This window comes from Mycolicibacterium anyangense, assembly GCF_010731855.1.
Taxonomy (GTDB): Bacteria; Actinomycetota; Actinomycetes; order Mycobacteriales; family Mycobacteriaceae; genus Mycobacterium; species Mycobacterium anyangense.
In genome coordinates this window covers 4,675,138-4,732,808 of record NZ_AP022620.1, presented here as the reverse complement: position 1 = coordinate 4,732,808, position 57,671 = coordinate 4,675,138, and the positions used below count along the sequence as shown (strand labels likewise).

Sequence of the window (57,671 nt, the reverse complement as noted above, 5' to 3'; positions counted from 1 at the left end):
GGCGGCGCACACCGGCAACAGCGCTCAGGCCGCCGAACTGTTCACCTGGCTTGGCCCGTATCCCGAGGCGGTGGTGAGCGCAGCCGCGACGATCGTGCTGACGTCGGTCGGCGATGCGGCCGCGGCGGCAGCGGCGCTGGCTGCCGCGGACGCCGGTCCGCCGACGGCAGCCTCGCGGGCAGCTCGCACACTGGCCGACGGGTTACTCACGACTGTGTCGGGCCCGTACTCGGCGGCGGCCACCAAGCTCGGGCAGGCCATGGCCGTCGAGTACTCGGCGGCACAGGTGCTTCCCGACAGCCCGGTCGCCGTGGTCACCTTGGCTGCTCTACACGCCGGCGATCCGGTGCGTGCCCGCAGTGTGATCAGCCGGGCGGTGCGCGCGGGCCGGGACAACCCCGATCCGCTCTACGGTCACCGGCATCGGCTACTGCTGGCCTGGGCCAAGATGCAGGACGGTCACCTCGCCGGCGCCGGCAGCGATCTGGCCAGCATCGACGACGCCGCGCTGCAGCGCCGCGATGCGCTGTGGGCGGCGGCCCTGCGGACTGCGATCGCCCGGCGTGGCGGTGACACCGGCGCGGTGCACAAACACTGGTATGCGGCCGTGGAGGTGCTGGCGGAGTATTCGGTGGACCTATTCAGCCTGCTGCCGCTGGGCGAGCTGTGGGTGGCGTCGGCCCGGATTCGCCAGCAGGACCGCCTTGCCCCGGCCCTCGAGCAGGCCTTCGCGATCCTGTCCGCGCTCGGCAATCCGCCCACCTGGTCGGTGCCGCTGCACTGGGCCGGGGTTCATGCGGGGATCCTGGCCGGTGACCCGGGCGCGGTGACACCGCACGGGCAGGCGCTGGCCGCCGCCGCTGCCCACAGCCCGTTCGCCAAGGCACTCGCCGGGGCGGGGCGGACCTGGCTGCGCGTGCTCGCCAATCAGGTCGACGCCGACGAGGTGAACACGGCGTCGCACAGCCTGGCCCAATTCGGACTCACCTCGGATGCCACCCGCTTGGCCGGGCAGGCCGCTCTGCAGGCCAGCGATCCCAAGGTGTCGGGTCTGATGCTCCAGATTGCCCGCGATCTCAAGGTCGCCGCAGGCGAAGGCGGCGAGGAGCCCGGTGCGCCCGCCCCGGAACCGGGTTCCGGGACCGGCCACGCGCGGCCGACGTCGTCGCCGCTGTCGGATCGGGAGCGCGAAGTCGCCGAGCTTCTCCTGATGGGTATGCCCTATCGGGATATCGGCGCCCAGTTGTTCATCTCGGCGAAAACCGTCGAGCACCACGTCGCACGCATCCGTCGGCGCCTCGGTGCCGAATCCCGTTCGGAGATGTTGTCGATGCTGCGGGCGATGCTGACCAGCGAGGCGTGACCCCGGACACTATCCGGGAACTTAGGGCAGCCTTTGTAGCGGTGCCGTTCCCCGAGATGCAACTATGAGCTGGAATGGAGCCAAGTTACCGACCGGTAACTTAGACTAAGTTACCGGTGAGTAGCTTACAACAGGGAGGCAGTCCGTGACCGCTCTCGACTGGGGCCGGCTGGTGGTTGGCCTGCTGGCCACCGCCATCGTGTTGGTCTTCGCCGCACGCCGTGTGCAGTTCCTGACCAAGCTCATCCGGTCGGGTCAGCCCGTCGGCGACGCCGCCGGCCGCAAAGACGACATCCCGGACCGGATCAAGGCCCAGTTCACCGAGGTTTTCGGCCAGAAGAAGCTGCTGAAGTGGTCGATCCCCGGCATCGCGCACTTCTTCACCATGTGGGGCTTCTTCATTCTGGCCACGGTGTACCTCGAGGCCTACGGCGTGCTGTTCAACCCGGAGTTCCACATCCCGATCGTCGGCCGGTGGGACGTGCTGGGCTTCCTGCAGGACTTCTTCGCGGTCGCCGTGCTGCTGGGTATCATCGTCTTCACGATCATCCGGCTGCGCTCGGAGCCCAAGGAGCTGGGCCGCTCGTCGCGCTTCTACGGCTCGCACACCGGCGGCGCCTGGCTCATCCTGTTCATGATCTTCCTGGTCATCGCGACCTACGCCTTCTTCCGCGGCGCATCGGTCAACGCCCTGGGTGAGGCGTTCCCCTATGGCTGGGGCGCCTTCTTCTCGCACGGGATGGCCGCCCTGCTGGCTCCCCTGGGCACCACCGCCAACGTGTGGATCGAGACCATCGCCCTGATGGGCCACATCGGCGTCATGCTGGCCTTCCTGCTGATCGTGCTGCACTCCAAGCACCTGCACATCGGCCTGGCCCCGATCAACGTCACCTACAAGCGGCTGCCCAACGCCCTGGGCCCGCTGCTGCCCGTCGAATACAAGGGTGAGCCGGTCAACTTCGAGGATCCCGCCGAGGACGCCGTGCTCGGCCGCGGCAAGATCGAGGACTTCACCTGGAAGGGCTATCTCGACTTCACCACCTGTACCGAGTGTGGCCGCTGCCAGTCGCAGTGCCCCGCATGGAACACCGGAAAGCCGTTGTCGCCCAAGCTCGTCATCATGAACCTGCGCGACCATCTGTTCGCGAAGGCGCCCTACATCATCGGCGGAAAGTCGATTCCCACCGGTGAGAACGAAGCCGAACAGTTCGCCTCGGCCGAGGGCGGCTTCGTCGAGACCAAGCACGACGCCCACGACCACGTGCCGGAGTCCGGCTTCGAGCGTGTCCTGGGCTCCGGCCCGGCGCAGGCCACCCGTCCGCTGGTCGGCACTGCCGAGCAGTTGGGCGTGATCGATCCCGACGTGCTGTGGTCCTGCACCACCTGCGGTGCCTGCGTCGAGCAGTGCCCGGTGGACATCGAGCACATCGACCACATCGTCGATATGCGCCGCTACCAGGTGATGATGGAGTCCGAGTTCCCCGGTGAGCTCGGTGTGCTCTACAAGAACCTGGAGAGCAAGGGCAATCCGTGGGGCCAGAACGCCAAGGAACGCCTCACCTGGATCGACGAGGTCGACTTCGACGTGCCGGTGTACGGCAAGGACGTCGAATCCTTCGCCGGCTTCGAGTACCTGTTCTGGGTCGGCTGCGCCGGCGCCTACGAGGACCGCGCCAAGAAGACCACCAAGGCGGTTGCCGAACTGCTGTCGGCGGCCGGGGTCAAGTTCCTGGTTCTGGGTGACGGCGAGACCTGCAACGGTGACTCGGCCCGCCGCTCGGGCAACGAGTTCCTGTTCCAGCAGCTGGCCGCTCAGAACGTCGAGACCCTCAACAACCTCTTCGAGGGTGTCGAGCGGGTGGACCGCAAGGTCGTCGTCACCTGCCCGCACTGCTTCAACACGCTGGGCCGCGAGTACCCCCAGGTCGGCGGCAGCTACACCGTGGTGCACCACACCCAGCTGCTGAACCGGCTGATCCGCGACAAGAAGCTGGTGCCGGTCAAGCCCGTCGAGGGCGGGGCCAACATCACCTACCACGACCCGTGCTACCTGGGTCGGCACAACAAGGTCTACGACGCACCGCGTGAGCTGATCGGCGCCTCCGGCGCACAACTCACCGAGATGCCGCGCCATGCCGACCGCGGCCTGTGCTGTGGCGCCGGCGGCGCCCGGATGTGGATGGAAGAGCACATCGGCAAGCGCGTCAACCACGAACGCGTGGACGAGGCGCTGGCGCTGGACCCGTCGAAGATCGCCACCGGCTGCCCGTTCTGCCGGGTGATGATCACCGACGGTGTCGGCGACCGGGAGAAGGCCGACGAGGTCGAGGTGCTCGACGTGGCCCAGCTGCTGCTCGGCACCCTGGACCTCAGCAGTGTGACGCTGCCGGAGAAGGGTGCCGCCGCCAAGGCGGCCGCCGCGGCCGCCCCGGTCGAGGCACCGCCGGCGCCGAAGGCCGAGCCCGCGCCTGCCCCGGCTGAACCTGCCGCAGCCGCGGCACCGGCCGCTACCGAGGCACCTGCCGCACCGGCACCCGCCGCCGCACCCGTCAAGGGACTCGGCATCGCGGGCGGCGCCAAGCGCCCCGGCGCCAAGAAGGCTGCAGCGCCTGCCAACGGTGCAGCAGCCCCGGCCGCGGAGGCTGCTCCGGCGGCCGCCGAGGCCCCTGCCGCACCGGCACCCGCCGCCGTACCCGTGAAGGGACTCGGCATCGCGGGCGGCGCCAAGCGTCCGGGTGCCAAGAAGGCTGCGGCGCCTCAGGCTGCCGCTGCTCCGGCCCCGGCGACCGAGGCAGCACCCGCCGCCGAGGCACCCAAGGCGGAGGCTTCCGCCGCCGAGGCCCCGAAGGCAGAGGCTCCGGCCGTCGAGGTCAAGGGACTCGGGATCGCTGCCGGCGCCCGCCGCCCCGGCGCCAAGAAGGCTGCGGCGGCAGCACCTGCCGCCCCGGCTCCTGCCCAAGAGGCTCCCGCTGCGGCACCGGCGCCGGCCGCTGAGGCCGCACCGGAACCGGCCGCCGAGGCCGCTCCGGCTGTCGAGGTCAAGGGACTTGGGATCGCCAGGGGCGCACGGCCGCCCGGCAAGAAGCGCTGACGCCCGCCGAGCCTGTTGTTGTCGACACCGCTACTCGGGCGGATGCCTCGACAACAACAGCTTCGGCGACGTTCGCTAGCTGACTCGTTGCAGCTGGAACGCGGCCTGGGTGATCTGCCCGCCCGGGCAGTCGCCATTGGAGTCGGCGGTGAGTACTCCGGCGAGGGTGGCGGCGTCGACCGAATAGGCGATCGACACCGGCGCGTAGCTGCCGTCGGCGCAGACGACACCGTCGGGCTTGGTGACGGTGAAGTTCCACCGCCCTCCGGTCAGCGTGGCCACGCTGGTCCAGCCGACGGTGCTGACCAGGTTGGCCGTGCAGCCCTCGACCAGCGGGTCGCAGTTCGTCGTCGCCGTCACCTGGGCACCGTCGGCGCCGCCGATAATCGCGTAGGTTCCGGTCAGGGGTACCGCGTCGGCGTTGGCCGGGGCGCTCAGTGCCACCGGGATGACGGCCGCGGTCGCCACCGAGATCAAGGTCGCCGCCATTGCAGCAGTGCGGTGTTCTTTCATTTCTGCCCCTCCATGCTCGATGCAGCAAATTAGCAGCCTTTTGGCAGGGAATTCGGCAGGCGATCGTCAAATGCCCGGTTGTGTCCGGGATGCCGCTCAACCGTTGACGAACGGTTACGTACCCGCAGCAAAATGGTCGTGGCGCGAGGTGACAAATCGGTTTGCGCCGAGATGGGACAATTCTTCAGGTGAGTACACATCAGCTGCCGTGGCAGGGCTCGAGCCAGCACGCGCGGCCGCGCACGTTCACGCAGTCCACCAAGTTGCAAGACGTGCTGTACGAGATCCGGGGCCCCATCCACGAGCATGCCAACCGCTTGGAGAGCGAAGGGCATCGGATCCTCAAGCTCAACATCGGCAATCCCGCGCCATTCGGGTTCGAGGCACCCGACGTGATCATGCGCGACATGATCGCGTCGCTGCCGTACGCCCAGGGCTACTCCGATTCCAAGGGCATCGTCAGCGCCCGGCGTGCGGTCTTCACCCGCTACGAGCTCGTCGAGGGCTTCCCCAAGTTCGACATCGATGACGTCTACCTCGGCAACGGGGTGTCCGAGCTGATCACGATGACCCTGCAGGCGCTTCTCGACAACGGCGACCAGGTCCTGATCCCCGCACCGGATTACCCGCTGTGGACGGCGTCGACCGCCCTGGCCGGTGGCACGCCGGTGCATTACCTCTGCGATGAGACCCAGGGCTGGATGCCGGACATCGCCGACCTGGAGTCCAAGATCACCGATCGCACCAAGGCGTTGGTGGTGATCAACCCGAACAATCCCACCGGGGCGGTGTACAGCCGCGAGATCCTGCAGCAGATGGTCGAGCTCGCCCGCAAGCACCAGTTGCTGCTCCTGGCGGATGAGATCTACGACAAGATCCTCTACGACGACGCCAAGCACATCAGCCTTGCGTCCCTGGCGCCGGATCTGTTGACGCTGACCTTCAACGGCCTGTCCAAGGCCTACCGGGTGGCCGGATACCGGTCGGGGTGGCTGGTCATCACCGGCCCCAAGGAACATGCCAGCAGTTTCCTGGAGGGCATCAGCCTGCTCGCCAATATGCGGCTGTGCCCGAATGTGCCTGCGCAGCATGCCATTCAAGTCGCGCTCGGTGGCCATCAGAGTATCGAGGACCTGGTACTGCCCGGCGGACGCCTGCTCGAACAACGTGACGCCGCCTGGACCAAGCTCAATGAGATCCCCGGGGTCTCGTGCGTCAAGCCCACCGGCGCGCTCTATGCCTTCCCGCGGCTGGATCCCGAGGTCCACGACATCCACGACGACGAGCAACTGGTGCTCGATCTGCTGCTCCAAGAGAAGATCCTGGTCACCCAGGGCACCGGATTCAACTGGCCGGCGCCCGATCATCTGCGGATCGTCACGTTGCCGTGGGCACGCGATCTGACCAAGGCCATCGAGCGGCTCGGCAACTTCCTGGCCAGCTACCGCCAGTAACACTCCAGCCGGGCCATCTACCCTGTGCGGGTGACGCACTCGCACTCGCATTCACATACCGGCCCGGCACCGCTGAGCCCGCTGGCGGCCAGGATCGTGGCGATCACACTCGCGGCGATCGGCGTGCTGGTGGTCATCGGCGCGGTGCTGCTGTGGCCGAGCAACCACAAGGTCGACATTCCGCTGCCCTTTCAGAACAGTGCCGGCGGGGCGGTGACCACCGAGGGCGGTCGGGTGGTGTCGAGCAGTCTGGCCGACTGCGGCAGTCCGTCGGCCGGCCAGGTGCTCACCGCGTCGCCGGCGCCGGGCCAGCCGGGCAGTGGGCAGTGCGTCGAGAATGTGGTCTCCATCGACACCGGACCCAACCGCGGTGCTTCTACCATGCTCGAGTTCTCCCAGGGCCCCGGTCAGCCGAATCTGGTGGCGGGAGACAACATTCGCATCTTCCGGCAGGTCGATCAGCAGGGCGCGACCAGCTACGGGTTCTACGACTACGAACGCACCTGGCCGTTGATCGCCCTGGCCGCGGCCTTCGCCATCGTGATCGTCGCGGTGGCCCGCTGGCGGGGTCTGCGGGCGCTGGTCGGCATTGTGGTGGCGTTCCTGGTGCTGGTGATCTTCCTGCTGCCCGCGCTGCGTGACGGCGCACCGGCGGTCCCGGTGGCGCTGGTCGCCTCGGCGGTGATCCTGTACGCGGTGCTCTACCTGGCGCACGGGGTGAGCCTGCGGACCAGCGCGGCCCTGCTGGGCACTCTGTCCGCGATGCTGCTCTCCGCCCTGTTATCTTGGGGCGCAATCGAAATGGCGCACCTCACCGGATTGTCCGAGGATCAGAACAACGTGGTGGCCGCCTCCATGGGGCACGTGTCGATCAAGGGTCTGCTGCTGGCCGGGTTCATCATCGGCTCACTGGGTGTGCTCAACGACGTCACCATCACGCAGGCGTCGGCGGTCTTCGAGCTGGCTCACGTCGGACACTCGGATGAATTCCCGGGTCGCTCCGCTCCTGCCCTCCGTACCCGAAAGCAAATCTTCTTGCGCGCCATGCGCATTGGCAGCGATCACATCGCGTCCACCGTATACACCCTGGTTTTGGCGTATGCGGGTAGCTCGCTGTCGCTGCTGCTGTTGTTCAGCGTGGCCAACCGGTCACTGGCCGATGTGCTGACCAGTGAGAGCGTGGCCATCGAGATCGCCCGATCCGCGGTGGGCGGTATCGCGTTGGCCTTGGCGGTGCCGTTGACCACGGGGATCGCGGCCATCCTGGCTACTCCCGCAGCGGCAGCTCCGAGCGGCAGCCGCCACAGCATCTCCTGAACAGGGGCGAGCCCGGTCAGTACCTGACGCGAAAGCTCCCGATGACGGTGACCTCGTTGCCGTCCGGATCGGTCAGCTTCGACAGCCGCACACCCTTGTCGGCCTCGATCACGTCGCCCGGCTGCAGTCCGCGGTCCCGCAGTTCGACGAGGTGTGAATCCAGGTCGTCGACGGCGAAGTTGAGCAGCCCGCTACCCGCTCGGGCGGGATCGCTGAACACCTGCACCCAGGCGCCCGGACGCGCCTGCCACTCGACGAGCGTGGGCATCGGGTTGTTGTCGGCGGGTCTGCCCAGCAGCTGCGCGTACCACTGAGCACTGCGGTGGATATCGCGCACCGGGACCACCGCTAGAACATGTTCGATCGACATGCGGCACCTTCCTCTCGGTCTAGGTACTGACCGGGGTGGGGCCGCAAACTCGTCGCTCAGACCTGCAGGTCTTCCTCTGTCAGTTCGGTGGCCTCCAGTGCCGCCGCGAGGCTGTCGTGGCGGAACACCGAGGTGACGTGGTCGTGGACCACGCGGAACGCCGAGGCTGCGGTACTGGTGTCGGCCGGGTCGGATGTGGAGGTCAGCTGCTCTTCGACGACGACGACGCCGTCGTGGTAGTAGATCTGGCCGACCTCGATCGACACCGTCGAGCCCTGCGCCCAGTCGCGCAGCGCGGCGTGCCCCTGAGCGGCGCCGGCGGCGTCCCCAATCTCGATGTCGTCGCTGGACAGCGACACCAGGGTGTCGAGGTCCGCGGAGTTCAGCGCGTCGTGCCAGGCGAGAACGGTGGCGATCTCAGAGGTACTCATGAGCGCCTAAGTTACCGGCTCAGAACGGGGTACGGGCCAACCAGGTGTCCCAGACGTGCGCCTCACCGAACATCTCGATGTCCAGGTCGGCCACGGGTGCGCGGCGCACGATCGCCAGCAGCAGGTCACGGGCCGGCCCGCGCAGTGCCGTGGTGGCCTTGCCGTGTTCGTGGTCCACGGCGATCCCGTCGGGCCGGCCCAGGATGGTCCACTCCCCCGCGGCGCCCAGGCCGGGGTCGGTGGCGTGCAGGTGCAGCGATTGCCCGTCACCGAGCGGCCGGTCACCGCCCGCCGGCCCTTCGGCGTCGGCGCGCACGAACACCCGCTCGAGGTACTCGGTGATGCCGTCGGCCGCCACCACCGGATCGAGGTAGAAGCCGACCCCCAGAGCCAGTGCGGCGTCGGCCCGGTGGACAGCGACTTCGTGCAGGCGGCGGCGGATCCACCAGGCGGCCGGTCGGGGCCCGAGGAAGGTCCACACCGGGGTCTGCGGGCCGGTGCGGGCGACGGCGTCGATCAGCAGCCGCGGGCCTTGGTGCAGCCAGGCAAGCTCGTTGTCGCGCCCCTCCGTGGGTTTACCGTCGGCGACGGTGCGCGGGTCGATGGCGTCCATCGACTGCTCGGTCACGATCTGCGCACACCAGCGATCGCCGCGCCCGACATGGCGCATCAGCTGCGCGAGCGTCCAGCCCGGGCAGGTCGGCACCGGGGTGGAGAGGTCCGCGTCGCGGAAGAGTTCGGCGAACGCCGCGTTCTCGGTGATGAGCGCCTCGGGAAAATCCATAATCGCAACCTACGTCAGATGGGCGGCAGGCTCGCTGGCAGTCGGCGCCGAGAAGGCCGCCGTCGACGACAGCAGCTCCATCAGTTCGGTGGCCGGCACCGGCGGGCTGTAGTAGAAGCCCTGCACCACGTCACAGCCCAATTCGGCCACCCGCGCCGCCAATTCGGCACTTTCGACACCTTCGGCGACGGTGGTCAATCCCAGTTCGTGAGCGAGGTCCACGCTGTAGCGCACCACCGTGGCGACCCGGGCGTCGTCGACGACGGCGGCGACAAGTTCCCGATCCAATTTCACTTCGTCGACCGCCAGGTCGCAGAGGTAGGCCAGCGAGGAATAGCCGCTGCCGAAGTCATCGATGGCGATGGCAATTCCGTTACTGCGCAACGTATCCAGCACCTCGCGAGTCTTCGCCAGGTTGCCCAGCAGAAGGTCCTCGGTGATCTCCAGGGTCAACGCCGACGCGCTGAGCCGGCGGTCGGCCAGCGCGCGCGCCACCCTGGTCGGCAGGTGGGTGTCGGCGAACAGCGGAGCCGAGATGTTGACCGCCACCGAGAGATCGGGAGCGGTCTTGCGGAATCGCCGTACGTCGTCGAGGGCCAGGTTGATGACGAGGTCGGTAATCGATCCCATGAGTCCGTACCGGCGGACCAGCGGCAGAAATTCGTCCGGGCTCAGTAGGCCGCGTTTGGGGTGCCGCCATCGCACGAGTGCTTCCACACCGACGATCCGCCGGGTGCGTATCTCGACCTTGGGCTGGTAGAGAACCGTGAGTTCGTACTGATCGATGGCTTGACGAAGCTCCGCCAGTTGATTGTCGGCCGCCCGATGCGGCTCGGTGGGCCGCTCACCAAGCCTGTTGAGCGACCCGTCGTCGGCTGTGGCCAGTCGGTAGATCTCGGGGCTGAACCTCTGCACCCCATGCTTGCTGGACTTCTTGGCCGAGTACATCGCGGTATCCGCTTGTTTGAGTAGGTCCTCGGCAGACAGCACACCCTCGTCGACGTCGGCCACCGCCAGCCCCACGCTGGGGCGGATGAAAAGGTCGTGGCCCTCAATCAGGAACGGCTTGTCGAAGGAGGTCACCACTCGCTGTGCGACGAGCTCGGCAGACTCGGCGTCACCTTCGACCAGTACCACGAACTCGTCGCCGCCCAGGCGGGCCACGGTGTCGCCGTTGCGGACACATCCGAGGATCCGTTCACCGGCCCGGTTCAGCAGGTCGTCACCGGCAGCATGCCCCAACGTGTCGTTGACGAGCTTGAAATCGTTGAGGTCCAGCGCGATCAGGCTCACCGGGGTGTTGTCCCGCGCCCGCTGCTCCATCGCCTCGTCGAGTCGCTCGGCGAACATCGCCCGGTTGCCGAGCCCGGTCAACGGATCGCGCAGGGCCTGTTCGGCGACCACTTTCAGCAGCCGCCGGTTCTCGCTGACCGCCAGGAATTGGCGGGCGAGTACGGTGCACACCAGCAGCGCGCCCACCAGCTCCACGAGCGGGGTCTGGAACATGTTCGGGGGTTCGACGGCGGCGACGATGCCGGCCAGCAGCAGCGGTGCATAGGGAAACCAGATGGAGGCCCAGCCCGGCAACGAGACCTGTCGGTGGCTGCTGTGGGCACCTTCCCGACTCGCCGCCGCCGCGACCATGATCAACAGCAGCCCGGCCATCCATCCGATGTCGATCGCGTTACCGCTGGAGTACTTGCTCTGCAGTGACAGGTAGGCGAATGCACTGTCGGACAAGGCGATACAGGCTATCGCCAGAGTGAGCAGGGCCAGCACCAGTCGCTGTTCGGGAGCAGCCCGGACGGCCGCGACCGCGGCGATGGTCAGGATCACCACGTCGGATACCGGATAGGCCAGCGAAAGTACCAGCGCCAGCGTGCTGTCGGCGCCGACCTCGTAGAGCGGGCGCAGGATCGTCACCCAACTGGCCAGGAACAGCGATCCGGCCACGATGACTCCGTCGAGCAGCATGCGTCCGCGGAATTGATGGCTGCGATCGGCGGGGAACAACAGCAGGCCGATGCAGAACCCAACGGGCATCACCAGGTAGGCGGCGTCGGCGGGCGACGGGAACGGCACCTTGTCGAGGGAGAGTTCGTAGTAGGCCCACAGGATGTCCCCGACGGCCCACCCCACCAGGCCGATCAGCATCGCGATCCACGCCGCCCGCGCCCTGCCGGTGGTCGCGCGGGCGGCCATGGTGGCCAGGATGATCGATGGGATCGCCATGCCGACGAACACGATGTCGTCGGCCGACTTCAACGACGATCCGTGCGACGCGCCTGCGACGATCCATCCGACGAAGGCGACGAACACGGCAGCGGCGGCAGTCGCAACGTGGGAAGTCTTCAACACGTCGCCACCCCTCCCGACCAGGGCCCGAAAATTTGCGAGCAAGGAGATCCTAGATCCCCGAGGCGCGGGATGTGGCCTGTGAGGCTCGTTACTGGTTCCCGGGCCTGCCCAGCGCGAATACCGTCCAGCCTGCGTCGGACCAGCGTGCACTGTCGAGGCAGTTGCGACCATCGACGATCACCCGTGCGCGCACGGTGTTCGCCAGCATCGCGGGTTCCAGGTCCAAGAATTCCTTCCACTCGGTGAGCACCAGCACCGCATCGGCGCGATCACAGGCCTCCAGCGCCGAGGTGGAGTAGTTCAGCGTGGGGAACAGCCGCTGGGAGTTCTCCATCGCCTTCGGGTCGTAGACGTTGACGGTGGCGCCGTTGAGTTGGAGCATGCCGGCCACGTTGAGTGCCGGGGAGTCGCGGACGTCGTCGGACTCGGGTTTGAACGCCGCCCCGAGAACAGCGATGTTGGCGCCCAGCAGTGACCCACCGCACGCGGTGGTCGCCAGTTCCACCATGCGGGTGCGGCGGCGCATGTTGATGCTGTCCACCTCGCGCAGGAACGTCAGAGCGTGGTTGGCCCCGAGTTCCCCGGCACGGGCCATGAACGCGCGGATGTCCTTGGGCAGGCAGCCACCGCCGAAACCGAGGCCGGCGTTGAGGAACCGCCGCCCGATGCGCGGGTCGTAGCCCAGCGCATCGGCCAGCACGCGCACGTCGGCACCGGCGGCCTCGCACACCTCCGAGATCGCGTTGATGAACGAGATCTTGGTGGCCAGAAAGGCATTGGCCGATACTTTCACCAGCTCGGCAGTCTGCAGGTCGGTCAGCAGGAACGGCACCTCGTCCGCGAGCAACGGTGCATACAGTTCCCGCAGCGCAGCTTCGGCTCGCATCGAATCCTGTTGCACCCCAACGACAATCCGATCAGGATGCAGGGTGTCGTGGACGGCGAACCCTTCGCGGAGAAACTCCGGATTCCAGGCGATCTCGACATCCACCCCGTCGCGGGCCAGCGAGCGCGCGCGGCGGGCCAGTTCGGCCGCGGTTCCCACCGGCACCGTCGATTTGCCGACGATCACCGAGGGCCTGCTCAGCCTGGGCACCAGCTCGTCGATCACCGCGTTCACGTGCCGCAGGTCGGCGCCGTACTCGCCCTTCTTCTGCGGAGTGCCGACGCCCAGGAAGTGGACGTCGGCGAAGTCAGCGGCCAGCTCGTAGTCGGTGGTGAACTGAAGACGGCCGGCGGAAAGGTTGTCTCGCAACACTTTTGCCAGGCCGGGTTCATAGAACGGGATGTCACCTGCGGACAGTTTCGCGATCTTGCCGGGGTCGATGTCGACGCCGACGACATCGTGGCCCAATGCAGCCATCCCGGCGGCGTGCGTGGCCCCCAGGTAGCCGGTACCGAATACAGTGCATCGCATACTCCCTCTATAGGCAGCGGCGATGAGCTAACTGCATCGCGACACCAAGCGCCGGGCTAACGGCCGGTGAACTCGGGCCTCAGTGGCCGAAATTGGGCCATAGCGGCCAGATCGGGTTCTGTGAACCCCCACCCGATCCGCGGCCGCTGCTGCCGTGCGAGCCGCCATCGGAGTCCGAACCGGAACTCCCCGACCCACTGGAGCTCCCCGAGCCACCAGCTCCGGCGCCGGAACCGCCGGAGCCATAGCCACCCGAGCCCGAGGCCGGCGCGGGATAGGTCGGCGCCTGCTCGGTGGGCGGAGCGTAAGTGGGGGCCAGGGTGTAGGTCGGCAGCGGGTTGTACGTCGGCGGGGCGCTGTACGTCGGCGGGGCGCTGTAGGTCGGCTGCGGCGACGGGGTATACGTCGGCGGGTTCGACGGATACTGCGGGTACTGCGGGTACTGCGGCGCGCGGGGCCGCAGGAATGGCGGTAGCAGCGGGGGCAGCACCACCACGGGAGGTGCGATCACCGGCGGCGCGATCACCGGCGCGGGGATCACCGGGGCGGGAGCCTCGACCACCGGCGCGGGTGCCGGTGCGGCCGGGGCGGGCGCGGGCGCCTCCGGGGCGGGTGCCGGAGCCGCTGGGGCGGGCGCGGGCGCCTTCGGCGCGGGCGTCACGAACACCGTTCGCGGCGCCTGCTGAACCACCTGGACCGGTTCCGGGATGGTCTCGGCGGGCGAGGACGGCGCCGGGGCGGGCACCTGGGCCTCTGGCGTCGCGGACGCCGGCGCCTGGCTGCTCGGCACGACCGCGTTGCCACCCGGGTTGGGCCGCTGGTCCACGGTGGGCCGGATGCTGACGGCCAGCGAGATCACCAGCGCCACCACCCCGACCACGAAGATCGACGTCAGCGCGCTACCGACCAGCAGGAACGGCTTGCGTCCGGGCTCTTCGACTACGTCGTCGACCTCGTCGAGGCCGGCCGGCACCGCGTCGTAACCGAAGTCGGCGAGGTCATCGAGACCGTCGGGCACCTCGCTGTACCCCAGCGGCGCCATGTATCCGGCGGCGGCCATCTGGGTGGCACCGGCGGCCATCTCGGTGTCGGCACCCGCGGAGTACGCCGCGCCTGCGGTGGTGCCGTCGCGGTCCTGGGCATACGCCAGGCCGACGGTCGAGGCCTCGTAGCGGGGGGCGGTCGCCGAGGCCAGGGCTGCGCCGCGGGCCAACGCCAGCTCGGCTTCGTCGGGGGCGTGCACCGGCAGCGAGCTGACCTGGGCGATCCGAGCCTTGACGGCGGCGACGTCGACGCCGGAACCGACCATGAACAGACCCTGCGGGGGCGCGGCGAGAGCTTCCAGATCGGTGACCATGCGGGCCAGTTCGGCGACCGCGTCGGGGGCGTGCAGACTCTGGCTTTCGACCTTGACGACGGCTCCGGTCGCGGTTTCGACCACTGAGAGGGTGGCGGTGTCGCGCTCCAGGAACATCAACGCGGTGCGCTCGTAGCCGACGGCCTGGCCGACAGCCTGGGCCAGCGCTCCGGCGGCGTGCAGTTCGGAGACCAGCACGACGTCGTCGATCTTGCGGGCGGTCAGGGCCTCGCGCAGTTCGGCGGCGCCGACGTAATCGGTCCAGGTGACGCCGGTCGCGATCAGGCGGTGGCCGCCCTCCTCGGCACTCTCCCGGGTGCCCAGGATCGCGGCGATCACCTGTTCGGCAGCTGTGGTTGCCGTGCCGTCGCCGGTGGTGATGTCGAAGGTGTCGTGGTCGACGGTCACACCGTCGGCTTTCTCGCCTTCGACCAGCACCATGCGGACCGTTGTTGGTGTCATCGACACACCAAGCACGATGTCCACGAACCCTCCAAGGTTGTTTGCTAGCTGGTTTCCCGACCCGCTACCGCGCTCCCCCGGCGTAAGCCGGTCGACCTAGACGTTTCATCGCCGCAGGTAGAGGCGGTGTTACAGCCGATCGGCTTAGCTGACGGACGCAGCTGACCCTGGAGTGTCGAGGTTACTCGCCGCGCGGCGACTGAATGAAGTTCTGATACGAGCGCGACGGTGTGGGGCCGCGCTGGCCCTGGTATTTCGAGCCGACCTGGGCGCTGCCGTAGGGGTGTTCGGCGGGGCTGGTCAGCCGCAGCAGGCACAGCTGGCCGATCTTCATGCCCGGCCACAGGGTGATCGGCAGGTTCGCGACGTTGGAGAGCTCCAGGGTGATGTGCCCGGAGAAGCCGGGGTCGATGAACCCGGCGGTGGAATGCGTCAGCAGGCCGAGGCGGCCCAGGGAGGACTTGCCCTCCAGGCGGCCGGCCAGGTCGTCGGGCAGGGTGCAGCACTCCAGGGTGGAGCCGAGGACGAACTCGCCGGGGTGCAGCACGAATGGCTCGCTGTCGACGGCCTGGACCAGGGTGGTCAGCTCGTCCTGCTGCTTGGCCGGGTCGATGTGGGTGTAGCGGGTGTTGTTGAACACCCGGAACAGGTTGTCCAGGCGAACGTCGACGCTCGACGGCTGCACCAGGGAGTCGTCGAACGGGTCGATGCCGAGTCTGCCGTCGGCGATGGCGGCGCGGATGTCACGATCGGAGAGCAGCACGCGATGAGCGTATAGCCGTCGAGGGGGAGAGATGGGGATCGGACCGCGCCTGGTGCGGATAGCCGCCGGACTGTTGGTGCTGACGGCCTGCGCGGCGCCGCAGCGCGACCCCGCGCCGGCGGAGATGCCGCTGGCCGACAGCTCGGATCGCGCGGTGGCCACGGCGATCGACGCGATCACGACGTTTCCCACCGAACTGGACCCGCGGATCTGGGACGGGACGGCGATGCGCCAAGACGTGCGGTCGATGACGCTCAAGGTGGTCGACCGGGTGGTGGCGACCTCCGGTATCGCGGGCCTCACGGTCGATTCGGTGGAGTTGTTCGGCAGCAATGCGTCCTACGAGTACGACGACGCCTCCGATTTCGGGGTGCACGTCTTCGTGCATTCGACGACGTTGTCGCCGGCACAACTGGACGGGGTGCTGCGGCTGCTCAACGACGACGTGGAGCGCCGCCAGGAGGGACACATCACGTTCAACGGGGTGCCATTGGAGCTGACGTTTCATGGTGAGCGCGGCGCCAGCTACCGCGCCCAGCCAGGCATCGGCCAATATTCGGTGTCGGCCGGCAGCTGGATCGAGATGCCGACGCAGCAGCCCGACCGATTCGACCGCGCGCAGATGGATAAAGACCTGCGGATGTTCATCGGGGCCTACAACGACTTGGTAAAGGCCTACACGGCGAACAAGAAGGGTTTCGACTGCGCTCGGTTCGGCGCGCTGGACACGCGGCTGGGTGACTACCGAAACTCTGGATTTGCCAACGGTTTTGGCAGCCGCTCGACGCAGAATCTGACGTTCCGGGCGCTGCGGCGGCTCAACGTGTCGATCCCGCACATGGTCGATGCGCTGGAGGACGAGTGCACGTTTGTCAACGAATCGATCGGGTGAATCCGGGGAGGCTGTGAACACCGGGGGCTGGGTTGATATCCTTCGTCAGCGCCACATGCCGATGTAGTTCAATGGTAGAACATCAGCTTCCCAAGCTGAATACGCGGGTTCGATTCCCGTCATCGGCTCCAGCCTGAGCAGCGACAACGCTGTTCGATATGTTCGAATCCCGGCGTCGGTGTCACGACGTTGTCACAACGCCGGTGAAACTGTCACTGACGATCCTCAAGTAATCACCCTCCGGCCTCTCCGTTTGAGGCTGCCGACAAACCTCACCAACAAGTCATGGCGGACGAAGGTAGGAACCGAGAGACTGATCAACGTGACGGACGCGCCATACCCGCTACCTACTCAAGCCACGGTTCGCCAGCTGTATGGGTCGGCGCTCCGCTGCGCGCATCCAGAGTGCAGTCGGCCACTGTACAAGGTGTCGGACGACACGGGTGATCGAGTGCTCAACAGTCGAGTGGCCCATATCCACGCAAGGCGCAAGGGCGGCCCACGATGGATCGATATGCCTCCCGAGGACAACCGTGGCATAGACAACCTACTTCTGCTGTGCATCGAGCATTCATACGAGATCGACGAGACTCCGGGTCAATTCCCGGCTGACACGCTTCGTGAGTGGAAGGCGGCACAGATCGCGGAGTACGACCACCTTCAACGCAGCTGGCCTATCAACGACGATGAGGCGACTGAAATCCTCGTCGCGTCCGAGTCGTTCGGTGCGCTTCACGCTCCGTCAACCATTGAGCTAGTTCGGCGGGTTGAGGCTCTCCGTCTTACCGCCGAGCGAACTCGAGGCGGCCCACGATCCTGGTCTCGTGGATGGCAACAGCTCAACGAACGAGTGCGGAGATCGTTCGTCGCATACGACGACGACGGCGACCCGGTTTACCTGCAGCCGTCGGCGATGGAACTTCGCCCGATACAAGAAGGCCTTCGGTCCGCTCTGGCCACGGCACACGATGAAGTGCGGTCGATCGCAGAAGCTGCTCAAATTGAACTTGCAGCAGTCCGCGTGACACGAACCCAGGTCGCGCCGTGGTGCGACGCTCTGGAACGCGCGATGACCGAGGTAATTGCAGCGGCTTCGAATTGGCTTGGAGGCGCTGACCCCGAATCGGACATCGCATTTGAAGCCGCGTTGGCGGACCTCAAACGATCCGTCGACGATCTGGTTCGCGCTTCGCGCGGCGAACAGGTAGAGGTGCCGGAACCTCCAGAAGTCATCAGCTACCACAGCGATGTAGATCCTTTTGCTGAACACCGGGAACTACTCGATCAAGCCCGGCCGTTCGCCCGAGTCAGCCATCGCCCTTACGACCTTGACCTTCGCGACCGTGTCGCAGAGGCAACCGGATTTGCGGCATCAGTCCCACTAACCCCTCATCTTCTGCCGTACAACCTGGACGGCACAGCACGCCTTGCGGTTGCCGTGGCTAGCAACGCGAGCGAGGAACAGCAGCTCGAGTTGGTGAGGGGCGACCGACAACGGCTTCCAACATGCGCCGCGGTGGCGTTACTCCTAGCGACGGCCAATCACGGCGACGGACGTAGTGCAGCAGCCCGTGCCGCGACTGAGCAGCTACGCCTCTTGTGGTCGGAAATCGACTGGGCGAACCCCGACGCTTGGGCCGCTAACGACGTAAACGGGCAGTCGATGATGTACACCTTCGCCTACGTGACCTCGGTTGAGGAGGTGCGCGATCGATTGGCCAAGGCGCTAGAGGCCAATCCCGATTTGCTTAGGCCCCTTGTCATCTCCTGTGCAAGCTGGGTGGAGCTTATCGATCATCAAACGTGGAGGCCTGTCAGGTTTGAGCGCACCTATGGTGACCTTCCTCCTTGGCTACCGATGGAAGCCATCAAGACGCTGGCGATTGAGGTGCTCGTTGAGGACGCTGGCCTCGATGACAGCAAGGTCATGGCGGCGCTTCTGCGGAAGTTTGATCAGCGAAGTTGAGCCAAAGCCACTGTGCGGTCTGCGGTCACCAGGTTCCTTGATTGCGGGCTCTCAGTCGACTCGTCCGCACGCGAATGTGCGACTAAAGGCTGTTTGCCATCACCAATCAACAGCTCGACAAGAATGTCGATGCAGCGGCGTTCGCCGCGGATCCAAGCCAGTCATAACGAAGTGCCACGTGGGCGGCGGGGCATCTACTTGAACAGTGAGCTCGAGCGATTAAGGCTCAGTATGCCGAGCACGATCACTGTCGGTTCCGGTCGAAAATTGAGCAGGTAGTTCCGGTCGAAAAGTGAGCACCCTTCAACGTTTGGAGAGTGATCACTGTGGAGGATTGGGCTGAGATCCGCCGGTTGTATCGGTCGGAGAAGCTCTCGCAGGCCGAGATTGCCCGGCAGTTGGGCTTGGCGCGCAACACCGTGGCCAAGGCGGTGCGCTCGGATTGCCCGCCACGTTATGAACGTCCACCGGTGAGGACCTCGGCGTGGGCCCAGGTCGAGCCCGCGGTGCGGGCGGTGCTCAAGCAGTATCCGACGATTCCGGCGTCGGTGATCGCCGAGCGAGTGGGCTGGTCGGGTGGGCATTCCTGGTTCAGCGAGAACGTGGCGCGGATCCGGCCGCAGTATGCGCCGGCCGATCCGTGCGACCGACTGGTCCATCGGCCCGGGGAGCAGGTCCAGTGTGATCTGTGGTTCCCCGGCGCCCTGGTGCCCGACCACGCCGGGGTGTTGCGGTCCTTCCCGGTGCTGGTGATGGTCGCCGCGTATTCGCGGTTCATCGCCGCACTAATGATCCCGTCACGAGTCACCGGGGATCTGCTGGCCGGGATGTGGCAACTGCTCGCCGGGCACGTCGGCGCAGTCCCGCGGACAGTGTTGTGGGACAACGAGTCCGGTATCGGTCAGCGCGGCCGCCTGGCCGACGGTGTCGCCGGGTTCTGCGGCGTGCCGGGGACCCGCCTGGTTCAGGCCCGGCCCTATGACCCGGAAACCAAAGGGCTCGTGGAGCGGGCCAACGGGTATCTGGGCACCTCGTTCCTGCCCGGTCGGACGTTTAGCTCACCGGCCGATTTCAACACTCAGCTCAGCTACTGGCTGACCGTGAAGGCCAACACGCGGCGCCACGCCACCACCACGGCGATCCCGGCTGACGCGCTCGCCGTGGACCGGGCCGCGATGGCCGTGTTGCCGCCCGTGGCCCCCACGACAGGCACCACTTTCAGCACCCGACTCGGCCGGGACTACTACGTGAGCGTGGGCGGCAATGCGTACTCGGTGCATCCGGAGGTCATCGGGCGGATGATCAGCGTGACCGCGCATCTGGATCGTGTCGTGGCGGTCTGCGGTGACCGGATGGTCGCTGACCATCAACGGCTCTGGGGCACCCACGGATTAGCCACTGATCCAGAACATTTGGCTGCCGCGGCGGTACTACGCGAGCATTATCGCAACCGGCCCACGGTCAGCAGCCATCTCGATATCGAGGTTCAGGTCGCGGATCTGGGGGCCTATGACGCGGCGTTCGGGACCGGCGAGGAGGTCGCCTGATGGCCACCAAACGTGCCCCGGCCCCGGGTGAGGCCGACAAGCTCATCGCGCATCAATCTCGGCTGTTGAAGGCGCCGAGGATCGCTGCGCACTATCACCGGCTGGCCGAACAGGGCCGCGAAGCCAACTGGTCGTTAGAGGACTACCTGGCCGCCGTGTTAGCGGTGGAGTCCAACGCCCGCGCCGAATCCGGTGCCCGCCAACGCATCCGGTATGCCGAGTTCCCGGCGATCAAGACGATCACCGACTTCGACTTCACTGCCCAACCTGGGGTCGACCGAGTCCAGATCGCCCGCCTGGAAGCCGGGGGCTGGCTGGCCGAGGCCCGCAACATCGTCCTGCTGGGCCCGCCGGGCACCGGCAAGACTCACCTGGCCACGGCCCTGGCGATCGCCGCCGCCCAAGCCGGCCACCGGGTCGCGTTCGCCCCGGCCACCGGATGGATCAGCCGGTTGGCCGAAGCCCACCGCATCGACCGCCTCGAGGCCGAGTTGCGCAAGATCTCCCGTTACGGGCTGATCGTCATCGACGAGGTCGGTTACATCCCCTTCGACACCGAAGCGGCCAACCTGTTCTTCCAGCTGATCTCCACCCGATACGAGAAATCGTCGGTCATCTTGACTTCCAATCTGCCGTTCTCTCGCTGGGGACAGGTCTTCGGGGAAGCCACCATCGCCTCGGCGATGATCGACCGGATCGTGCACCACGCCGACGTCATCGCCCTCAAAGGCGCCAGCTACCGCATCAAACACACCGCAATCGAGTCACTGCCCTCCGTCGAAGTCGACCGTCAGGCAGACTCAACCCCGTAAACCTGCTCACTTTTCGACCGGAAGAAACTGCGCAGGATTCAACCGGAACCGACAGATCACCTTCTCGTCCGCGCTAGCACACGCCCACAGGCGCGGCTACCCGCTCTCAATCCTTCTGGGAAGCAACAACCTGATCAGAAGAAACAATCGCGCGGGGTACGACAACAGATCAAGCGCACAAACTTCACAGGCTGAGCTATCACAATGTCGGACCAGCATCGGGGTGATTCCTAGTCCGTCGACAAAGGCGTCATTTCATGAGAAGAACGACGCCAGCTGCCGTTACGCGGTCATCGACATCAGTAAGAGCAACGAGGTCATGAATGCGCTGAGCCGCAGGCACCCAGCCCGCCTCCTCTGCCAAGAGCCTGTAATGCCGCGTCATCGCGTCCTTTAGTGGGTCACCGACGTCGGCGGATCCGATCCCATCACGTATGCCCTTCAGCACAAATGGCAACTTGCTCGACTCCAGCCAAGGCTCTTGAAGTAGCGCCGATAGGAAAATGACCAAGTTTGTTTGGGCTGCTCCCTTGTTGCCTGCGACATGCACCAACCAGTGAGCAGCCGACGCAATCCAGCCACTCAGCGATTCAGGATCATCGAGATTGCCTCGGGCGGAATGCATTACAAAATCGAGCAGCGGCGCGGCATCAGGCATCGGACCGCAATGCGCGATGTAGGTGGCCGCGCCGCGTGGCTTCCAACCATCCATCTGCGCTGCCCGTGTCAGCCAATCGTCTCTGAAATCAAGCCCTACAAGGAACTGTGCGACCAGCATTGATTGGTATGAAACGGCTTCCGATAAACCGAGTTCTCCCGATCGCCGAAGGGCTTCCAACAGAGCGTGTGTGCTGAAAACATGAATCCCCTTCTCCGCTGCCATTCTTCGGGTCATTCGGTCGTCGCACCACAGTGCGCAATGCGTCTCTAGGGCATGGTCAACGGCTGCTATCCACGCGAAACGCCCGGCGCCCATCGCGGCAATCTCGGGAAAGTGGCCGATTGCCACGGTGTCATTAACGGCTAATTTGTCGAACTGAGCGCGGATACGTTGCGCTCTTGCATGTATGGCGACCGCTTCTTCGGTAGAAATCACCATCGGAAACGCGGACCCGTCGGGGGCTCGGCCAATCCGCATCGTCCTATGCCCGGCCAAGCTGTCGATACCTTGAATCGCGTCGATCACCTGCGCCCTTGCGGCCTCGGGTCGCAAGAAACATCCCAGAAGCCGATCCGACAAAGCTCCCTCAAGCACGGACAACGTGTAAAGGGCGGTGAGGTCTACGACCACGCGGGATCGCAGGGTGCCCAGTGCTGCAGCAACTTCCACGTCGAATCGCTCGGAATCTCCTGAGAAGATTGGCGCGTCTGTGCGCCGCGACAGCACTTCGGTGAGACTTTTTCGATGGATTGTGGCTGCGACACCAAGGGGAAGCTTGCCCTGCTCAATTTTTTGGTCGTGCTCACGCGTGTCGGGCAATTCTCGAACTAGCTCGTCCAGCGCCGAACGCGGATCATCCTCGTCAATGCGCATCTGGATGAAGATGTCCTGAAGTTCTTCTAACAGAGGCGCGATGGTACGCCGAACCAGATCAACCGCGTCGCTGTCTCCGTCTTCTCGTAGAGGAAGGAACAGAAGAGCATTTGTGACTGCCGCTTTCACTTGCCGACTTTGCGGAAACTGATCCAAAAGCGAAGTGAGCGTGCCGATTTGGGATGGGCTCTGCTCGAAGCGAGTCCACAGGTCGATTCTTACCAGTGCCTCGATCTCTTGACGAGGCGGCGGTGCGCCACCTACTTCGGTGTAGGTTTTCCAGGCCTGCTCAATTTGCCCCATCTGATGCTGGCACACCGTTACAGCCCATACCGCTGAGACGTTATTGGGGTCCATTGCCAACACGGCCATTGCAGCTGTTGTGGCCTGCCCCCACCTACGCCGCCCCGTATGTGCCTGTATGAGAACGTTGTAGGCGCGACGCGCGTTCACCCACCTGGGACTAGCCATGTAAAGAGCCTTGTCAGCACACGCCACCGCAGAGTCAAGGTCGTCCGCTTCAAGGTGCAGCTCCGCAGCGAATAACTCGAGCTCGGGATCCGACCAGTTTTCGCCCGCAACTTCGGCTATCGATGCCGATTCCTTGGTTTCACCGCGATCGATCATCAGTCCTATGAGCGCACGAGCAATCAAGCGATTACTACGTGAACGCGTCCTCAATATTGAGAGCGCCTCCTCGTTCCCGCTGTAGGCATCCGCTACGAGGCCGATTTCCTCCGAAGTGTCCGGCTGCGTCTCGGCCAGTTTCGCTAGCTGGGGTGCACGAACCCCCTGCAATGCGATCTCAAGACTCAAACGTTCAAGGTCATGGGGTTCTACCGCGTGCTCGATCGCTTCCAGAAGCTGGGTTAACGCAGTTCCCCGGTCTTCATTGAAGACCGCAATGAGCGCCTCAACTTCGTGCTTCGTCATCGGGTCGGCGCTGTTTGCGAGACTACGCGCTAGTTCAGGCCTATTAGATTCGGCCGCAAGACTTGCCGCGGCCCGGCGGACGCCTTCGGTTTCCGCTTCGGCTAGCGTCGCATTTCCGTCGGGTGCTGCGAACGCAAGGGATCGGGCTTGTTCGTCACGACCAAGAAGGCGCGCAGCAGTAATGGCGAGCTCGACTGCTCTGCCGCTCGGGCCTCCCCACATCCGGATTGCGTCCCGCGCCTTAAGCGCAGCTTCGAGCGCCCGCTCCAGATCTGCAAAATCGAGAGCAGTTCGCCGCGGTGTACCCCTTGAGATCTGAAATTGCGCCTGAAGAGTGCCACAAGCGCCGCTCCCCAGCGTCGCGAAACCCGACTCGCAGAGCGTGATCGCTTCATTGAGATCGTCGGACGCAAGAAGCTGGGAGAGAAGCAGACACTTGAGCGATTTGTCAGCCGTCGACTGGGGGTCCCACGGGCGGAGCAACTCGGCCGCTTCCGCATTTCCTACCTCAGCAGCGGTGACTATGACACGAGCGACCGTGTCTTGCTCCGCGTAGGGTTTCAACGCGTCGGCGCAAAGCCTGACGTCGCCCTCTGTCATCAATATCTGGCGAGTCCGCCAATACGCCGGTGGTGTAGCTCCAGCTTCGATCGCACTGTCGAACGCCGCTGATGCCACCTCGCGGACACCATAATCATTTGCCACCCGCGCAAACCAGGCGATCGCACTCGACGGGCGAACCTGAAACCAGGCGGGCGGGTCCTGATGCCACGAACGCAGCGCTGAAGCCCGGTCGGACGATGCAACGAACTCGTGAACGAATAGAACGACGGCCGGCCAATCTTGCTTGAGCTCTCGCGCTTCCGCTGCACGGTGAGGTGGCATTAGCTGCAGGTTCTCTTCGAATCTGGCCTCTCCGACGAACCGTTGCGCGTCCCGCTCGTCTAATTGAGAACTGACCCGTTGTGCGGTCAGGCCTCCCTGAAGTTCGACCGCCTCGTTCGTGCTGAGTGCACGCGTATAGCAGCGGAGAAGCACCTCGACTGACTGCCGCTCGCCGTCATCACTGGCCTCATGCGGCGGCTTGTACAGTCCGACGAGATCGCGCCCAACAGCGTGATAGCGAGCTGACTCACCACTCGCGAACGCTTCGAGCGCGTCGCCCGTGCTGAGGTACTTCCTCAACTGCCAGTACGGCAAAACCCCCAGTCGCCTCTTCTTGGCCTGTCTCCGGGTGGTGTAAGCGACTATCCAAGTCGATAAGAAGCCACGCAGCCCCTTGGCAGCCATCTGCCCCGCAGGTGGCGCAACTTTGATTAATGCCGCCGCCCAATCCACGACCACGACCCCTCCAGCAATTCTCTGGTGAAATTTCGTCAGGCCTGGCAACGAAAGCCCGAGGGCTACGCTACGGCGGCCCGCCGACACCGACAGATAGTTCTCGGTTGCTTTCACTACAACGGTGACGGAATTGGGGTGAACCCCACTCGTGCGTGCCGACTGAATGCACCCCTGTGATGTCTCAGGACATCGGAATAGCTCTGAACCCTCGTTGGGGGTTCAGAGCTTTTTCCGTGGTCGGCCGCAGGGGACACCTCGGGGTTGGTAGTCCCTGGTGGGGTCGATGGTGAGTTCTCGGAGGAGGTCGCCGGTGGCGGCGTTGATGATGCGGACGTCGAGGTCCTAGATGAGCTGGAAAACGCCGGTAACCCGCCGCGGGATGCCCAGACCTAACCCGGACTAACAGCCCCGCTAGTCCGAGTTATTTCCCTAACTCGGACTAAAGCTATAGTTAGTCCGAGTTAGGAGTCATCGATGCCGGCCGTCGACAAGTGGCCCAGCCACCGCACAGAGCGTCGCCCGTGGGCGCAGACCCACCGTGGTGGCACGCGCGAGGACAGAACGCTTCGTTCAGTCACGGTGTGGCTGCCGCCCTACATCGCCACCAGCAACGCCACCGTCGACGCCGAGATCGCTGTCGAAGTAGAAGCCGCCATGGGTGAGATCTCCCGACTCGACAGCACCCATGGACCCGACCTGGCGGCGCTGAGCACTCTGCTCCTTCGAACAGAGTCAGTGGCGTCCTCGAAGATCGAGCGAGTAGAAGCAAGCGTGGATGACTACGCACGCGCATTGCACGGCGGCAGAAGCAATTCCAGTGCGGTGTCAATGGTGGCGGCAACCGCCGCCCTCAACGACATGGTTTCGAGTGTCGATCGAGATGCCCCTATCCAGCTGTCGACGATTCTGCGTGCTCACGAGGCCCTGATGCAGGGAGATCCGACCGAGGGGCGGCATGCCGGTCAACTGAGGACTGTCCAGAATTGGATTGGCGGGAGCGACTATTCGCCGCGTGACGCACTCTACGTGCCACCGCCACCAGACACCGTCGACGCCTATATGGACGACCTGATCGCATTCATGAGCCGCACTGACATCCCCGTTCTGATTCAGGCCGCCATCGCGCATGCGCAATTCGAATCGATCCACCCCTTCACCGACGGCAACGGCCGCATCGGTCGAGCGCTCATCAACACCATCTTCCGGCGCCGGGAAGCAACAACGCGCCTCGTCGTCCCATTGGCGTCGGCGCTCGTTGCCGACCGCGACCGCTACTTTGGTGCGCTCACCGCATACCGCGCCGGCGATCTCCGACCGTTGATCACCACATTTGCAACCTCCTCGAAGACCGCCGCCGCCGAATCACGCACTACTGCAGAGCGATTGGATTCGATACCAGGTGAGTGGCGGGACATGGTCGGGCCCGTGAGGCGCAGTAGCGCCACCGACAAGCTACTCCTACTACTGCCGTCGACCCCGATCTTTTCCTCCGACGACGTCGCAGCACTGATCGATGCACCTCGAAGCAGCGTCTTCGCCGCCATAAACCGGCTGCACGACGCTGACGTGATCCGACCATTGACGGACCGCAAGCGTGACCAGGTGTGGGGAGCAAGCCTCATCCTCGATGAGCTTGACGACTTGGGGCGCAGGATCGAGCGAGCCAGCAGCTGACCCAATCCCCAGTCCCGTTATCAACGCCATCACTTCCCGCTCCCTGCCTACATTGACCCGATGACAACGACGCCACCGCGGCTGGTTCGGCGGCCACTCGACTACCTGCTGATCCCGGCCTTCATCCTGGGCATTATCAACGCGGCGGCGCTCAGCCTTCCGGAGGCGATCGGGATTCCCGTCGCCACCGACAGCCCCTGGCCCGTGCTGCGCGCACTGCACACCTGGGCCGTCGAACAGGAACCCCAGCATCTGGTCATGCCGCCGACGTTGCAGGCCTCGCTGTTGTACGACGCCTTCGTCCAGTTGCCGTTCCTGATCGTGCTGACCATCGGGTTGTGGAAGCTCAAGCAATGGCCATGGCTGGGCATCCTGGCCCTGGTCTATTCGGTCAGCGCCTTGATGAACATGTACTTCTACTTCATGCAGACGTTCCTCGGGCCGGATGCTCCCCCGCACCTGGGCGTCTACCTGCCGATGAACCTGCCCTGGATGATCGTGCCGATCCTGGTGGCCTACCGGTTCTGGCCCTACGGCGCCGACCTGTCGACGACCACCGATTGAGTGTGCGCACAGGGCGGAAAAACGCGCGAAATCCCGCCGTAGACGCACACTCAACGGCCCGTGGACTCAGCGGTAGTAGACCTCGTTACCGGTCGGATATCCGCCACCAAGAGTGGTGACGTGCACGTGGTCGTAATGGCCGTAGCCGAAACCTGACGGCCCACTCGGCGTGTAGTAGACGCCCCGCCAGATGGCGTCCTGGATCCCGAATCGCTTGGCGTTCTTGAAGACGTACTCCACGATCGCGTTGCCCAGCGCGATGCCCTCGGCGCTGCCCGGGTTCGGGATCATCACGTCGACGGCCAGGCCTTCGGGATGCCAGCGCAACGCATCGGGACGCACCCCGCCCATGTTGTGGATCTGCGGGAATTCGGCGCTGATGGCACGGGACACCAAAATGGTCTTGACCTGCAGCCCCTTCTCCGGAGCCAGCCCGACCGGCAGGAAGCGCGACCGGGTGTCCACCACCCACCGCGACGCCCGCGATGCCTGCGGGGCGAACCCAACGCTCACCGCGCCACCGGGAGCGGCGATCGCCGCATCGGCTGCCACCAGCTGCAGGCAGCACGGTGCTGGGTCGACGACGGCCGGCGCCGCCGCCCGCTGGACGGACAGCGGTTGCACATCGCCGCCGACGGCCAGTGCCAGGGCGATGGGAACGCCGATGACGGCGAGGACCATTGCTGGTCTCCGCCGCTTCTTGGCAAATACGTGGCGCCCCACGCAGGACAGAATAGCGTGATCACGAACCAATAACAGCAACGTATCGAATCTTTAAATTCGCCATTCCCTATTAAGGCACCTACCCGACGCCGCCGGCGAGGACCGTTCGTTGCCGGGATCGCCGCGCCAGCGGCAGCCCGCTGCCGTACGCTGCCGCGGTGGACCCGATCTCCAGGCCATGAGACGGCCTAGGCCCGAAACGGCGCAAACGAGTCTGTGCCACAACCGATTTCGATGACAGAGGGGGAACTGTGACGACTAGCCACGCCACCACCGCGCCACCGATGTGGACCCGCCGCGACCTGATCACCATCGCCGTCACGCTGGTCGCCGGTGCCGCCGCCGCGGCACTGCATTTCGGCAACGGAAACGCGGTGGCCGGCTTCCTGCTGTCGGCGGCGGCCCTGGCCGCCTTGGCATCGCTGGTCGGCCGTTCGGTCGAAGCCCTCGGTGACCGCCTCGGTGCGAAGGCCACCGGCTTGCTGCAGACCGCGCTGGGCAACCTGCCCGAGTTGTTCGTCATCCTGTTCGCCCTCAAAGCGGGCCTGTTCGACGTGGTCAAGGCCACCCTGGTCGGCTCGATCCTGGCCAACGCCCTGCTGGTGCTGGGTGCGGCCATCGTCGTCGGCGGGCTCAAGCACGGCCGTCAGCGCTTCGCCGCCGACGACTCCCGCACGCTGGGCCTGATGTTCACCCTCGCGGTGTTCATCCTGGCCGTGCCGTCCCTGACCGCCGCGTTGCACACCCCGGCGGCCTCCCACGAGCGCACCGTGTCCATCGTCGTCTCGATCATCATGCTCGCGCTGTTCGCCCTGTCGCTGCCGGCGACCATGCTGCGATCCGAGAAGCACAACCCCATCGCCGCGAACGCGGAATCGGCCGCCGCCGCGAGCAAGGCAGCGGTGCATGGTGAATGGCCCCTAGCGCTGGCCATCGGGATGCTCGCCGCCACCGGTGCCGGGGCCGCGTTCGTCTCGGACTGGTTCGTCGAGGCGCTGCAGCCCGCGATGGACGCCGCCGGCATCAACCAGGTCTTCGCCGGTCTGGTGATCGTGGCCATCGCGGGTAACGCCGTGGAGAACGTCGTCGGCATCCAACTGGCCGCCAAGAACCAGATGGACTTCGCCATCCAGGTGATCCTGCAATCCCCGGTGCAGATCGCACTCACCGTGGCACCGATCGTGGTCCTGGCGGCGGGGTTCCTCGGTCAGCCCACCTTCGACCTGGTGCTCTCCCCGCTGCTACTGGCCTCGATGATGATGTCGGCGCTGGTTGCCGTGCTGGTGACCTTCGACGGCGAATCGCACTGGTTCGAGGGTGCGGTGCTGATCGCGCTGTACATCGCGATCGCCACCTCGTTCTGGTGGGGCTAGACCACAGCTAAGGACGCACGCCGGTTACCGGACCAGCTCGCCCATCGGGGCCGGGCGCTGGCGCACCAATTTCGGCCACCAGAACCAGCGGCCGAGCAGGGCGGCGATCGCCGGGGTCATGAAGGCCCGCACCACCAGGGTGTCGAACAGCAAACCCATGCCGATCGTCGTGCCGATCTGCGCCACCACCACCATGGAGCTGACCGACATCGCCATCATGGTGAACGCGAAGACCAGTCCGGCCGCGGTCACCACCGATCCGCTGCCGCCCATGGCGCGGATGATGCCGGTGTTGATGCCCGCGCCGATCTCTTCCTTCATGCGCGCCACGAGCAGCAGGTTGTAGTCCGCGCCGACGGCCAGCAGGATGATCACGGCCATGGCCATCACCATGAACTGCAGGTCCATCCCTAAGATGTGCTGCCACAACAGGATCGACATCCCGAACGACGCGCCCAGCGAGAGCACGACGGTGCCCACGATGACGGCCGCCGCCACGATCGCCCGGGTGATGAGCAGCATGATGATGAAGATCAACGTCAGTGCCGCCACCCCGGCGATCATCAAGTCGTAGGCGTTGCCCAGTTCGAGGTCCTTGAACGCCGAGGCGGTGCCGCCCAGGTAGACCTTCGACCCTTCCAGCGGTGTGCCCTTCATTGCCTCGAACACCGCGTTCTTGATGTCGTCGATCCGCTTGATGCCGTCGGCCGACAGCGGATCCTCTTCATGGGAGATGATGAACCGGACGGCATGGCCGTTGGGCGAGATGAAGTTCTTCATGCCGCGTTTGAATTCGGCGTTGTCGAAGATCTCCGGCGGCAGATAGAACGTGTCGTCGTTGTGGGAGTCGTTGAATGCCTGGCCCATTGCGGTGGAGTTCTGGTCCAGTGCCGCCTGCTGATCCTGCTGCCCGGCCTGGGTGGCCTGCATGGTCAGCATCATGATGCGCATCCGCTTCATGCTCTCGACGGTGGGCACCATCATCGCCGCCATCTGCGGCATCAGCGCGTCGAGCTTGTGCATGTCCGGCAGCAGCGACTGGATGTCATCGGTCATCTTGTCGATGCCGTCGAGGCTGTCGAACACCGAGCGCATCGACTGGCACATCGGAATGTCGTAGCAGTGCGGTTCCCAGTACAGGTAGTTGCGGATCGGCCGGAAGAAGTCGTCGAAATCCGAGATGTGATCCCGCAATTCGTAGATGTCACTGGCCATCTGGTCGGTCTGGGTGACCATGTTGTGCATGGTGCCGCTCATCCGCTCCATCAACGTGATCATCTGGGTGGTGGTGTTGATGGAGTCCTGCATCAGGTTTCCCTGCACGATCATGTCGGCCATCCGGTCCTGCAGGTAAGACCGGTTCATCTTCTGCATGGTGCTGCCCATGCCGAACTGGGCGGGAATCGTGCTGTACTTCAACGGCTTTCCGTCGGGCCGGGTGATCGATTGCACCCGTCCGATACCGGGGACTCGAGCCACCGCCTTGGCGATCCGCTCGATCACCAGGAAGTCCGCCGAATTCCGCAAGTCCTGATTGGTCTCCACCATCAGGATTTCCGGGTTGAGCCGGGCGACCGGGAAGTGCCGTTCGGCGGCGGCGAAGCCCTGGTTGGCGGGCAGGTCGGCCGGCAGATACTTGCGGTCGTTGTAGCTCGGTTGATACCCGGGCAGCATGATCAGACCGACCAGCGCGATCAGGACGGTCAGGAACAGCACCCATCCCGGCCACCGCACGACTCCGGCCGCGAGCCTGCGCCAGAACCTGATTCGCATGGCCCGCTTGGGCTCGAGCATGCCGAACCGGCTGGCCACCGTGATCATCGCCGGGCCCAGGGTCAATGCCACGAGAACGGCGGTGACCATTCCGACGGCCATCGGAACGCCGAGCGTCTGGAAATACGGCAGCCGGGTGAACACCAGGCAGAAGGTGGCCCCGGCGATCGTCATTCCGGAGGCCAGCACCACGTGCGCGGTGCCGTGGAACATCGTGTAGTACGCCGATTCCTTGTCCTCACCGGCGGTGCGGGCCTCTTGGTAGCGCCCGATGAGGAAGATCGCATAGTCGGTGGACGCAGCTATCGCCAACGTCACCAGAAGTTGAGTCGCGAACGGCGACAAGCCGATCAGCTCGTGATAGCCGAGGAAGGCCACCACACCACGGGTCACCGACAACCCGAGGATCAGCATCATCAGGACCAGCACCACGGTCAGGATGGACCGGTAGAAGAACAGCAGCATGAAGATGATGACGCCGATGGTCGCGAATTCGATGACCCTCAGGCTCTTCTCGCCGACGTGCTGCTGATCCGCCTGCAGCGCCGGCCCACCGGTGACGAAGACCTTGACGCCCGGGGGCGGCGTGAGGCTGTCGACGATCTTCTGCACCGCTTCGACCGACTGGTTGCTCAGCGGCTCGCCCATGTTGCCGGCGAGGTTCACCTGGACGTAGACGGCCTTACCGTCGCCGCTCTGGGCGCCGACCCTGGTCAGCGGATCGCCCCAGAAATCCTGGATGTGCTGGACGTGGGTGGTGTCGGCCCGCAGCTTGGAAACCATCTCGTCGTAGAACGCGTGGGCGTCGTCGCCCAGTGGCTGGTTGCCCTCCAGGACGATCATCACCGAGCTATCCGAGTCCGACTCCTCGAAGACCTTTCCCACTCGCGTCATCGCCTGGATCGACGGCGCTTCCTTCGGCGACATCGAGATGGCGCGCATCTTGGCGACATCGTCGAGCTGCGGCACGGTGACGTTGATGACCGCGATCAGGGCGATCCAGCCGAGGATGATCGGCACGGCCAGCCGCCGGATCCACTTGGCCACGCCGCTGCGACGCGCCTCGTCAGCGCGCAGCTCGGGGTCGATCGTGGGAGCAGTCATGATGAATTAGTCATACTAGCTATAACGTAGCCTTCGCAGGGCGCCAGCCCGAGACCGTCATATTCAGCGGCCCCACCAAAGATTGCTGAAAACGCAAATTTCCACGCAAATGCGTGCACACGCTCATGCGAGGAACACGGCCGGGAATAACCACGATCAACACCTCGCGTAAAACCGAGATCGACGGCGCCGCAACAGATTCGGGTCACGCCGAGCAAAATTGACGTACCGGTGGCGAGGGCTGCGCAAGCGTTCTACAGTTCGCCCAAGGGGCGTTTGCACAGTGGGGGGTGCCGTGGAATTTCAGCACAGTCCAGGGCTCATTGCAGTGGCGATTCTCGCCGCCCCGATCCTCGTCGCGATGGTCGGCGCCATCTCCGGCTACGTGGCCCAGGAGCTGCGCGACCGCGCTGACGGCGTGGTGGCCACCTGGGCCGGCTTGCGCATCACCGAGCACCAGTTGGTGCTGGGCTATCACGCCAACGCCCGGCGTATCCCGCTTCGGGGGCTGCACGTCGACGTCGAGGAAACCGGCTCACCGCTGCGCCGGCAGCACAATCACCGGGTCCACCTGACCATCGACGGCGACGGCTCGCCGATCGACCGCTGGCAGCCGTACTCGCGGGCCAACAGGCGCTCCGCGCAGCACTTCGCGGCCACGCTCACCACCATGAGCCAGGGCGCGCACCGGCACGAACTGAGGCGCTACCAGACCCGCACGTAGTCGACGAGCATGTCCGCCGGGTAGGTGCCTGGGCGAGGATCGCCGCCGCCGGACCCGCTGACCGCAAGGTTGAGCACCGGGAACACCCGGTAGTCCGGGAAATTGAACGGCCAGTCGTCCAGCGAGTTGGCGGGGACGGTGAAGTACGGCTCCTTGCCGTCGACATAGTCCTGCCAGAAGTACATCCCGGAGTCGTTCCAGGTGACCCGCCAGGTGTGCCAGTTGGAATCGACGCCCACCGGGGTGGTCGCGAACGACGTGCCGTCCAGGCGGGCATGCACCGTCGTGCCCGACGGCCACGAACCGTTGCCGTACCACTCGACCAGGTCGATCTCGCCGCCCACCTCGGGGTGGTCGTTCATCAGCCACCACGCCGGCCAGGCGCCCGCGGTCAGGCAGTTGAACTTGATCCGCGCCTCCCAGGTGGTGCCGATCCCGCCCCACCACGTTCCGGTGACCTTTCCGCTGACGTACTTGCCGTCGTTGCGGGTTGCGCGGATCACGAGGTTGGAGTTGCCGTCGAGGAAGACGTGCTGACGATCGTCGCGGTACTGGCCCATGTTCTCCGGCCGATCCCAGAACACCGGGTTCTTGATGGTCTCGCGCGCCTTGGCGATGTTCCACTTCGACGGGTCGGGCGCCGATCCTGCCGGGCCGTCGAACTCGTCGTGGAACAGGTACGCCGGACCGGCGGCATTCGGGGCGGGTGCGTCAGGTCGGGCGGGACTGGCACCGGCCGCCGGCATGGGCAGCGCGGCGGCAATCGCACCGAAACCGGCCATGACCATCAGACTGCGGCGATCAATATCAGGCACCCTCAAACCTTAAGGGCGTCATGACGCCCACCGCGCATCTGGGGCCGATTCGACGCCGGCGCTAATTATGAACAGCGCCCAATCATCTGACGAAATGCTTGGGAACAGGGCAAACGTCCGGGCTTGGTGGGTGTGCCTGCGAAGTGTGGGCCCACGACTGTGTCGAGCGGATACGTGCGAGGCACGGGAGAACCGCCGCGTAACGTGATCGACTGATGAAGTCGACGATTCTGTCCCGGCGTGACCTGGACTTTCTGCTGTTCGAGTGGCTCGCCGCCGACGAACTGACCACCCGCCCGCACTTCGCCGAGCACTCCCGGGAGACCTTCTCCGACGTGCTGGACCTGTGCGAAGACCTCGCCACCCGCTACTTCGCGCCGCACAACAAGAAGAGCGACCAGAACGAGCCGACGTTCGATGGCACGACGGTCACCGTCATCCCCGAGGTCAAGGAGGCGATCGATGCGTTCGCAGCTGCCGACCTCATCGGCATGAGCATGGACGAGCAGTTCGGCGGCGCCCAACTCCCGGCGACCATCGCCCAGGCCGGGTTCGCCTGGTTCATGGCGGCCAACGTCAGCACGGCGGGCTATCTGATGCTGACCATCGCCAATGCCAACCTGCTGGTGAAGTTCGGCAGCCCCGAGCAGGTGGACCGCTTCGTCCGCCCGATGCTCGCCGGCCGCTTCACCGGGACGATGGCGCTCTCGGAGCCGCAGGCCGGGTCCTCGCTGGCCGATATCGTCACCCGCGCCGAGCCTCGGGACGACGGCACCTACCGGGTGTACGGCTCGAAGATGTGGATCTCGGCCGCCGAACATGAGATGTCGGAGAACATCGTTCATCTGGTGCTGGCCAAGATTCCGGGCGGACCGCCCGGCACCAAGGGCATCTCGCTGTTCATTGTGCCGAAGTATCAAGTGGCACAAGATGGTTCAGTCGGTCCACGCAATGACGTCGCGATCTCGGGCCTCAACCACAAGATGGGGCAGCGCGGGATCACCAACACCGTGCTCAACTTCAACGGCGCCGTCGGCTACCTGGTGGGCGAACCGCACCGCGGCATCGTCTACATGTTCCACATGATGAACGAGGCGCGCCTGGGTGTCGGCATGGGCGCGGTGGCGTTGGGGTACACCGGTTACCTGAAGTCGCTGCAGTACGCGCTGGAGCGGCCACAGGGCCGTCCGATCACCAGCAAGGACCCCGGCACCCCGCAGGTACCGATCGTCGAGCACGCCGACATCCGGCGAATGTTGTTGGCGCAGAAGTCTTATGCCGAAGGGTCGCTGGCGCTGGCACTGTATTGCGCCCGGCTGGTCGACTGGCAGCACAGCGCCGAGTCCGACCCGGAACGCGACGAGGCCACCCTGCTGCTCGACATCCTGACCCCGATCGCCAAGAGCTGGCCGTCGCAGTGGTGTGTGGAGGCCAACAGCCTGGCGATCCAGGTGCTCGGCGGCTACGGCTACACCCGGGAGTACGACGTCGAACAGCACTACCGGGACAACCGGCTCAACCCCATCCATGAAGGCACCCACGGCATCCAGAGCCTGGATTTGTTGGGCCGCAAGGTCACTGCGCGTGATGGTGCCAGCCTGACGGCACTCGGCGAAGCCATCGGCCAGTCGGTCGAGGCGGCCAGGCGCGCCGGCGGGGAGGCCGCCGACCTCGCTGAAGATCTGGAGACTTCCTGGCAGCAGCTGGTCGAGGTGACGATGGCGATGTTCGCCTCTGGCGACATCGAGGCGGCGATGGCCAACAGTGCGGTGTACCTGGAAGCGTTCGGGCACATCGTGATCGCGTGGATGTGGCTCGAACAGTTCGTGGCCACTGGGGGCAACTCCGGTGCGTTCTACGACGGCAAGCGCCAGGCCGCCCGCTACTTCTTCCACTACGAGCTACCGCGCACCGGCCCGCAGATCCAGCTACTGCGTTCACTTGACCGCACAACATTGGACATGCGCCCGGAGTGGTTCTGACCTGTCCAACGGCTTACGATTCCCTGTGAATCGTCGAAGGGGTCGGAGACAATGGGCAACAACAAGTACGTCGGTTATGTCGGTGGGGTCGCCGTCGCGGTAGGCGTCGGAGCAGCGATCGCCGCTGCCGGCCAGGGCACCGCCGCCGCCGACAGCGGCAGGGCGGACTCGACCGGCTCCGCTCACAGCTCGCAGACCGACGCCGGGCCCAAGAAGTCCGACACCGTATCCACCGCCCATAGCCGCCCGCGTTCGACGCTGGGCAGCACCTCCGATGCCTCCCCCGCTGACGTGAGCAAGGTCCCGGCCGCCGCAAGCGTCAGCACCGTCAAGACCAGCGCTTCCGCGGTGGTGCAGGTCGACCGGCTGGCAAACCTCTCCACCGGCCGCAGCGCGCGCAGCGCGGCCGCCGTCGACTCCGGCAGCACCGGCACGTCGCCATCCAGCGTCTCCTCCCCCAGTGCATCGGACACCGTGTCGGTGCCGTGGAGTCCCAACCCGCTGCGCCCGATGCCACCGGAGCCGGCACCCAACGACATGCCCGGTCCGATCTGGAGCCTCGAAGAGGCTGTCGTCAATGCCTTCCCCGACTTCTTCAAGCCGTTGCCCCGGGAGATCTTCGAAGCCGGCTACCGGGTGTCGCAGATGATCCCGTGGGTCAACGTCGTGGTGCCGCTGTCCAACGTCGGGGCCAACCTGCAGGCCGCCCTCGCCGGCGACAAGGCCGCCAGCCAGCGCATCGTCAACAACCTGATCGTGACGCTGGCGCCGGTGGCGTTCCTGTACTACGGCTACAACGAGATCGCCGACCTGGTGAACCTGGAGCAGCAGGCATTGGATCTGCAGACCTGGGCGATCACCACCGCGTGGGACGTCCTCGACCCGTTCCAGCTGCTGCACAACCGGGGCGAGTCGGGCCTGCCGCTGTCCACCTCCACTCCGCCGCCGTACCCGGATTCCGAAGCGTCCGCGCTGGTCTAGCCACAAAACGGGCGGCCCCGACGGGCCGTCATAGCAGCAACTGTGACGCTTCAGGATGCAGCTCAGCAGTTCTCCCACCAAGATCTAAGGAATCCGGCAGAGTGTCCTAAGCCTTGACGGGTTCGTCGATCACGGGGACAGAGTGGGGAGCGGTATGAGCAAGCTGCGGAACGCCATCACCATTGTCAGCATCACCGCGGTGGCGGCCTTCGGTGTCGCTGCCTGTGGCGGTGACAAAGGTGGCGGTGGCGGCGCCAAGGGTGGCGAGATCAACGTGACGCTGACGTCGTTCCCCGACTACGTCGACCCGCAGCTGTCCTACACCCTGGAAGGGTGGGAGGTGCTGTGGAACACCTACACCCCGCTGTTGACCTACAAGCATCAGAAGGGTGATCCCGGCACCGATGTGGTGCCCGGCCTGGCCAAGGCGATGCCCGAGATCTCCGCCGACGGCAAGACCTACAAGCTGACGCTGCGGCCCAACATGAAGTACTCCGACGGCACCCCGATCAAGGCCTCGGACTTCACCTATGCCATCAAGCGGCTGTTCAAGGCCAACTCCGGCGGCTCGGTGTTCTACGAAGGCATCGTTGGCGCAAAGGATTTCGCCGACGGCAAGTCCGACACCATCTCCGGTATCAAGACCGACGACACTTCCGGTGACATCACGATCGAGCTGGAGAAGCCCAACGGCACGTTCAACAACCTGCTCGGCCTGATGTTCGCCGCGCCGATCCCGCAGAACACCCCGCTGGACAAGGAAGTCACCAACAACCCGCCGCCGTCGAGCGGGCCGTTCGTCATCACCAAGGTCGACGCCCCGAATACCCTGACGCTGGAGCGCAATCCACAGTTCAAGACCGTCAAGGACGCCGGTGCTACCGAGGTCACCGACGCGCAGGTCGACAAGATCATCGTCACGCAGAACAAGAACAACTCCGCGCAGGTCACCGGCGTGCAGCAGAACAAGATCGACTACATGACCGACCCGCCGGACGCCGACCGGCTGCCGGAGATCAAAGCCAAGTACTCCAGCCGGTTCCGCCTCGAAGATTCGATCAACACCTACTACTTCTGGATGAACAATCAGAAGGCGCCGTTCAACGACGTCAAGGTGCGCCAGGCCATCAACTATGCGATCGATCCCGAGGCGCTCAACCGGGTGTTCGGTGGCCGCCTGCACGCCACCCAGCAGATCCTGCCGCCCGGCATGCCCGGCTACGACGAGTACAAGCTGTACCCGGGCCCGGATATGAACAAGGCCAAAGCCCTTCTTGCCGAGGCGAATCCGGTTGACAAGGACATCACGGTGTGGACCGACGACGAGCCGGACCGCAAGCGGATCGGCGAGTATTACCACGACCTGCTCACCCAGCTCGGGTTCAACGCCACCTTGAAGGTCATCTCCGGTGACAACTACTTCCAGACCATCGGCAACGAGTCGACACCGGATCTGGACACCGGGTTCTCGGACTGGTTCCAGGACTTCCCGCACCCGGACGACTTCTTCCGTCCGCTGCTCAACGGCGCGAACATCCTGCCGACCAACAGCAACAACTTCTCCCGGGTCAACATCCCCGAACTCGACGCCAAGCAGAACGACCTGCTGACCAAGCAGCTCACCGACGATGTTCGCAAGCAATACGCCGAGTTGGACAAGGCCTACATGGAGCAGGCGGTGTGGGCGCCGTACGGCAACGAGCAGTACACGACGTTCTTGTCGGAGCGGATGGACTTCGACAAGTCCTATCGACATCTGCTGTTCAATCAGGACTACACCTCGTTCGCGTTGAAGTAGCCGACACCATGGTCACAGAAGTCCAGGGGCGTAGTCCCTGGCATCTGGCCTGGGGGCGGCTGCGGCGCAACAAGGTCGCGCTGGCGTTCGGAGTGCTGTTCCTGCTACTGGTGCTGTTCTCGCTGGCCGCCCCGCTGTGGGCCGACCACGTGGCACACACCGGCCCCAACCAGAACCACATCACCGACAAGATCCTGGTCGACGGCCAGGAGACCTACGTCGTCTCGCCTGACGGCACACCGCTGGGTCCGGGGCTGCGCGGCCGCTACCTGCTCGGGGCCGACCAGAACGGCCGTGACGTCATGGTGCGGTTGATGTACGGCGGACGCACCTCGATCTACATCGGGGTGATGGCCGCGGTGATCACCACCGTGTTCGCGGTGGTGATCGGCATGCTCTCGGGGTACTACCGGGGGTGGATCGACTCACTGCTCTCGCGGGCCCTCGACGTGGTGTGGGCGTTTCCGGTACTGCTGCTGGGCATAGCGCTGGGCACCACCCTGGCACTCGGCGGCTTCAAGATCGGCAGCCTGATCGTCGCGGGCGACTCACTGTGGATCCCGATCCTGATCATCGGTCTGGTGTACGTGCCCTACATGGCCCGGCCGGTACGCGGCGAGATCCTGGCACTACGCGAGAAGGAGTTCGTGGAAGCCGCTGTGGCCCAAGGCAAAGGACCGGTACAGATCATGGTCTCCGAACTGCTGCCGAACATCGTCTCGACCATCATCGTCTTCTTCACCCTCAACATCGCCAACAACATGCTGCTGGAGTCGGCGCTGTCATTCCTAGGCGCCGGGGTCCGGCCGCCCAACGCATCCTGGGGCACGATGATCGCCGACGGCTACCAGAACATCTACACCGCACCCCACCTGACCATCGTTCCCGGTCTGATGATCGTGCTGACGGTCCTGTCGCTCAACGTGTTCGGTGACGGCCTGCGGGACGCGCTCGATCCGCGGGCCAAGATCCGGCTGGAGCACTAGCCATGCTCCGATTCGTCGCCAGAAGGCTCATCGGCATGATCGCGGTGCTGTTCGCGATCTCGGTGATCGTGTTCCTGATCTTCAACGTCATCCCTAACTCCGACCCGGCGGCGCGTATCGCCGGCAAGAACGCCAACCCGGCATTGATCGCCCGGGTGACCGCCGACCTCGGACTCGACAAGCCGCTGCCGGTTCAGTACCTGACGATGATGAAGCAGATCTTCACCGGCGAGCTGACCTCCTACGGCAGTAGTCAGAATGTCGCCCAACAGATTTGGGACGGCCTGCCCGCCACGCTCTCGCTGACCATCGGGGCCGCGGTGCTGTGGATGGCGCTGGCCATCTGGTTCGGCTACCTCAGCGCGGTGCATGCCGGCCGGTTCACCGACCGAGCGCTGACCATCCTGGCGCTGGTCGGCATCTCGATGCCGGTGTTCTGGCTCGCGGCAATCCTGTTGTACTTCTTCAGCTTCAAGACCGAGATCTTTCCGACCGGCTCCTACGTGCCGTTGACCGAGGATCCGCTGCAATGGGCGTATCACCTGATCCTGCCGTGGATCACGCTGGCAGTGCTCTACGTCGGCTTCTACAGCCGCGTGCTGCGGTCGAACATGCTCGACGCCATGAACGAGGACTACGTGCGCACGGCCCGGGCCAAGGGCATCAGCGAACGGCAGGTGCGGATCCGGCACGTGTTGCGCAACTCGATGATCCCGATCGTCACACTGTTCGGATTGGACTTCGGCGCCGTGGTGGGCGGCGGGGCGATCCTGACCGAAACGGTGTTCAACATCAACGGCGTCGGTCTGTACGCAGGCCAGGCGATCGGGAAGCTGGACCTGCCGCCGCTGATGGCGGTGACGATGTTCGGGGCGTTCTTCATCGTGCTGTTCAACACGATCGTCGACATCCTGTATGCGGTGCTGGATCCCCGGATCCGGCTCGGTGAGGCGGCGCCGGTATGAGTCCGATCCTCACCGTGCGCGACCTGCAGGTCAGTTTCCGCACCGATGACGGCGTGGTGCGCGCAGTCGACGGGGTGTCCTTCGAGGTGTCCCCGGGCGAGGTCGTCGCGATCGTCGGCGAATCCGGCAGCGGCAAGAGCGTCACCGCACAGACGCTGATGGGCCTGACGCGCGCGCCCAACTCCAAGATCACCGGCACGGTCGAGTTCGAAGGCCGTGACCTGATCGCCCTGTCTGACGACGAATTCCGCAGTGTGCGTGGCGAACACATCGCGATGGTGTTCCAGGACCCGATGACGTCGCTCAATCCGGTCTATCGGGTGGGCGACCAGATCGCGGAGATGATCCGGGCCCATCGCGAGGTGTCCAAGGCCGAGGCGTTGTCGCAGGCGGTGGAACTGCTCCGGTCGGTGGGCATCCCCAACCCCGAACGCCGGGTGCGCGACTACCCGCACGAGTTCTCCGGGGGCATGCGCCAGCGGGTGATGATCGCGATGGCACTGGCGCTGAACCCTGAGCTGCTGATCGCCGACGAACCGACCACCGCCCTCGACGTCACCATCCAGGCCCAGATCCTGCGGCTGCTGGAGAAACTCAACGCCGATCGCAATCTGTCGGTCCTGCTCATCACCCACGACCTCGGCGTCGTCGCCGAACTCGCCGACCGCGTCGTGGTGATGTACGGCGGACAGATCGTCGAGGACGGGCCGCTCGACGAGATCTTCTACAACCCTCAGCACCCCTACACCTGGGGTCTGCTCGGCTCCATCGCACGGCTCGACGAGCCGCGACCGCAACGGCTGCCGCAGATCCCCGGCCAGCCGCCGTCCCTGCTGAACCCGCCGACCGGCTGCCGCTTCGCTGCGCGCTGCACGTACGCCTTCGAGAAGTGCACGCAGCCACCGGCGCTGGAAGCTCGCGGCGGCGACCCCGGTCATCTGGATCGCTGCTGGCTGACCGCCGAGCAGAAGGTGGCCATCCGATGAAGGGCGATCCGCTGCTGGAGGTCACCGACCTCGTCGTGCATTTCCCGATCAAGTCGGGCATCGTGGTGGACCGCGAGGTGGCCCGGGTGCATGCGGTCGACGGCGTGAGTTTCACGCTGCACGAAGGTGAAACCTTGGGCTTGGTCGGTGAATCCGGCTGCGGCAAGTCGACGCTGTGCCGCGCGATCCTGCAGTTGGTGGCGCCGACGTCGGGCTCGGTCCGCTTCGACGGCCATGAGCTGGTGGGCCTGTCGCGGCGCGCGCTGCGGCCATTGCGTCGCGAGATGCAGATGATCTTCCAGGATCCGTTCGCCTCACTGAATCCGCGCAAGCGGGTGGGGCAGATCGTCGGCGATCCGTTGGAGCTACACGGTCTGGCCAGCGGCGCCGAGCTCAAGCGGCGCGTACAGGACTTGCTCGACAGGGTGGGACTGCAGGCCGAGCACTACAACCGCTACCCGCACGAGTTCTCCGGTGGACAGCGCCAGCGCATCGGCATCGCCCGGGCATTGGCGTTGCAGCCCAAGCTGATCATTGCCGACGAACCGGTGTCGGCGCTCGACGTCTCGGTGCAGGCCCAGATCATCAACCTGCTCGAGGAGCTACAGGACGAGTTCGGGCTGTCGTACCTCTTCGTCGCCCACGACCTCGGCGTGGTGCGGCATGTCTCGGATCGGGTGGCGGTGATGTACCTCGGCAAGATCGTCGAGAACTCCGACTCCGACGGTCTCTACGACAGCCCCCTGCACCCGTACACCAACGCACTGTTGTCGGCGGTGCCGATTCCCGACCCGCGCAAGAACCTCGACCGGGAACGCATCACGCTCGAAGGTGACGTGCCCAGCCCCATCGACCCGCCGCCGGGCTGCCGGTTCCATACCCGCTGCGTGTCAGCCACCGAGATCTGCCGTACCGAGGAGCCCGTGCTGACGGCCCATGGCGACAGCCATGTGGTGGCCTGCCACCACCCGCGCACCTCGTGATTTCGGCGCGGTTGTCGTCGCTGGGCGACGATTAGCGCGCCGAAGTCGTGGGTATTGATAGCCCATGGACGGTGCCGGGGAGATCCTGCGGACGGTGGGACTGTTGCTGAACCTCACCGCGATCATCGGATTCGCGGTATTCATGAGCTCGTTGGCTCATGCCGGTTCGGGTCCATCGGGCGCCGCGGCGGGAATCACCATCGGAGCGTTCATCGCCAGCCTGCTGTGCTTCGCCGCGGACGACCCTGGTGATGAGAATGTTCTCAGTGAACCGGCAACACCCACAGGTGCCATCAGCCGTAGTGTGTAATTGTGCCAACCGTTGCGCAACATATCCTTTCGTCCTTGGCCGCTAGCGGTGTACGCCGCGTCTACGGATTGCCCGGTGACAGCCTCAACGGCTTCACCGATGCCATCCGGCGATCCGACGATGTCACCTGGCAACACGTGCGCCATGAAGAGACCGCTGCCTTCGCGGCGACCGCCGATGCGGCGCTCACCGGGCAACTGGCCGTCTGCGCAGGCAGCTGCGGCCCCGGCAACACCCACCTGATCAACGGCCTCTACGACGCCCAGCGCACCCGCGTTCCGGTGCTGGCCATCGCCGCCCACATCCCGCTGGCCGAAGTCGGCACGGGATACTTCCAGGAGACCCATCCGCAGGAGCTGTTCCGCGAGTGCAGCGTCTACTGCGAGTTGGTCAGTACCCCCGAGATGGCGCCGCGACTGGTCGAGATCGCGATGCGCACCGCCGTGGAGGAAAACGGTGTCGCGGTGCTGGTGATCCCCGGCGAGGTCTTCTTGGCCAAGCTGCCCGATCGTGCCTGGAACATTCGCCCGGTTCTTCCCACCCGGTCGGTGCTGCGGCCTGACGACGCGTCGCTCCGCCACGCAGCGGCTCTGCTGAACGCGGGTTCGCGGGTGACGATCCTGGGCGGTGCCGGCACCGCGGGCGCGCACGCCGAGTTGATCCAGCTGGCCGACACGCTGAAATCGCCTGTCGTGCATGCCTTTCGCGGCAAGGACCACATCGAGTACGACAATCCCTTCGACGTGGGGATGACCGGTCTCCTCGGCTTCGCCTCCGGGTACAAGGCCATCAAGGAAGCCGACGTGCTGCTGATGCTGGGCACCGACTTCCCGTACTCACAGTTCTATCCAGAAGACGCAACCGTCATCCAGGTGGACCTGCGCGGCAGTCATCTGGGCCGGCGGACCGCCGTCGACCTCGGTCTGGTCGGTGACGTCAAGGACACCATCGCGGCACTCTTGCCGCTGCTGTCCCCCAAAGCGGACCGCACTCACCTGGACCGGGCCCTGCACCACTACCAACGCACCCGCGCGTCACTCGACTCGCTGGCGGTCAATGACCGTGACCGCACCCCGATCCGTCCGGAATACGTTGCCGGCGTGGTGAACCGGCTGGCCGATGACGACACGGTGTTCACCTTCGATGTCGGGTCGCCGACGATCTGGGCCGCGCGGTACCTGACCATGAACGGCAAACGCCGGTTGAGCGGTTCGTTCACCCACGGCACCATGGCCTGCGCGCTGACCCACGCCATCGGCGCGCAAACCGCGTTCCCCGGCCGCCAGGTCGTGGCACTGGCGGGTGATGGCGGGCTGTCGATGATGTTCGGGGAGCTGCTGACCCTGGTGCAGAACAATCTGCCCGTGAAGGTCGTCGTGTTCAACAACTCGTCACTGAACTTCGTCGAGTTGGAGATGAAGTCCGCCGGTGTGGTGAATTTCGGTACCGATCTGAAGAACCCGGACTTCGGTGCGGTCGCGCAGGCGATCGGCATCTTCGGCCGCCGCGTCGAGCAGCCGGGCGAGCTGGAACAGGCCATTGCCGACGCACTGGCGCATCCCGGCCCCGCCCTGATCGACGTGGTGGTGTCGCGCGAGGAGTTGACCATCCCGCCGGCCATCACCGCCGAGCAGGCAAAGGGATTCACGCTGTACGCGATCCGCACCATCCTGGCCGGCCGCGGTGACGAACTGCTGGACCTGGTGAGTACCAACGTCGCGCGGCGGATCCTCGACTAGTCGGCGCTGCTGTAGTACCCCTGCTCGAGTAGCTCGGTGATCTCGCTGACCAACGGCATGCGCGGGTTGGTGCGGTTACTGAGGTCTTCGAAGGCCGTCATCGCCAGACTGGGCAATGCTGCGAGGAAATCAGCTTCGTTGACGCCGTATTCACGCAACGACCGCGGCATGTGCAATTCTCCTAGCAGCTGATCGACACCGGCGAACAGCCGGGCGCGGCTGTCCTCGGGCGTTCGACCGCCGAAGATCAGCGAGCCGATCTGGGCGTACTTCTCCGGCGCGACATAGGCCGAATACCCCGGCGCGGGCATGAACTTGCTTGGCAACGCAGCGTTGTAGCGCAGTACGTGGGGCAGGAAGATGCCGTTGGCCCTGCCGTGCGGGATGTCGAAGGCCGCGCCGGTGGCGTGCGCCAGGGCATGGTTGGTTCCGACGAACGCATTCGAGAAGGCCAGCCCGGCCAGGGTGGCCGCGTTCGACATCGCGGTGCGCGCCTCCAGATCGTCGGGATCGGCGTAGGCCCGGGGTAGCGCGTCGAAGATCAGCCGGGCAGCCTGCGCGCACAGCGCATCGGTGTAGGGCGAGGCGAAGATCGACACCGCCGCCTCCAGCGCGTGGGTCAGCGCATCCACCCCGGTGTCGGCGGTCAGCGTCGCCGGCATCGACGACGTCAGTACCGGGTCGACGATCGCCAGCTCCGGTACCAGGCTGTAGTCGACCAGCGTCTGTTTCCTGCCTGCGACGGTCAGCACGGCGGCCGGAGACACCTCCGATCCGGTACCCGATGTGGTTGGTACAGCGACCAATTGGAGGCGATGCCGGTCGGTCGGATAGTCGGCCACCCGCTTGCGCGGATCCAGGAACGGCATGGTGAGCTCGTCGAGCGTCTTCTCCGGGTGCTCGTAGAACAGCCGCATGGCCTTGCCCGCGTCGAGGACGGAACCGCCGCCGACCGCGATCAGCACGTCGGGTTGGGTGCGCTCCAGCAGCGCCACCCCGCGCCGAATCGTCGACTCATCGGGCTCGGGGGTGATCTCGGCGAACACCTGGACATGCCGGGTGCGCAGCTTGCTGCGCAGCAGATCGGTCACACCGCGCTCGTCGGACAACGCGTCGGTGACGATAACGGCTGTCTCGCAATCGAGTTCACGCAGATTGTCCAGTGCACCGGCGTTGAAGTAGGTGTTGGACGGCACCCGGAACCACTGCGGCGGAGTCCGGCGCTGCGACACGGTCTTGATGTTGAGCAGCTGCCGGTAGTTGACGTTCTCCGTGGTGCTCGACCCGCCCCAGGTGCCGCAGCCCAGTGAGAACGTCGGCGTCAGGTTGTTGTAGACCCCGCCGAGCGCGCCGACCGCAGTGGGCGCGTTGACCAGGATCCGGCCGGTGCGCACCGCCATGCTGTAGGCGTCGATCACCGCCTGGTCGGTCGCGTAGATCGCCGAGGTGTGCCCCAGTCCCCCGTGCTCGGTGACCAGGACGGCGACGTCGATCGCGTGCTGCTCGGAGCGCGCCCGCACCACCCCCAGCACCGGCATCAACTTCTCGGCCACCAACGGGTGCCCGGCCAGCTCGTCGACGTCCGACGGTAGCGGAGCCAGCAGGATCTTCGTAGTCGGCGGCACACTGAATCCGGCCCGGGCGGCCAGTTCCGGGGCCTTCTGCCCCACGGCGTCCATCGCCATCTTGTCACCGCAACCGAAGGCGAATTCGGCGATCTTGGCTGCCTCGCCGGCGCTCAACAGATGAGCACCCATCTTCTCGAACTCGGCGATCATCGGATCGTAGATCTCGTCGTCGATGATGCAGGTCTGCTCGGCGGGGCAGATCACCGACGAGTCAAAGGTTTTCGAGATCAGGATGTCGACGACGGCGCCGCGGACATCGGCGGTCCTGTGGATGTAGATCGGGGCGTTTCCGGGCCCCACGCTCAACGCCGGCTTCCCGGCCTGGTTGGCCAGCGCGACGATGCGGGGTCCGCCGGTCACCCAGATGAAGTCCACTTTGGGATGCTTGAACAGATAGTGCGTCACCTCGTGGGCGGCGTCGGGAATCACCTGCAGCGCACCGGGCGGCATACCGGCCGCTTCGGCTGCCTCGCGCAGGATCTCGACCGCGCGCTCACAGCAGCGCACCGCGTACGGCGATGGCCGGAACAACACCGCGTTGCGGGTCTTGGCCGCCACGATCGCCTTGAAGAGCACGGTAGAGGTCGGGTTGGTGACCGGTGTGATGGCCAGGACCACACCGATCGGTTCGGCGAGGTAGACGATGTTGTGCTCGACGTCCTCGTCGATCACTCCCACCGACTTCTTGTCTCGCAGGTAGTCGTGCAGGAACTCGGTGGCCACGTAGTTCTTGACGACCTTGTCCTCGAAGACTCCGAAGCCGGTCTCCTCGAGGGCCAGCGCGGCCAGCTCGCCGGCAGCGCGGACTCCGGCACGCACCATCGCCTCGACGATCGCGTCGACTTGCTGTTGGTCGAGTGAGCGGAACTCGCGCGCGGCCTGCGCGGCCGTGTCGACGATGGCGTCGATCTCGGCGGTGCGGGTGACGTCGGTCTGAAGTTGTGTTGCGTCCAGTGTTCCGGTCATGAACCTGTCCTCCCAGATGGGCCGATCGTAAGTTCGCAGCGATCGGGGTAGATAGGGATAAAAGACCCCTATATGCTGGGTTCAGTCAGATAGACCCAGGACAGTTGAGGAATCGATGGCAACCCACCGCGCAGTGCACGTCAAGTCGGCCGGACAACCGCTGGAACTCGTCGATGTCGACACCTCCTCGCCGGGTGCCGGCCACGTTCGCATCGCGGTCAGTGCATGCGGCGTCTGCGGCACCGACCACGCCTTCGTCAACGGCGGATTCCCCAACCTCAGCTGGCCGGTCACACCCGGGCACGAGATCGCGGGCACCATCGCCGAGGTCGGCGCCGGAGTCGAGGAGTTCGCCGTCGGTGACCGGGTCGCGGTCGGCTGGTTCGGCGGCAACTGCAATCACTGCCTGCCCTGTCGCAAGGGCCAGTTCATGCAGTGCGTCAACGGTCAGATTCCCAGCTGGCACTACCCCGGTGGCTACGCGGAGTCGGTGACGGCGCCGGCGACTGCGCTCGCCCGGATTCCCGACGGGCTGTCATTCGCCGAGGCGGCCCCCATGGGGTGCGCCGGGGTGACGACGTACAACGCGCTGCGGCGCACCCGTGCGGTGGCCGGGGACCGGGTGGCGGTGCTGGGCATCGGCGGCCTCGGTCATCTGGGGATCCAGTGGGCCCGCGCCATGGGCTTCGAAACCATCGCCATCGCACGCGGATCCGGAAAGTCCGATGACGCAAAGGAACTCGGCGCACACCACTACATCGATTCGACGGCCGGTGACGTCGCCGAGGCACTGCAGGCCCTCGGCGGAGCTCAGGTGGTGTTGGCCACCGCGGCGAACTCCGCGGCCATGGCGGCGACGGTCGGCGGGCTGGCACCGCAGGGAGAACTGGTGATCATCGGCGCATCCCCCGAGGAACTGCCGATCAGGCCGTCGGACTTGATCTTCGGCAACTACAGCGTGACCGGGCATCCGTCCGGTACCGCGGCCGACATCGAGGACACCATGCATTTCGCGTTGCTGTCCGGGGTGCGGGCGCGTATCGAGGAGGTCTCGCTGGAGCAGGCCGCGGAGGCCTACGAGGCGATGGACACCGGCCGCGCCCGCTACCGCATGGTGTTGACGACCTAGTCTTCGGCGTCTTCGGCGTCTTCGGTCGGCTCGGGCTGCTCCGGTGCGGCGTCCAGAACGCTGACGTCGATGCCGTAGGGCAGGAACCGGACGCTGCGGCTGGGGTCGGTGTTGTGCTTGTTGGCGCGCAGCGCGTCGAGTTCGGTCTTGTAGACCTGCTCGACGTGCGCCTTGCCGTCGGCGCCGGCGATGTAGATGGCCCACACCCCGTCGCCGGCCTCGCCTGCGGTCTCCGGCTGTGACCGGGGACGTGAGCGTCGCGTGAATTCGTCGAACAGCATGCCGAAGCCGGCGGCCTCGCCCGGGGTGTTCACGAACTTGCTGAATCGCTCGACGACGTCGCGCAGGCCCTCGCCCGCCTCACGCACGACGCGATCGAATTCGTCCGGGTCGAACCCGAACGGTCCGTTGTTCTCCATAGGACACAGTGTGCGCGCAGTTTGCTGCGCCGTCGACCTCCTCTGGTTCGCGAGCAGCGAAACCTCAGCCGAACAGGCGCAGAGGCAGGTCAGCCATGGTGACGAAGCCAGCCGGGGCGGTGCAGACGGCGGGGATGGCGTTGACCGCCTGCATCGCGGTGGCCACGCTGGCCGAGCGGACGTGCTCGGCCAGCGGGACGTCGCGGCGGAAACTGGCGAGCGTCATCAGGTGGGCCTGCATCGAGGGGCTGCCTTCGATGGTCACCGTCCAGCCGTGCTGCGGGCTGGGCCAATGCCGGGGTTGCGGTTCGCCGACGGTCCACAGGGTTTCGACTTCGACGACCGGGGTGCCGGCGCATCGACCGATCCAGCGCCAGTGCTGACCGGCGACGGCACCGGCGGGCAGGGTGCGTCCGCAGATGTCGCGGTCGACGCTGGCGGGGATCACCTCCAGTTCGGTGCCGACATCGTCGACGCCAAGCCCGAGGGCATCTCCGAGGAGCCAAACCTGTTGCTGGAAAAGCTCACTGGTGAACTTGGGGCCTGCGGTCTCGGTGGTGACCTCGTCGAGTGGGCTGCCGAAGCGCATCTGGTCGAAGGTGATCTCCACACTGTCGTACACCGACCAGTCGGCGCGCTCCTGGATCTTGATGTGCTCGATGCGCCGCGACATGCCAGCGAGCGCAATCGGAATAATCGCGCCGAGGTTGCCCGGGTTGAGGCCGGTGCCGTGTAGCGAACTGCCGCCCGCAACGCAGGCCTGGTGCAGGCGGTCGCGATCAGCGGCCGGCATCCGGGCGGGGTGGAAGGCGAACGCCGTGGTGATCAGGTTGGCACCCGAGGCCAGAATGGCGGCGGCCTCGTCAACCGTGGGATGGCGCGGCGCGTAGAGCACCGCGTCCACACCGGTGGTGTCGACGTCTTTGGCGGCGGCGATACCGAGGGGGTCGATGCCCGCCAGTTCACCGGCGTCACGCCCGACCTTGTCTTCGGAGTACACCTTGACGCCAACCAGTTCGAGGTCGGGGTGATCGAGGATGCCGCGGATCGCCTCCACTCCCACTGCACCGGTGCCCCACTGCACCACGCGGTACGTCATCGGCTAGACCACCGTCAGGGGAAGCGAACGACGCTCCTCGAACTCGAACGTCGCGCCGCCGCTGAACTTGGTCACCTCGACTTCCGGGGCGACTTTCGCTGGGGTTTCGGACTTTTCGAACTCCGCGGTCCAGTCGTCGGCAGTGCCGCTGATCCGCACCGCGATGTGCGGGTCGATCGCGGTCGCGATGGCCTGCAGCGGCTGCACCGAGGCCGGTGAGCACAGCGAGATCCAGGCACCGTCCTGATGAGCCGGCGACGGGTGCACGTGCAGCCGTCCGCCTTCGGCCTCGGCAACGACGTAGCCGGCTGGGTTGAGCAGCGGGTGCAGCTCGAGAACCTTGGCCAGACCGTCGAAGTCGTTGGGCAGCTTGAGAGCTCGCTGGATACGCTCGGTGGCCACCCCGGCGATGCCGATGAGTTGCTTGGTGCAGATCTGGGTCGCCAGGTCGGTGTTGTCACCCGCGCGGGCCCGCACCGCGATGCCGAACGAGAGGTTCAGCAGGTGCATCTGCAGCACCACCTCGTCGGCGATGCGGACCAGGGCCGAATGAGAGAACGCGGCGAAGTCGATGTCGGACAGCAGCGGCCCGGAGTAGTCGGCCTGGCCGTCGTCGCTCGGATCGATCGGGCCCAGTTCCCATGTGGCGGATCTGCTTTGGGCGACGATGTCCAGCGCTGGGATGCTGACGGCGTCGGGGTAGGACTCGTCGATGATGACGGTCCACGCGCAATGCGGTTGCCGGTCCGCCGGGGTCCGTGGTGGACGGTGGATGGGGCGGACCTGAGCCTTGGGGTTGGTGGCCACCGCAGTGGCATCGAAGGTGGGGTCCTCGATGTCGTGGCACATGCCTTTGACGTAGTCGGGTCCCATCGGCTCGACGTCGAGCAGCGCACCGCAATGGTCGAGGTGGAATTCGCCATGCCAGCGGTCGTGCACGGTGTACCGGAAGTCCATGAACTGTGGTGGGGCACCGATGTCGAGTTGCAGGCCCTTGAAGATGGTGATGATGTCGACGCCCTCGTAATTGAGGGCCTTCTGCATGCGTCTGGTGTAGAGCGGGCTGGAACCGGCCCATTCCTCGATGGCGATCTGCAGCATCTCGGGGCGGCCGAAGGACTGGATGCACCATGCCATTCCGGAGCGGTCGATGAGTTGACCGATCAGCAGAAGTTCGGGCACCAGGACGGCCAGTTCGGCCCGGGTCAGCTGGGCATAGCGGCTATGAGATTCGCTCACACGCGAAACATAGTTTGCTCAATGTTATAAAGTCAACGATGTGAAAGCGCTTGGCACCCCGCCCACTCGGCAGACGCTCGCGCCACGCAAACGCGGCGACGATACCCGCGCACTGATCATCGATGAGACCGTGCGCTGCGTGGTCGAGGAGGGCTTCCAGGCGGCCACGGCCAAGCATGTCGCCGAGCGGGCCGGCGTCACCTGGGGCGTCATCCAGTATCACTTCGGCGACCGCAACGGGCTGCTGATGGCCGTGGTCGACGAGGGAGTGGCCCGGTTGGTCGAGGAACTGTCCGCGGCCGAGATCGGCGATCTGGACTTGCATGCGCGCATCGAACTCGTCGTCGACACCGCGTTCCGGTGCTACAGCAGCCCGACATCGCTGGCGGCGTTCGAGATCTTGCGAGCGATGCGCGGCACCCACGGCCAGAGGGCACGCCACCACCTCTTGGAGATCAACGACGCGGTCAATCAGCTCGGCCGGCTGATCTGTGACGACGAGGGCGTGGCCGAGGTCATCTGGTCGGCACTGCGCGGGATGGTGCTGGTGGAGATGATCGTCAACTCGCACCTGGAGTGGGAGCGTGAACGTCGGCTCCTGGTCGACATGGTCACCCGCTACCTCCAGGACCGCTGAACCGTCATCAGCGAATCGCGCACGGACGCCGCCGAGCAGGGTGTCGGCAGTCACAGGGAGCAGAGCAGGCCCGCTGGTCAGCGTCGTGGTGTCACCAAACTCACACGGCCAAAGTTGATTTACACGGAATTAACAAGGACCATCGAGCCGTTCCCCCAACTGGCGATCCCGGTTAGGTGAACGTCAGCAGCAAACAACGCTCCTGCGGACCCAGGAGCACAAAGAGGAGTTGAGAAGAATGTCGTCGCTCGCGCGTTTTCGCAGTGACATGAAGCGGGCCATCAACCGTCGCCGTCTACACGCACGGATCAACGCGATGCCCCCGTCAACGGTTCGCGACGAACTCGTTGCCATCGCTCAGCGGTACGAGAACACGCACCGCTGACCTAATTCATGGTCTGAAGCCGGCGAACCCCGAGGGGCGCCGGCTTCGTCCGTTTGTGTGAGACATCCCTATCGGCCGAGCGCTTGCTTGTGCTGCAATGACCGACATGGCTGATGCGGATGCGATCGAGGCGATCAAGCAGGTTAAGTACCGCTACATGCGGGCCCTGGACACCAAGCACTGGGACGATTTCGCCGACACCCTGACCGAGGACATCATCGGGGCATACGGGTCGTCGCTGGGCGAGGAACACCACTTCACCAACCGCACCGAACTGGTGGAGTTCATGCGCAAGTCGATGCCCGCCGGCGTGCTGACCGAGCATCGCGTTACCCACCCGGAGATCACCCTCAACGGCGATGAGGCAGAGGCCATCTGGTACCTGCAGGACCGAGTGATCGTGCCGGAGTACAACTTCATGTTGATGGGGGCCGGGTTCTACCGCGACCGCTATCGCAAGACGCCCGACGGGTGGAAGATCAGCAAGACCGGATACGACCGCACCTACGAGGTCACGCAGTCGACGGAGAACCTGAACTTCACAGCGACCGCAGGCAAGGCAGTCGCAACGACGACGACGTAGCGACGGCTACTTCGCGACGGCGACGACGTAGCGACGGCTACTTCGCGACGGCGATCAGGGCGCCGGGCTGCAGCCAGCGGATGATCTTGACCAACGTGTCGTCGTCGAGCGAGACACAGCCCGCCGTGGGGCCGCCGTCGGTGGTGTGCACGAAGAACGCGCCGCCGTTGCCCGGGACCCGGGCCTTGTTCACGCCCATGACGATGGCGTGGGCGTACTGCGGGATGTAGAGGTTCTCGGTGCCGCTGCTCGGGTTGGTATTGAACGGGCAGTCGGCCTTTTTGCAGATCTGCATGGTGTTGTAGGTCGGGCTCTTCATGTCGCCGTCCCACCAGTAGTCCGGCGTCACCTGCACGTACTGCAACCCGCCGCCCGGGTTGGGCTGGGTGCCGAAGGCGAAGTCGAGGGAGAAGATGCCCATCGGCGTCTTCATCTCGCCGTCGTGGGACTGCGGGGTCATGCCGCTGGCGCCGACGTGGGCGGGGATGCCGGTGCCCACGGGCTGCCAGCCGGCAGCGGTGCGCTGCCAGACATCGATTTTGGCGGTGGCGCCTCCGGTGCTGACCACGGAGAGCACCTGGGTGGCGTTGCCGACGTTGGCCTGAAACCACGGCGTCTCGGCGCGACTGGGTGGAGCTGAGCTGAGGGCGAGGACCGCCGCGCTGAAGACAGCCGTCATCGAAAGCAGGACCCGCCGCATCGATTCATGGTCCCTGTGCGGTTTCTGCAGGGTCAAGTCAAGGTTGGGCCACGGTTGGGTCTCGCCGGTCCTGGACTGACCTGACCTGGACTTGGCCGTTGGGTCCGCCGGCTCGCCTGTGTGGGGGTGGCGGAAGAGCGGAAACGCGGTATCACGGGCGATACGGCGATGTAGATGGATATCGGGGATCCTTGACATCGTGGGTCTCGAGCAGCCAGCGGCTATCGCGATCACGATGACCACGGCTCGCCTCGGATCTTGACCGGTTCCGCTGGAAGATGGCCTGAAGTGGCAATACGTCCAACTTGTCGGCCCAATGACCTAGAGAGTGAATAGCGCCCTGGCAAACACAAGAGATACCATCGCGAACATGTCGCAAGCACCGTACGGCCCCGGACCCGCCGCACCTGCACCGTGGCCTCAGCAAGGACCACCGCCCAGCGCACCGTCCAGGATTCCGACGGTGGTTGCCGTCGTGCTTGCGCTCATCGCCACCGCGGTCGCCATCGGCGCCTGGTTCAGGCCCGCTCCCAAGCCGGAGGCCCCGGCGGCCAAGACCTACAGCGAGCAGGAAGTCGCTGACGCGAAGAAGGCTGTATGCGACGCCTACGAGCGAGCCCACCGAGCGCTGCAAACCACCGGTAGTAAAGACGGCGGAAATGATCCAACAACATCACTAGCGATAGCGGTGAACGTCAGGCTGGCTTTCGGCGAGAGCAGTAGTTATCTGTTGCGTACTTTGCAGGAGTACGCGGCGACCCCGGCCGACCTCAGGGATCAAGTCCGGACCGCCTCAGAATCGTTCCAGCAGATTTCGCTTGATCAGCTGGGTGAAGCGCCGCAACAGGAACTCGATCCGATCCTTAAACGGGCCGATGCAGCGGACCTGAGCATCAAGAAGACCTGCGGTGAGTGACCTTCCTCCAGGAGAATGGTCAGCGCTCCTAGTTGGACATCAGTGGCCCGGACTCGCGGCGCTCATGACTCTGACTGAGGCCGCAACGAGTCGCGGATCAGTCTCAGCAGCTTTTGAAGAATACGCGGAGCAAATCGAATCGGTCGAAAACGGCCCACTTGCCACGCAAGAAGGAGTCACAGCCGACGACACTCTTCGGGCGTTCAACACAGGCAAGAAGCTGGCGATCGATGTGGCAGAGAAGAACCTCGCCGCTCAGGAGTCCTACTCCGCCGCTCACCGATCAACGCAATACCTTCGAACCCACTTGGCTGAAATCGCGAGACGAGGAAACGCTCAGATTCAAGATATTCAGTCGTCCAAAGAGTCGCCCCTCACAAAGGTCGACCGGATTGTTGCCGTTGTCCTTGATTCTCAATCAGAGGCCAATACCCACGCAGCCGGGCAGTGCGACAACGTACGAGCGAAGATCCAAGGGCTCCTCGAGCGGCAGGGGTCTCCCCTATCTGCGGGTGAATTCGCGAAGGCGAATGGTGTCGATATCGATGAGGCCTTCCGGTCGCCGAACGAAGAAACCATCCGAGATCAGGTTCAGTCACAGCTGCACAAGCAAAGCGCCCCTGCGCTTTATGGTGCCCGAGCACTCTCCAACGATCCGGGCATCGACACTGGATCTGACGGCATCGGAACCGGCCCAAGCGACCGTCCATCCATCGCATCCATTGCGTCACACAGCGATGGGTCGAAGTCCAGCCATTTCGCTTCGGAAACGTCAACGAGCGCGGAAGTACCTTCTTCATCTTCAGTCGCCGGAGCGCCCACAAGCACGTTGATTGCGAGGGGTGGCGGTCAGGCGGACCGCATTCCAGAAATGGCACAAACCGGAAGGTCTCCCGCGAGCCCCCCTGAGGTTGTGACACCACCGCAGGTGCCACCGTCCAGTAGTCAGTCGATAACTCCAACAGGCGGAGCCGTTTCTCCCGGTGCGTCAAGTGTCCCAACTGCCAACTCGAACACCTTCGGTTCCAGCCCTCTCCCAGCCCCCTCCACCCCCACCAACGCCCTCTCCCCCGAAGGCTTCGCCCAGAACTTCAACGCAGGCGCGCAGGCGGGCACGCCGATGTCGGCGGGCACAGAAGCGCTGTCCACTAGCGCGGCCCATGCTATGCAACCCCAAGCCCCGCTTCACCCCGAGTCGATGTCGACGCCGATGGCCCCGACCGCACCCCCCGCCGGCGTCCCGCTTTTCGAAACAGCCCACGCTGCAACACCTGTCGAGGCTCCGGTCACGCAAGCTCCCGTCGCCGACGCCCCGCAGACCGTCGTCGCCACCCCCACCGCGGCCGCCCCCGCGATGCCGGCACCGGCGGCATCAGCCGCTCCGATGACACCTCCCGCAGGCCCGCTACCCGCCTACGGCTCCGACCTCCGCCCACCGGCCAGCACCGCGCCAGCAGGCCCCGCTCCGACACCTCCGGCTGCCCCCGCATCCGCTCCCGTCACCCCCAGCAATGCCAGCTCACTGTCCCAGCCCGCCGTCGTCCGCCAGCAGCCGACACCGCTGGCCACACCCTCGCCGACCGGCCTGACTGAAAACGCCGTCGCCGCAACCGCAACCGGCGCGATGGCCGGCGCCAGTGCCGCTCAGACCCAGGCCCAGCAGCGCCTCCAGCGCCTCCTCGATGCCGTCGCCCGCCAGGAACCCAAGCTGCGCTGGGCCATCGGCGACCGCGAGGACGGCAGCACCGCACTGGCCACCGACCTCGCCAGCGGCTGGATCCCCCCGCACATCGACATCCCCACCGGTATCCAGCTGCCCCAGCCGGCGCACCGCCGCGCAGCCCTGGCCGCGCTCCTCGGCGAGACCACCCTCACCGCCGCCTACTCTCCCGGCCAGTTCATCCCCAAAGCCGAAGACACCGAACCCGTCTCGATGTCCATCCGCGCCCGTCACACCCCCGACGTCGACGAACTCGGCTGGGAGCTCGCCCAGGCCACCAAGTGGCGCGACGGCCTACCCCGGCTCGCCCACACGCTGGCCAAGGCGACCTCGACCGGCACCGGCTACCTGGACTCCGAAGTCGACCTGCTGCACGAACACCTCACCGCCGTCGCACGGCAAGTGCTGGGTGACTACCCCGACAACGTCGATCCCGCTAAGGTCGGCAACTGGCAGCTGTTGGCCACCATCGACGCGCTCGTCAAGGGCGAAAAGACCAGCGCCAACTACCACTTTGCCTGGTTTCAGGCCCTGCACATGGCCGTCCGAGGGGAGCAACGCCGATGACCGAAGGTCAACTCGCGGCTAGCGCCGGCCACTACCTGCAGGCCAACGCCATGAACGTGCCACCTCCGCCCATCACCTCGGACCCGCTGGTCTCCGGGGCCACCCCGATCGAACAACTCCTGCGCGTCCTGGGTCTGGCCGCCAACCTGGGCGACCCGAAAGACAACGCCGAAAGCACCGAAGAGCACGCCAAGCGCGACGCCAAGACCGCGGAAGCCGCCGCCAAGTTCCCCGCCCAGGACGAGGCCGCCTCCGCAGAGATGAAAGGTGTTGCCGGCCAAGGTGACGCCTCGCAGATGGCCCAGCAGCTGCCGCAGATGGCCTCCGGTATCGCCGGAGCGCTGGCCGGAGCCATGGGCGGAGCCCTGCAACCGCTGGCCCAGATTCCCCAGCAGATCGCCCAGGGCGCACAGCAGGCCATGCAGGCTGGCATGGGCATGATGCAGCAGGCCGGAGGTTCGGCCGCAGAGCTGGACAAGGCCAGCCTGTCGGACCTCCCGCTCGACGAATATGACTCGGATGCAGGTGAATTCGGCTCCGGTGGCGGCGGTGGTTCAGCAGGTGGCGGCGGCGGCGGTTTCGGCGGCACTGCACCCACCGCAATGCTCGGCCCGCCCCCGGTGCCCTCCCCCGGCACGTCACCGTCAGCCGCGCCGATCATGGCCACCCCGTCCACGCCACCGCCTGCCACGCCCACCGCTGCCACCGGTGGGATGTCCGGTATGCCGATGGTGCCGCCCGGTGCCATGCACGGCGGCGCGGGTGCCGACAAGGACGACAAGGCCGCCACCAAACGGGTCTCGGTGCCGACCATCAAGAACGGCGCGCCGGTGCAGGGGCGCATCACCGCGCCCCCGCCCGCACCACCTCAGGTCGTCAAGAAGGTCGACGGCAAGCCGGTGGCCACCAAGCGGATCGTCGTCCCCAACACCACGCCCGCCGACGACACCCCGACCGACAACCCGCCGAAGTAGCTACACCCAGAACTCGTTCATGGGCTGTGCGTACTTGTCGTTGTTGGTCAAAGTGCCCAGCCCCAAAGCTAATTCGATGGTGCGCTGCAGGCTGTAGTGGTTGTAGTAGTCCGTCGCGATGAACGCCCCGCCCTTCATCCCGTCCGGGTTGGTCGGGCTGGCCAACGCGCCCGGCGACGGGATCACCACCATCACCACGTGATTGCCCTCGTTGCCGATGCCCCACGAGATGTTGTTGTAGTCCTCGTCGAAAGTCAGGAAGACCGCACTCTTGGTATTGGGGTCTTTCCACACCTCGGAGTTGAAGACCGCCGACAACTGCTGCTGCATGAGCTTGTCACCGGCGGCGATGTTGTACTGGTGCGTAGTGAGTTGGCTGGCGGCCCAGTTCAGGATGCCGGTCAGCCCGCTTGTCGGCCCCTCCATGTTGGTGTCGTCGTCACCGGCGATCCAGTTGAACTTGGCCACGTCGGCTGGGTTGCCGTTGAGATCGGTCTGCAGCGCCGAGATATCACGGATCTTGG

The 57,671-nt window shown here is 65.4% G+C and carries 45 protein-coding genes and 1 tRNA gene (2 of these 46 only partly in view); 28 read left to right on the top strand and 18 right to left on the bottom strand.

Going from position 1 to position 57,671, the window contains the following annotated elements; genetic code table 11:
* Together iniR and G6N35_RS22275 are read left to right on the top strand one after the other, a co-directional pair.
* A protein-coding gene (gene iniR / locus G6N35_RS22280) for an isoniazid response ATPase/transcriptional regulator IniR (protein WP_246224468.1) crosses the window boundary here: on the top strand, positions 1 to 1,363 show its 3' portion. The gene continues 1,139 nt to the left of window position 1, outside the view; 1,363 of the gene's 2,502 nt are visible here — the last part of the coding sequence; the start codon falls outside the window, past its left edge; it ends in the stop codon at positions 1,361 to 1,363.
* Between the two features lie 145 nt (positions 1,364 to 1,508).
* Entirely contained in the window at positions 1,509 to 4,454 is a 2,946-nt protein-coding gene (locus G6N35_RS22275; RefSeq protein WP_163806205.1) for a (Fe-S)-binding protein, read from the top strand.
* Positions 4,455 to 4,529: 75 nt separating this feature from the next.
* Here G6N35_RS22275 and G6N35_RS22270 read toward each other — a convergent pair whose 3' ends face one another.
* Positions 4,530 to 4,967 carry a hypothetical protein gene (locus G6N35_RS22270; RefSeq protein ID WP_246224466.1) on the bottom strand — a complete coding sequence of 146 codons (438 nt, stop codon included), beginning with the start codon at positions 4,965 to 4,967 and terminating at the stop codon, positions 4,530 to 4,532.
* Positions 4,968 to 5,128: 161 nt separating this feature from the next.
* Between G6N35_RS22270 and G6N35_RS22265 the strand changes: the two genes are divergently transcribed.
* Positions 5,129 to 6,421 (top strand): pyridoxal phosphate-dependent aminotransferase, encoded by a 1,293-nt coding sequence (locus G6N35_RS22265; protein WP_163806204.1) that lies wholly within the window; start codon positions 5,129 to 5,131, stop codon positions 6,419 to 6,421.
* A gap of 30 nt (positions 6,422 to 6,451) precedes the next feature.
* A complete protein-coding gene (locus G6N35_RS22260) occupies positions 6,452 to 7,738 on the top strand; it encodes a YibE/F family protein (RefSeq protein ID WP_163806203.1) in 1,287 nt (428 codons plus the stop codon).
* 16 nt (positions 7,739 to 7,754) lie between these two features.
* Here the strand turns inward: G6N35_RS22260 and G6N35_RS22255 are convergent, their stop codons facing one another.
* The 7 genes from G6N35_RS22255 to dcd form a co-directional block, all read right to left on the bottom strand.
* A complete protein-coding gene (locus G6N35_RS22255) occupies positions 7,755 to 8,108 on the bottom strand; it encodes a VOC family protein (RefSeq protein WP_163806202.1) in 354 nt (117 codons plus the stop codon).
* Positions 8,109 to 8,164: 56 nt separating this feature from the next.
* Positions 8,165 to 8,539 (bottom strand): nuclear transport factor 2 family protein, encoded by a 375-nt coding sequence (locus G6N35_RS22250; protein WP_163806201.1) that lies wholly within the window; start codon positions 8,537 to 8,539, stop codon positions 8,165 to 8,167.
* A gap of 19 nt (positions 8,540 to 8,558) precedes the next feature.
* Complete coding sequence (locus tag G6N35_RS22245) at positions 8,559 to 9,323, bottom strand: maleylpyruvate isomerase N-terminal domain-containing protein (protein ID WP_163806200.1); 765 nt, start codon at positions 9,321 to 9,323, stop codon at positions 8,559 to 8,561.
* 9 nt (positions 9,324 to 9,332) lie between these two features.
* Positions 9,333 to 11,681: a putative bifunctional diguanylate cyclase/phosphodiesterase gene (locus G6N35_RS22240; protein ID WP_163806199.1), complete on the bottom strand. Its 2,349-nt coding sequence runs from the start codon at positions 11,679 to 11,681 to the stop codon at positions 9,333 to 9,335.
* Positions 11,682 to 11,769: 88 nt separating this feature from the next.
* The gene (locus tag G6N35_RS22235; RefSeq protein WP_163806198.1) at positions 11,770 to 13,098 is read right to left on the bottom strand and encodes a UDP-glucose dehydrogenase family protein; all 1,329 of its coding nucleotides are present in this window, start codon (positions 13,096 to 13,098) and stop codon (positions 11,770 to 11,772) included.
* A 79-nt stretch (positions 13,099 to 13,177) separates the two neighbouring features.
* Positions 13,178 to 14,941, bottom strand: a complete 1,764-nt coding sequence (locus G6N35_RS22230; protein ID WP_163806197.1) for a DUF7159 family protein — start codon at positions 14,939 to 14,941, stop codon at positions 13,178 to 13,180.
* A 157-nt stretch (positions 14,942 to 15,098) separates the two neighbouring features.
* Positions 15,099 to 15,680, bottom strand: coding sequence for a dCTP deaminase (gene dcd, locus G6N35_RS22225; protein WP_163806196.1), 582 nt, complete (start codon positions 15,678 to 15,680; stop codon positions 15,099 to 15,101).
* Positions 15,681 to 15,711: 31 nt separating this feature from the next.
* On the opposite strand from dcd, the gene G6N35_RS22220 reads away from it, so the two are divergent.
* The 5 genes from G6N35_RS22220 (at position 15,712) to istB (ending at position 20,897) form a co-directional block, all read left to right on the top strand.
* Positions 15,712 to 16,572, top strand: a complete 861-nt coding sequence (locus G6N35_RS22220; protein WP_163806195.1) for a hypothetical protein — start codon at positions 15,712 to 15,714, stop codon at positions 16,570 to 16,572.
* Between the two features lie 57 nt (positions 16,573 to 16,629).
* Positions 16,630 to 16,703: transfer RNA gene (locus G6N35_RS22215), tRNA-Gly, on the top strand.
* 383 nt (positions 16,704 to 17,086) lie between these two features.
* Positions 17,087 to 18,538 carry a hypothetical protein gene (locus G6N35_RS22210; protein ID WP_163806194.1) on the top strand — a complete coding sequence of 484 codons (1,452 nt, stop codon included), beginning with the start codon at positions 17,087 to 17,089 and terminating at the stop codon, positions 18,536 to 18,538.
* A gap of 326 nt (positions 18,539 to 18,864) precedes the next feature.
* On the top strand, positions 18,865 to 20,085 hold the full coding sequence (gene istA, locus G6N35_RS22205; protein WP_163807863.1) for an IS21 family transposase: 1,221 nt from the start codon (positions 18,865 to 18,867) through the stop codon (positions 20,083 to 20,085).
* The gene (gene istB, locus G6N35_RS22200; RefSeq protein WP_163806193.1) at positions 20,085 to 20,897 is read left to right on the top strand and encodes an IS21-like element ISMyma9 family helper ATPase IstB; all 813 of its coding nucleotides are present in this window, start codon (positions 20,085 to 20,087) and stop codon (positions 20,895 to 20,897) included. The genes istA and istB overlap by 1 nt, the downstream gene beginning before the upstream one ends.
* Before the next feature lie 250 nt (positions 20,898 to 21,147).
* On the opposite strand, the gene G6N35_RS22195 is transcribed toward istB, so the two are convergent.
* Complete coding sequence (locus G6N35_RS22195) at positions 21,148 to 24,819, bottom strand: tetratricopeptide repeat protein (RefSeq protein ID WP_163806192.1); 3,672 nt, start codon at positions 24,817 to 24,819, stop codon at positions 21,148 to 21,150.
* A 360-nt stretch (positions 24,820 to 25,179) separates the two neighbouring features.
* On the opposite strand from G6N35_RS22195, the gene G6N35_RS22190 reads away from it, so the two are divergent.
* Both G6N35_RS22190 and G6N35_RS22185 read left to right on the top strand, forming a co-directional pair.
* A complete protein-coding gene (locus tag G6N35_RS22190) occupies positions 25,180 to 26,379 on the top strand; it encodes a Fic family protein (protein ID WP_163806191.1) in 1,200 nt (399 codons plus the stop codon).
* A 60-nt stretch (positions 26,380 to 26,439) separates the two neighbouring features.
* Complete coding sequence (locus G6N35_RS22185; RefSeq protein ID WP_163806190.1) at positions 26,440 to 26,943, top strand: EXPERA domain-containing protein; 504 nt, start codon at positions 26,440 to 26,442, stop codon at positions 26,941 to 26,943.
* Between the two features lie 66 nt (positions 26,944 to 27,009).
* Here G6N35_RS22185 and G6N35_RS22180 read toward each other — a convergent pair whose 3' ends face one another.
* Entirely contained in the window at positions 27,010 to 27,666 is a 657-nt protein-coding gene (locus G6N35_RS22180; RefSeq protein ID WP_179967409.1) for a VldE C-terminal domain-containing protein, read from the bottom strand.
* 251 nt (positions 27,667 to 27,917) lie between these two features.
* On the opposite strand from G6N35_RS22180, the gene cax reads away from it, so the two are divergent.
* Positions 27,918 to 29,039, top strand: a complete 1,122-nt coding sequence (gene cax / locus G6N35_RS22175; protein ID WP_163806189.1) for a calcium/proton exchanger — start codon at positions 27,918 to 27,920, stop codon at positions 29,037 to 29,039.
* Positions 29,040 to 29,063: 24 nt separating this feature from the next.
* Here the strand turns inward: cax and G6N35_RS22170 are convergent, their stop codons facing one another.
* Positions 29,064 to 31,916 carry an MMPL/RND family transporter gene (locus G6N35_RS22170; RefSeq protein ID WP_163806188.1) on the bottom strand — a complete coding sequence of 951 codons (2,853 nt, stop codon included), beginning with the start codon at positions 31,914 to 31,916 and terminating at the stop codon, positions 29,064 to 29,066.
* Between the two features lie 328 nt (positions 31,917 to 32,244).
* Between G6N35_RS22170 and G6N35_RS22165 the strand changes: the two genes are divergently transcribed.
* Positions 32,245 to 32,640 (top strand): hypothetical protein, encoded by a 396-nt coding sequence (locus G6N35_RS22165; protein ID WP_163806187.1) that lies wholly within the window; start codon positions 32,245 to 32,247, stop codon positions 32,638 to 32,640.
* On the opposite strand, the gene G6N35_RS22160 is transcribed toward G6N35_RS22165, so the two are convergent.
* Complete coding sequence (locus G6N35_RS22160) at positions 32,622 to 33,446, bottom strand: glycoside hydrolase family 16 protein (protein ID WP_246224688.1); 825 nt, start codon at positions 33,444 to 33,446, stop codon at positions 32,622 to 32,624. The genes G6N35_RS22165 and G6N35_RS22160 overlap by 19 nt on opposite strands.
* A 224-nt stretch (positions 33,447 to 33,670) precedes the next feature.
* On the opposite strand from G6N35_RS22160, the gene G6N35_RS22155 reads away from it, so the two are divergent.
* From G6N35_RS22155 to poxB, 9 genes are all read left to right on the top strand, one after another.
* Positions 33,671 to 35,437, top strand: a complete 1,767-nt coding sequence (locus G6N35_RS22155) for an acyl-CoA dehydrogenase (protein WP_163806186.1) — start codon at positions 33,671 to 33,673, stop codon at positions 35,435 to 35,437.
* A 51-nt stretch (positions 35,438 to 35,488) separates the two neighbouring features.
* Positions 35,489 to 36,418, top strand: coding sequence for a hypothetical protein (locus G6N35_RS22150; RefSeq protein ID WP_163806185.1), 930 nt, complete (start codon positions 35,489 to 35,491; stop codon positions 36,416 to 36,418).
* A 154-nt stretch (positions 36,419 to 36,572) separates the two neighbouring features.
* Positions 36,573 to 38,216 carry an ABC transporter substrate-binding protein gene (locus G6N35_RS22145; RefSeq protein WP_163806184.1) on the top strand — a complete coding sequence of 548 codons (1,644 nt, stop codon included), beginning with the start codon at positions 36,573 to 36,575 and terminating at the stop codon, positions 38,214 to 38,216.
* Positions 38,217 to 38,224: 8 nt separating this feature from the next.
* Positions 38,225 to 39,202, top strand: a complete 978-nt coding sequence (locus G6N35_RS22140) for an ABC transporter permease (RefSeq protein WP_163806183.1) — start codon at positions 38,225 to 38,227, stop codon at positions 39,200 to 39,202.
* Between the two features lie 2 nt (positions 39,203 to 39,204).
* Complete coding sequence (locus tag G6N35_RS22135) at positions 39,205 to 40,167, top strand: ABC transporter permease (RefSeq protein WP_163806182.1); 963 nt, start codon at positions 39,205 to 39,207, stop codon at positions 40,165 to 40,167.
* Positions 40,164 to 41,153, top strand: a complete 990-nt coding sequence (locus tag G6N35_RS22130; protein ID WP_163806181.1) for an ABC transporter ATP-binding protein — start codon at positions 40,164 to 40,166, stop codon at positions 41,151 to 41,153. Before G6N35_RS22135 ends, G6N35_RS22130 begins: the two co-directional genes overlap by 4 nt.
* A complete protein-coding gene (locus G6N35_RS22125) occupies positions 41,150 to 42,136 on the top strand; it encodes an ABC transporter ATP-binding protein (protein WP_163806180.1) in 987 nt (328 codons plus the stop codon). The genes G6N35_RS22130 and G6N35_RS22125 overlap by 4 nt, the downstream gene beginning before the upstream one ends.
* A 64-nt stretch (positions 42,137 to 42,200) precedes the next feature.
* The gene (locus tag G6N35_RS22120) at positions 42,201 to 42,446 is read left to right on the top strand and encodes a hypothetical protein (RefSeq protein ID WP_163806179.1); all 246 of its coding nucleotides are present in this window, start codon (positions 42,201 to 42,203) and stop codon (positions 42,444 to 42,446) included.
* 2 nt (positions 42,447 to 42,448) lie between these two features.
* On the top strand, positions 42,449 to 44,185 hold the full coding sequence (poxB, locus tag G6N35_RS22115; RefSeq protein WP_163806178.1) for a ubiquinone-dependent pyruvate dehydrogenase: 1,737 nt from the start codon (positions 42,449 to 42,451) through the stop codon (positions 44,183 to 44,185).
* Here poxB and adhE read toward each other — a convergent pair.
* The gene (adhE, locus tag G6N35_RS22110) at positions 44,182 to 46,779 is read right to left on the bottom strand and encodes a bifunctional acetaldehyde-CoA/alcohol dehydrogenase (RefSeq protein ID WP_163806177.1); all 2,598 of its coding nucleotides are present in this window, start codon (positions 46,777 to 46,779) and stop codon (positions 44,182 to 44,184) included. The genes poxB and adhE overlap by 4 nt on opposite strands.
* A 115-nt stretch (positions 46,780 to 46,894) precedes the next feature.
* On the opposite strand from adhE, the gene G6N35_RS22105 reads away from it, so the two are divergent.
* A complete protein-coding gene (locus G6N35_RS22105; protein ID WP_163806176.1) occupies positions 46,895 to 47,908 on the top strand; it encodes an alcohol dehydrogenase catalytic domain-containing protein in 1,014 nt (337 codons plus the stop codon).
* On the opposite strand, the gene G6N35_RS22100 is transcribed toward G6N35_RS22105, so the two are convergent.
* From G6N35_RS22100 to G6N35_RS22090, 3 genes are all read right to left on the bottom strand, one after another.
* Complete coding sequence (locus G6N35_RS22100) at positions 47,905 to 48,327, bottom strand: Rv0313 family protein (protein WP_163806175.1); 423 nt, start codon at positions 48,325 to 48,327, stop codon at positions 47,905 to 47,907. The two genes, G6N35_RS22105 and G6N35_RS22100, sit on opposite strands and share 4 nt — an antisense overlap.
* Before the next feature lie 64 nt (positions 48,328 to 48,391).
* The gene (locus G6N35_RS22095; RefSeq protein ID WP_163806174.1) at positions 48,392 to 49,426 is read right to left on the bottom strand and encodes an NAD(P)H-dependent amine dehydrogenase family protein; all 1,035 of its coding nucleotides are present in this window, start codon (positions 49,424 to 49,426) and stop codon (positions 48,392 to 48,394) included.
* A 3-nt stretch (positions 49,427 to 49,429) separates the two neighbouring features.
* Complete coding sequence (locus tag G6N35_RS22090) at positions 49,430 to 50,665, bottom strand: hypothetical protein (protein ID WP_163806173.1); 1,236 nt, start codon at positions 50,663 to 50,665, stop codon at positions 49,430 to 49,432.
* A 40-nt stretch (positions 50,666 to 50,705) separates the two neighbouring features.
* On the opposite strand from G6N35_RS22090, the gene G6N35_RS22085 reads away from it, so the two are divergent.
* Positions 50,706 to 51,302, top strand: coding sequence for a TetR/AcrR family transcriptional regulator (locus G6N35_RS22085; protein ID WP_163806172.1), 597 nt, complete (start codon positions 50,706 to 50,708; stop codon positions 51,300 to 51,302).
* Positions 51,303 to 51,784: 482 nt separating this feature from the next.
* Complete coding sequence (locus G6N35_RS22080) at positions 51,785 to 52,270, top strand: nuclear transport factor 2 family protein (protein WP_163806171.1); 486 nt, start codon at positions 51,785 to 51,787, stop codon at positions 52,268 to 52,270.
* Positions 52,271 to 52,307: 37 nt separating this feature from the next.
* Here G6N35_RS22080 and G6N35_RS22075 read toward each other — a convergent pair whose 3' ends face one another.
* Positions 52,308 to 52,970, bottom strand: coding sequence for a L,D-transpeptidase family protein (locus G6N35_RS22075; protein WP_163806170.1), 663 nt, complete (start codon positions 52,968 to 52,970; stop codon positions 52,308 to 52,310).
* Positions 52,971 to 53,433: 463 nt separating this feature from the next.
* Between G6N35_RS22075 and G6N35_RS22070 the strand changes: the two genes are divergently transcribed.
* The 3 genes from G6N35_RS22070 to G6N35_RS22060 all read left to right on the top strand — a co-directional run bounded on the left by G6N35_RS22070 (position 53,434) and on the right by G6N35_RS22060 (position 57,147).
* Complete coding sequence (locus tag G6N35_RS22070) at positions 53,434 to 53,886, top strand: hypothetical protein (RefSeq protein WP_163806169.1); 453 nt, start codon at positions 53,434 to 53,436, stop codon at positions 53,884 to 53,886.
* A gap of 1,198 nt (positions 53,887 to 55,084) precedes the next feature.
* Positions 55,085 to 56,173 carry a DUF5631 domain-containing protein gene (locus tag G6N35_RS22065; protein WP_163806168.1) on the top strand — a complete coding sequence of 363 codons (1,089 nt, stop codon included), beginning with the start codon at positions 55,085 to 55,087 and terminating at the stop codon, positions 56,171 to 56,173.
* Complete coding sequence (locus G6N35_RS22060) at positions 56,170 to 57,147, top strand: hypothetical protein (RefSeq protein ID WP_163806167.1); 978 nt, start codon at positions 56,170 to 56,172, stop codon at positions 57,145 to 57,147. The genes G6N35_RS22065 and G6N35_RS22060 overlap by 4 nt, the downstream gene beginning before the upstream one ends.
* Here the strand turns inward: G6N35_RS22060 and G6N35_RS22055 are convergent, their stop codons facing one another.
* Positions 57,148 to 57,671, bottom strand: partial view of an alkaline phosphatase family protein gene (locus tag G6N35_RS22055; protein WP_163806166.1) — the final stretch only. The gene runs 1,399 nt beyond the window's last position; only the last 524 of its 1,923 coding nucleotides appear in the window; its start codon lies beyond the right edge, outside the window; it ends in the stop codon at positions 57,148 to 57,150.

Bases quoted from the DNA above. Each gene is read 5' to 3' on its own strand.
- G6N35_RS22270 (WP_246224466.1), bottom strand. From the start codon at position 4,967: ATGAAAGAACACCGCACTGCTGCAATGGCGGCGACCTTGATCTCGGTG.
- G6N35_RS22255 (WP_163806202.1), bottom strand. From the start codon at position 8,108: ATGTCGATCGAACATGTTCTAGCGGTGGTCCCGGTGCGCGATATCCAC.
- G6N35_RS22250 (WP_163806201.1), bottom strand. From the start codon at position 8,539: ATGAGTACCTCTGAGATCGCCACCGTTCTCGCCTGGCACGACGCGCTG.
- G6N35_RS22245 (WP_163806200.1), bottom strand. From the start codon at position 9,323: ATGGATTTTCCCGAGGCGCTCATCACCGAGAACGCGGCGTTCGCCGAA.
- G6N35_RS22235 (WP_163806198.1), bottom strand. From the start codon at position 13,098: ATGCGATGCACTGTATTCGGTACCGGCTACCTGGGGGCCACGCACGCC.
- G6N35_RS22220 (WP_163806195.1), top strand. From the start codon at position 15,712: ATGGGGATCGGACCGCGCCTGGTGCGGATAGCCGCCGGACTGTTGGTG.
- G6N35_RS22210 (WP_163806194.1), top strand. From the start codon at position 17,087: ATGCCTCCCGAGGACAACCGTGGCATAGACAACCTACTTCTGCTGTGC.
- istB (WP_163806193.1), top strand. From the start codon at position 20,085: ATGGCCACCAAACGTGCCCCGGCCCCGGGTGAGGCCGACAAGCTCATC.
- G6N35_RS22190 (WP_163806191.1), top strand. From the start codon at position 25,180: ATGCCGGCCGTCGACAAGTGGCCCAGCCACCGCACAGAGCGTCGCCCG.
- G6N35_RS22185 (WP_163806190.1), top strand. From the start codon at position 26,440: ATGACAACGACGCCACCGCGGCTGGTTCGGCGGCCACTCGACTACCTG.
- G6N35_RS22170 (WP_163806188.1), bottom strand. From the start codon at position 31,916: ATGACTGCTCCCACGATCGACCCCGAGCTGCGCGCTGACGAGGCGCGT.
- G6N35_RS22155 (WP_163806186.1), top strand. From the start codon at position 33,671: ATGAAGTCGACGATTCTGTCCCGGCGTGACCTGGACTTTCTGCTGTTC.
- G6N35_RS22150 (WP_163806185.1), top strand. From the start codon at position 35,489: ATGGGCAACAACAAGTACGTCGGTTATGTCGGTGGGGTCGCCGTCGCG.
- G6N35_RS22145 (WP_163806184.1), top strand. From the start codon at position 36,573: ATGAGCAAGCTGCGGAACGCCATCACCATTGTCAGCATCACCGCGGTG.
- G6N35_RS22140 (WP_163806183.1), top strand. From the start codon at position 38,225: ATGGTCACAGAAGTCCAGGGGCGTAGTCCCTGGCATCTGGCCTGGGGG.
- G6N35_RS22135 (WP_163806182.1), top strand. From the start codon at position 39,205: ATGCTCCGATTCGTCGCCAGAAGGCTCATCGGCATGATCGCGGTGCTG.
- G6N35_RS22130 (WP_163806181.1), top strand. From the start codon at position 40,164: ATGAGTCCGATCCTCACCGTGCGCGACCTGCAGGTCAGTTTCCGCACC.
- G6N35_RS22125 (WP_163806180.1), top strand. From the start codon at position 41,150: ATGAAGGGCGATCCGCTGCTGGAGGTCACCGACCTCGTCGTGCATTTC.
- G6N35_RS22120 (WP_163806179.1), top strand. From the start codon at position 42,201: ATGGACGGTGCCGGGGAGATCCTGCGGACGGTGGGACTGTTGCTGAAC.
- adhE (WP_163806177.1), bottom strand. From the start codon at position 46,779: ATGACCGGAACACTGGACGCAACACAACTTCAGACCGACGTCACCCGC.
- G6N35_RS22105 (WP_163806176.1), top strand. From the start codon at position 46,895: ATGGCAACCCACCGCGCAGTGCACGTCAAGTCGGCCGGACAACCGCTG.
- G6N35_RS22100 (WP_163806175.1), bottom strand. From the start codon at position 48,327: ATGGAGAACAACGGACCGTTCGGGTTCGACCCGGACGAATTCGATCGC.
- G6N35_RS22095 (WP_163806174.1), bottom strand. From the start codon at position 49,426: ATGACGTACCGCGTGGTGCAGTGGGGCACCGGTGCAGTGGGAGTGGAG.
- G6N35_RS22080 (WP_163806171.1), top strand. From the start codon at position 51,785: ATGACCGACATGGCTGATGCGGATGCGATCGAGGCGATCAAGCAGGTT.
- G6N35_RS22075 (WP_163806170.1), bottom strand. From the start codon at position 52,970: ATGCGGCGGGTCCTGCTTTCGATGACGGCTGTCTTCAGCGCGGCGGTC.
- G6N35_RS22065 (WP_163806168.1), top strand. From the start codon at position 55,085: ATGTCGACGCCGATGGCCCCGACCGCACCCCCCGCCGGCGTCCCGCTT.
- G6N35_RS22060 (WP_163806167.1), top strand. From the start codon at position 56,170: ATGACCGAAGGTCAACTCGCGGCTAGCGCCGGCCACTACCTGCAGGCC.